The organism is Sphingobacterium thalpophilum (assembly GCF_038396785.1).
Taxonomy (GTDB): domain Bacteria; phylum Bacteroidota; class Bacteroidia; order Sphingobacteriales; family Sphingobacteriaceae; genus Sphingobacterium; species Sphingobacterium thalpophilum_A.
Genome location: NZ_CP151087.1, coordinates 2,422,207 through 2,479,877 on the forward strand (window position 1 = coordinate 2,422,207; position 57,671 = coordinate 2,479,877).

Here is a 57,671-nt window from a genome sequence, read left to right on the forward strand (position 1 = left end):
TAAATCTGACATTATGCTCCAGGTTGCCCTTTTTAAAACAAAGCTACTCCATCGTTTACAACAATATGTCATTGCAGATTATGATACCAGCATCGAACCTTATTTAATTAAAGAGCTTAGCCGCCGAGGTGCTACATTGACTACCGCAGAAAGCTGTACAGGTGGTAGCCTTGCCGCTTCAATAACCGCAGTAGCAGGAAGCAGCGTTATATTCCTTGGTGGTACTATCCCCTACTCCAACGCTTTAAAACAACAATTGTTGAACGTCAAAGAAGAAACACTGATCCAATATGGCGCAGTAAGTGAGCAGACTGCCATCGAAATGGCTTCCGGTTCAAAAAAGGCATTTTCGTCGGATTATGCTATTGCGACAACTGGGATAGCGGGGCCAGGTGGTGGAACAGTTGAGAAACCAGTTGGCACGATCTGGGTAGCTGTTGCGGGAAAAAAAGAAGTTTTAACCAAGAAGTTTCAGTTTAATAACGAAAGACTGATCAACATCGAACGTACCCGTATGAATGCTTTATTACTTTTATGGAAGTTGCTGGTAAAAGAAAAAGAACAAGACACACAATAAAGTAAAATAATATTTCAAAGAATACGTTATTTAAGGAATAATATTTTAAATTGTTGAAAGTAAACCACAATTTATTTAACTTCGTTTTTCTATAACGAGATTGCTAAAAAATATGGCTTTATATAAACTCTTGCTCCCAAAAATGGGAGAAAGTGTATCCGAGGCAACAATCACAAAATGGTTAAAACAACCTGGTGACCTGATTGATGAAGATGACACTTTATTGGAAATCGCAACGGACAAAGTTGATTCAGAGGTACCTTCCCCTGTAAAAGGTGTTTTAAAAGAGCATTGCTATACCGTAGACCAGACTGTCCAAGTTGGTGAAGTCGTTGCAATTATAGAAATTGAGGGCGAAAATGAAGAACCTGCGATTCAAGCACAAGAAAATACAGCTCCTTCAGCTACAGCTCCCGAAGAGATCATAGCGTTGAATATCCCTGGTGTAGACCAGCTGCCAAATGTAGCGGCTGAAATTTCGTCTTCTCCCTACGAGAATACCCTTCGTTTCTATTCACCTTTAGTAAAGAATATCGCACGTCACGAAGGATTGTCGCAGGATGAACTTGACCGTATCCAGGGTACTGGAGCAGAGGGAAGAGTGACAAAGGAAGATATTTTAAACTATGTAACACATCGAGATTCATCGGCAAAAACACCAAAGTCTATTCCGGCAGAGCACACGAACACGGCTACAGAATCTCCGAAAATAATCTCCACCGCTCCATCGCATGTTCACACTGTTGCCAATGGCAGTGATGAAATCATTGAAATGGACCGCATGCGAAGGTTGATTGCAGACCATATGGTCAAAAGCGTACAAACCTCTCCCCATGTATGTTCTTTTGTTGAGGCAGATGTAACCAATTTAGTTTTGTGGCGCAATAAAGTTAAAGATGCCTATAAAAAACGCGAAGGAGAAAACATTACGTTCACCCCTTTGTTTATCGAGGCGATTAGCAAGGCGCTCAAAGATTTTCCATTGGTCAATATCTCGATCGACGGTTACAATATCATCAAGAAGAAAAACATCAATATTGGTATGGCCGCAGCATTGCCTAATGGCAATCTCATCGTTCCTGTTATCAAAAATGCAGATCAATTAAGCTTAGTAGGCTTGAGTAAAAGTGTCAACGACCTCGCACAACGGTCACGGGCGAATAAATTGAAGCCTGACGACACACAAGATGGCACATTTACATTCACCAATATCGGCGCTTTTGGCAATATTATGGGAACTCCTATCATTAACCAACCGCAAGCTGCAATCTTGGCTGTAGGTACAATTACGAAAAAACCAGCAGTCATAGAAACAGAGTATGGTGATATGATTGGTATTAGACATATGATGTATCTTTCACTTTCTTATGACCACCGTGCAATCGATGGTGCCCTCGGAGGTACCTTCTTAAAACGGGTGGCGGACTACCTGGAAAATTGGGATAGCAATAGAGTAATCTAGCCATCAAAATTGATAAATAAAAAAAGGCTCTTAATAGACATGCCCCAAAAAGTTAGACACTTATTTGGGGCATTTTTATTATTTAAAATATATTTTTTGTTACTTAAACATACTTTGTTCGAATTGTATTTTCTTCTTCTTGATCACCAATTGAAACCGCAGATAAAGTAAAAGCGAAGAGGTTAACAAGCCTAATGTCAACCCATACCAAATCCCCTTAATACCCCAGTTAAATACCACTCCCATGAGGTAGCCACTTGGTAGCCCTATAATCCAATAAGCAATAAATGTGATAAGGGTTGGAATATTCACATCCCCCATACCACGTAACACCCCCAGACCGACAACTTGCGTACCATCAAACAATTGGAAAAGTCCCGCAATAATCAACAGCTGGGAAGCAATAATCACCACGGCATGATCTGAGGTAAATATATAAGGTAAATAATTATTCAACAACGCGAACAAAGACGCTGTAATCACCATAAAGATCAACACCAATTGATACGAGGTGATGGCAAATCGTTCGAGGCGAAAAAGGTTTCTATTACCATAACTATTACCCACCTTGATTGTTGCAGCAGCAGCGATACCACTCGCCATCATATACGTCATCGCGGCCAGCTGGATGGCTACTTGATGAGAAGCTTGCGCTGTAGCACTTATCGTACCGGCTAATAGGGAAGCCCCTGCAAAAGCCCCAATTTCAAATACATATTGCATAGCCACGGGTGCCCCGATGCGCACGATCTTAAGCAATCGTTGCCGATCGACCAATGTCACCTTAAAATATTGAATATATCCTTTAAATTTCTGCGATCGCAATACATAGGTCATCATCACAGACATCATTAACACACGGTCGATCAATGTACTGTATCCGACTCCCTTTACCCCCATAGGGCTAATGCCAAACATCCCTTTGACAAAGATGATCGCCAAAATAATGTTCAGTACATTTCCCCAAATAGTTACATTCATGGCTTGCTTTGTAAAACCCAGACCTTCAGCAAATTGTTTAAATGTGCTAAATACCATCAACGGAAGCATCGATAAACTCAGAATAAGTAAATAAGGCTTTGCCTCCTTCACCACAGCCGGATCTTGGTTGAGGTGATCGATAGCCAACATCGAACCAAAGTAAACTAAAGCGAACAACAAGAGTCCTGCGATAATATTTAACCAAAAGCTATTGGACAACAATATGGCACATTCTTTTTTATTATCACGGCCATTCTCCTGCGCAATCAACGGCGTGATGCCATAAGCAATTCCCAACCCGATGACCATAACAACCATAAAAACAGCATGTACCAACGAAACTGCGGCCAATGGAATGGTTCCTGCAAAATGTCCAACAATCACACTATCTGCGGTATGCACCAATGTATGTCCCAATTGTGAGATCACCACTGGCCCCGCCAATACCATCGTACTTTTGTAATACGGTTTAAATGTTTTAAATTTTCCCAACATAATCGATTTCCCTAAAAAAATAGCCACAAAAATACGAAGATATTGCTACCCTATCGTCATATTAAAAAATATTTAGCAAAAATATAACAATTTACACCCATCAAATAACGGCACTTTGTTAAGTAATTTTTATGTTTCAAATACCTTAAAATTATCTTAAATTTACTTTTGGGTCTAAGAACTATAGAAATATAAATGTACCTTAGCATCTAGTTAGTAATCAAAAGAAGAGGAAAAAGAGTATGTACAATCCAGTAATAGCATTTCTAAACATCGGAACACAAGAGATGATCTTAATTGTGTTTGCAATCTTGTTACTTTTTGGAGGCAAAAAACTTCCTGAATTGGCGAGAGGTTTAGGAAGAGGAATACGTGAGTTCAAAGATGCATCAGAAGGTATCAAACGTGAAATTTCAGATCAAATCAATAATTTTGAGAAAGACATAGACGTTAAAACAGAAGTAAAAGAAGAAGCTGTTCCTAATGATGTGCGTTTAGCTGAGGAAAAGGCTCAAGCAGCACACGAAGAAGAGGCTAAGCCACAGGAAACCGTAGAAGGTTCAGAAACAGAGCAGCCTAAGAAAAAATATGAATTCACAACACCTGCCGGTGTCGTCGAACATAATCCACATAAACAACCCGATTACGGCGAAGAGCCGTCTCACATCACGTACGGGTATAACGATCATTTTGCTGAAACTAAAAACAACGAGGTAGAAGATAAAAAAGTTCCTGAGCAGGACAATACCAATAAACCTGCTTAATTTTACTACTTTAGTTTATAATTAGATATACTTAGAGCTGTTGAATGGTGATTCAACAGCTCTACTTTTTAAGATTAAACCGACAATGAGCTTATCAACACACGAAATTACTATTGCTAACGAGCTTTCTATTAGCGAAAAACAGGTTCGCACGACTATAGCACTATTAGACGAAGGCGCTACCGTTCCGTTTATCTCACGCTACCGTAAGGAAATGACTGGTAGTTTGGACGAAGTTCAAATCACCAATATCAGAGATCGTTTCCAGCAGCTGCGCGATTTAGATAAACGTAAAGAAGCTGTTCTTAAATCTATCAACGATCAGGGGAAATTGACAGCGGAGCTTGAGCAGCAGCTTTTGAATGCCGAAACCATGGCCAGTCTTGAAGATATCTATTTGCCTTACAAACCTAAGCGTAAAACCCGCGCCAGTGTGGCACGTGAAAAAGGTCTGCAACCTTTAGCGGATCTTATTTTGGCGCAAGAAACGGGCGATTTCCTCGCCCTTGCGGACAGTTTAATAGATGAAGAAAAAGGCGTAAAAAATACAGAGGAGGCACTAGCAGGTGCCCGCGATATCATTGCAGAGGTCTTTGCCGAAGATGCGACAGTGAGAGCCAAGTCGAGAGCGATATTCCTCGAAAAAAGTGCATTTGTTTCAAAGGTAGTTCCTGGAAAAGAAGACGCCGCCCTAAAATATAAAGATTATTACGAATGGTCTGAATCTTTGAAAGATGCACCTTCCCATCGTGTGCTTGCGATGCGCCGTGGGGAAAAAGAAGAGCTGCTCTACTTAGATATAGCGATCAATGAAGAAGAAATTCTACCCCGTATCGAATCCATCTATGTTAAGGGTGCCAACGATGCCGCAGCTCAGGTAAAACTCGCCTTGGTCGATAGCTATAAGCGTCTGTTAAAACCTTCCATGGAGACTGAAATTCGTGTATTAACACGCCAAAAAGCCGATGAAGAGGCCATCAAAGTTTTTGCCGACAATGTTCGTCAATTACTTCTAGCCGCTCCACTAGGGCAGAAAAGGCTGCTTGCGATCGACCCAGGATTTCGTACAGGCTGTAAAACGGTTGTTCTGGATGAGCAGGGACAGCTCAAAGAAAATACGGCTATCTTTCCACATACGGGTGCCAATGGACTGGCAGAAGCAAAAAAAACAATTCAGTATTTAGTCTCGAAATACGATATCCAAGCCATCGCAATCGGCAATGGAACAGCGGGTCGAGAAACGGAGGAATTTGTACGGAAACTCGGATTAAATAACGTTACCATCGTTATGGTCAATGAAAGTGGAGCCTCTATTTATTCGGCTTCCGAAACTGCTCGTGAAGAATTTCCAGATCAAGATGTTACGGTACGTGGTGCAGTATCTATTGGTAGACGATTGATGGATCCCTTGGCTGAGCTGGTTAAGATCGATCCAAAATCGATCGGTGTCGGACAATATCAACATGACGTTGATCAAAATAAACTCCAAACTTCTCTGGACGACACTGTTATCAGCTGTGTAAATGCGGTCGGTGTTGAACTGAATACTGCCTCCAAACAAATCTTATCCTATGTTTCGGGTCTAGGTCCATCTTTGGCCCAACAGATCATCAAATACAGAAATGAGAATGGTCCATTTGCATCGAGACGTGAACTGAAAAAAGTTCCTCGCCTTGGTGATAAAGCATTTGAACAAGCAGCAGGATTCCTTCGCATTCGCCATGCGGTAAATCCATTGGATTCCTCTGCAGTACACCCCGAACGTTATGCATTGGTGGAACAAATGGCCAAAGACTTGGGAAAAAAAGTGGAGGACCTATTGACAGATGCTGACCTCAGGAAATCGATTCCCCTAAAAAATTACATTTCGGAGGAAGTAGGACTACCGACATTAAACGATATTCTAAATGAATTAGCAAAACCCGGATTAGATCCAAGGGAAAAATTCGAAGCATTTTCATTCACGGATGGGGTCAACAGCATTGGCGACTTACGGGTTGGCATGAAACTGCCGGGAATCGTGACCAATATTACGAATTTCGGTGCCTTTGTTGATATTGGCGTACATCAAGATGGCCTGGTACACCTAAGCCAATTATCTAATCGCTATATATCAGATCCCCATGAAGTCGTCAAAGTACAGCAACACGTCATGGTAACAGTAACAGAAGTAGACGAAAAACGTAGTCGCATTGCATTGTCAATGAAAACAGATGAGAAGCCTGCGCTACCCAAAAACAAAAAAAATGATTTTAAAAAGCAGGCCGAACCACAAACGGATATGGCCAGCAAGCTAGCTGCATTGGCAAGTAAATTTAAATAGATACATTTAACTCCGAATCAAAAAAGCTGACCGTTCGCCGGACTGCCCCTCATAAAAGTGCTTAACATTTTTTGGCGGCGCTGCGGCGACTGGTCAGCTTTTTTTTGATTCGATTAAATCCAATGTCCGTCATTCGTATCGCTGTTTTATTTTGTATCTTTCCTCTATAAATTAACTATAATACAGTCCCCTTGCGCATTGGGTTTTGCGATTTTCCTCTTCGAGTTTGGTCAGCCGTAAGGCTGGCATTAACTCATGCTTGTGTACTTATAGCCTTTTCAGGCATTTGCATTGGCCAATTTAAAAACGGGGTCTTTTAGCCACCATAAAGATACCCGGCCTTTACGCAAAAAATTGTTATGGTTTAAGTTTCGCTATGCGTTCCATTTCTTTTTGGTGATACCGTATTCTGGCATCTAGTTTGGCTGGTTCGTAGATCACCTGTAGTGCCGGATTATAAGGGGGTTAAGTCTTTTAGGATATTCCATACAACAACGGATATTTTTCGTGCGATAGCGATCAGGGCCTTTTTCGAGGATTTTCTTATACTTAGACGGTTGAATTTGTCTTTAAAATAGGAGCCTTTACAGCGGCTTGCTGCCCAGGCAACCTGTACCAGTATTGGCTTGAGATATCTGTTTCCTTTAGTGATCGCTGTACTTTTATATTTCCCTGCGCTTTCATCATTCTTTGGTCGTAATCCGACCCATCCGCTCAGTTTACCGCTGTTTTCAAAAACTTTCATGTCTGCGCCGGTCTCGGCGATGATCACAGCGGAACTGATACGGCTAACGCCGGGAATCGTCTTTAGCAAGGCACTCTGCCGTGGAAAATCACGCAGGCAGATAGCTTCAATCTTTTCTATATACTCAGCAGACTGCTTGATCAACAGGTCGTATTCAGCTTTTGCCATCTGCAGGTTGAAGCGGTGGTGCTCCTTCATGCAGCCGGTTAGTGCTGCTGCCAGCTTTCCGTTTTCTTTGTTCTTCTTACTGGCATAGACCAGTTTGCTTAAACGTACGGCATCACGCTCCCCGGCTATCAGGGCATCAATGACACTCAGCATACTTTTCCCTCCGATATCACTCACAAGACTACCCAAACGGATTCCGGCCTGTACGAGGATATTGTCCATTTTGGTAAGCATACGGACTATCCGCTGTTGCAACTTGCTATAGGAACGGGTGTAGCTCCTGAGTTCCTGTATTCGCTCACCGGGCACAAAACTCCCGCGAAGCATATCTTTGTGAAGTAGCTGGGCAATCCACTGTGCATCCTTTACATCGCTTTTGCGGCCGGGCAGCTGTTTGATTAAAAAGGGATTCACCAGCATCAGATCAAAGCCCATTTCAGAGAGAATATTCCAGACCGGGATCCAGTAAATACTGGTACTCTCCATCGCTACTCGGAGAACACCCGCAGCCTTCAAGTAGGCTCCCAACTGTCGAATGCCCGTACTGAAGGTTTCGAAAACCTCCACATCCGAATAATGCTTCCCATTAAATACCGCACAAAAAATACTATCTTTATGCACGTCAAGTCCTGCTGTTTTCATATAACTTTTTTTTTCAACATAAAGATAAGCAGCGGGACTTGATTTGATTGCGATAGCTCTCGCCAATTTTTATCCGCTTGTGTGTAATCGGAAAATTAAATGTAAATTTAGAGGAAACAAGTTTAGACCCGTTATGAAAAATTGTACCTTACTATTCTTCCTATTTTTTGGAATTTATTTTTCTAAAATCCAGGCACAGCAACTTCACGACGGAGCCTATCTATACCAGGATGGCATCAATAAACACTTAATGCTCGTTAAAGATCATTATATCTCGTTTATAAGTTACGATGATGTCAGAAAACGTTTTCAACATACCTGGGGTGGGCCACTTGATAAACAGCCTAATCTGATCAATATCGCCATCGAGTATAATTCACAGGATTCATCTGCCATCGGCAAAACAACTCAATTGCCGTATCGGAGTGAAGCAGACTCCCTTCGCCTAAAAATAGCCAATAGCTATCATCTCTATATTAAACAGAAAAAAGTCCCGCAGGACCTGGACGCACTTTGGCGCATCACTGGTCGCCAACAAGGAGAAAAAATGCAGGATATTCCGAAAGCAGACCGCAAAACAATCAAAATATTGGTTGATGGCTATTTTCAATGGATAGCGATTAATCCTGCACAAAAAGGTTTCTATGGTACTGGCGGGGGCAACTATCAATACGATAACAATCGGTATACTGAAAAAATACAATTCTTTTCGAGAGACAATAATCGAGTTGGGCAAGAACTGGCCTTTGACGGTGAAATTGTAGATGGCAGATGGCAGCATAGAGGAAAAAGCTCGAAAGGAGAAGATATTTATGAAATTTGGAGCAAAGAAATAACTGAATAAAAAAATATGACAATAGAAGAATTTCAATCACTTGAAAGTCCACTTCAGCATTGGACAGCGGTACAAAAGTCACTTTGGTATGATCTGAAAGGAAATTGGAAAACCGCGCACGGCCTCATCGATCAATTGGGGGGAACCGACGCAGCACATGTTCATGCTTATTTACACCGCAAAGAAGGTGATCAATGGAATGCAGAATATTGGTATCGCCGCGCCAAACAAAATGTATACAGAGGCAATCTTGATGATGAGTGGAAAGAACTCTTCAAGTGTTACGTTGTGTAATAACAATTACCCTATTTTCGGACAGGGGCTGTTCTCTTTTATATACACATGCGGAAAGTTTGCCCAATAAAATAGGCGAAATTTTACCAAAAATTAACTCAATCCTTTTTCAAACTACTTAACATCTTTAAAAACATAAAAATATTACCAAATAAGATATAACATCAACCAAATCAAGTGATATTACGTAACAAAAATAACACAAAGAAAAATAGTATAAAACTAACAAGTAGAATGGCACAGATATTGAATATAGTCTACTATACTTGAGAAAGTATACTTTTCATAAATTTAGGTTAATAATTGGTTAGGTTAAACACTTGAAGTTCCCCACTTCAAGTGTTTTTTTTAGCAAAAACTCAATCGAAGTAACATCAAAGGATCATACCGAAAGTTTGGGGGGTAATCATTTTTAAGCATACAATTTCATCACTCTGTACAGGAAGAATGTTGTATCCCTTACTCCACGGAAGACGCTCCTGAAAGCTTTGAGTTTTGCATTGAAGGACTCTGCGGATGCATTGGTGCTTCTATTGTCGAAGTAGTGGAGAATGTATTGATGATGTGCTGCAATGGATCTTGCGACACTCTCGAATGAAGCAATACCCGCGTTCTCAACCTGGTTGTGCCACAGTCCTAACTTTGTGAAAGCAACTTTTTTATCCCTGCATTTATTGAAGATGTCACCTAAGGCAACTCCAAGATCATAAGCCTGTTTTAGCTTGGGAAACCTGATGAACAGCAGTTCTGCACGGCGTTTTTGGCTTTCCGACCATCGACTTGGATGCTTGAACAGGAGGTGTCTCGACCTAGCTAATAGCTGTTTGAGCGTATCACCATTAGGCAACAACTCGGGGTCATATGGGATACCCCGTTTTCGCGATTCCATTATTTTTTTGCTTTCTGCATCTAAGACTTCCCATCGGTATTTGATACGGAGTTCCTGAACAGCATCATAAGCAAGTTTTTGTACATGAAACCGATCGATAACCCTTCTGGCATTTCTGAAACACCTACGGATAGCCTTTGCCATATTGGGGGCCATATCCATCGTTACTTCCCTAACTTTGTTCCTTAGTTTAAGTGGAATGCGCTCTAATACAGCAATAATATCTTCCGCCTTTGTCCCTCTTATGGTAGCCAATATGGTTCCCTTCCTGCCCTTTGCTGATTTACTGCTTACGATCGTGTAAAGTTCACCGTTGCTAAAGCTGGTCTCATCGATGCTCAGGTGTTCCGATATGTTATCAGGAAAAAGGGTCCATTGCTCTGCGTGTGGCTTTTGGTCCCAGTCCTGGAAGTCACTGAGATGGTTCTTGTATTGATCCTGTAGTTGCTTACCGTCCATTTGGAAGAACAGACCTACCAATTGGGCGCTTACAGGATGATTATCCAAATATCTTCTTTAAAAAAAGCCCGAATTCCGTAGTCATTCGAGCACCCTCACGCACCAGATTCCAATCTCTTGTGATGATCTCTCCGGTATCCAGGACCGTCCAGCGACGACGGCGGATATGTAGCGTAACTTTCTGGCCTCGAATGGGAAAGTCTGAAATCTCAGTGGAAGGCATGAAGCCCTTTGACTCCAACTTGCTGTTCTGATAGCCTGTCGGAGCAATATTAAGCTCATCTAAATAAATGTGGAGCTGATTGTCAACCTGATCGACTTCTAAAATCTGAAAGTATTCCAATAGCCCTTCGGGCATCAATAGGGACAGTAATTTACGTTCGGCTTCTTGCAAGGGATATCTGTATTAAGGATGCTAAACTAAGAAATTTTTGACATTCCCCCCAAGAATTCAGCTTGATCCACATCAAATCCACTTCCCCATTCTTTTTTTAATTAGGACACTTTCCTTCATTAAAAGGTATATTAAAAATTTAAAACAATACATTGTATTACTATGTATTTTGTTAAATATTTACTTCCATGAACAAAGAATTTATTGACAAATGGATTTCACAGCTAAAAAAAGGAAGTCTTTCTTTTGTTGTATTAGGTATTCTTGCCTATGATCAGGAATACTATGGCTACGATCTTATCCAGGAGGTCAAGAAGAAAACGGCCATTGATATTGCTGAAGGAACATTATACCCCTTATTGATCCGTTTAAAAAACGAAGGCCTGGTCGAATCGAACTGGGTGCCTCAGGAAACTGGGATTCCAAGAAAATATTATAAAATAACAAAGGAAGGCCAAAGTACTTTCTTAGAGATGAGAACGTACTGGACAAGCTTAAACCAACATTTAACCACTTTGACGCATGCATTATAACCAGATACCCTTTACAAATAGATCCTCAGCTCAGCTATATCAAGACTACATGTCAACAGCGACTGCTCTTGTAAAAAAATTAGCCTTGGAGCAAAGACAGGATATCTTATGTGAAATCAATAGCCACATATTTGAGGCATTGCAACAGCAGCTTCCCCCACAATTAATCCATGACGCCATGCCTAGTCAGCTCCAAGAAATCTTAGATAAACTCGGGTTACCAGAGACTTTTATCAAGGAAATGATTTTGTCAACGTCCATTGCCCCCGTCAATAGAATCTCCTCGTAAATCCCTATCCTTATTACGAGTACCTATCATGCTCACACAAGGGATCATAAACATGATTTATTATATCATCTATACCCTGATGCTCATCGCCGTATTTCTCATCGTGGCCAAGTTTATTGATCCTCAGGGAGTCGGATTCTTCTATGCGCCCAACAAGTTTTTCATATTCGGCAAACTTATTTTACAGCACGAAGAAGCCCTACGTTACGAACAATTGGGCAATTATTTCATTCCGGCCTTTCTATTTATCATCAGTGGACTTTACTATTCCTCCACGTTAATTTTGAAACTCAAAAAATCTATTCCCCATAAATTATGAAAAGAACCACAGTGTTATTGTTCCTCTTAGGAACCCTATCAAGCCCCATTCTCAAAGCCCAGGAATTCACACCTGTTCGCATGGATAGTCTCATGTCCGTCATGGACAAAAATAACGTCTGGATGGGCAGTATTGCGATCAGCAAAGGTGATCAATTGCTTTATCAAAAGACAATTGGATATGCCGATCTGGCGCAGAAAAAGAAAGCGACCATAGATACCCGTTATGGCATAGGCTCGATCTCCAAAACATTCACCGCAACACTTGTTCTAAAAACAGCTGAACTTGGAAAACTCCAATTAAATCAAACATTGTCCGTATACGTTAAGGGTATTCCCAACGCCGAAAAGATTACTGTTCGTCAATTGTTAAATCACAGCAGCGGAGTTCACAGCATCACGGACGACAAAGATTATTTGACATGGAACACTAAACCGCAAACAGAACAGGAACTTGTCGCACGCATCATCAAAGGCGGAGTTGAATTTGACCCCGGCAGCAAGCATGTATATAGTAATTCAAACTACATTCTACTTACTTATATTCTGGAAAAAGTATGGAAAAAAGACTATGCTTCTTTATTGAAAGAGTATATCTGCCAGCCACTAAAGTTGGAACAAACCACATTCGGCCATCCACAAAATAACGGCAGTGATCTGAGCGAATCTTATCGGTATACACAAGAATGGACCCTTGAACCACACACGGACAACTCAGTTCCGCTTGGTGCTGGCGCATTGTGGTCAACTCCGGCAGATCTGGGCAAATTTTTCAATGCATTATTTAGCCATAAAATCATCAATGCTGCAAGCCTGGAAGAGATGAAAAAAATAGATCAGGGCTATGGGATCGGCTTATTCCAATTGCCCTTCTATGAACATGTAGGCTTTGGCCACACAGGCGGTATAGACGGTTACTCTTCTGTCGCTGGCCATTTTGATGATGGCAATTATAATGTCGCTATCATTAGTAATGCCAACAATTATACTAATAATGAAATTTTAAAGTTCAGTCTGGGCGAACTTTATAAAAGGCCCTTTCCACTTCCTGATCTTGCGGAATTACAATTGACGGAGGAAGAAATTTCAAGTCTCATTGGCGAATATAAAAGCGAGCAACCTCCTATTCAGATAAATATTACGAGAGAGGGCAACAAGGTATTTGGACAGGTCGTTGGTCAATCTTCATTTCAGCTAAAAGCGAAGGATAGAAACACGCTGGTCCAACCGCAATTTGGTGTAAAGATCGTTTTTGAACGTAACGAAAACAAAATGACACTCTATCAAAATGGAAATACACTCGTTTTAAGGAAATAAGGAGATACTGCCGTTAACTACCGCAACGATTCATGGCCCTTATTCGGCATTATCTGACATTTTTCATTAGGCAGTTATGAAGTAATATCGACATCCTCCATGCGGACCGATGTCCTCATCATCACGCAGTATCGCTAAAAGAGCAGTGGTTGAACTAAACCACTGCTCTTTCAACTAAGGTGTTTTACAGTTTTTCTAAATAGAAATCATCACCATACACAGTACCGCTCAAGGGTTTATAGAAGTAGACCGTAGCCGTAGTATTATTGGCGCCAGTTGTAAAAGTAACCGAAGCATTGGAATAGCTGGTCGTACCAATAGTCGCATTGACTGCAGTTCCACCAAAGTTTTTGACGCCGATACTAACAGACTGGCCAGCTGTAGACACTTTGGCGTAGCCACCGAACCGATAGGTCGTATTTGGCGTTAAACCGGTCAGGTATTGTTCAATGGATGTCTCCCCGCCCGTTTCGCGGATGCATCTGCTTCCTGTCCGGGCGTCGGTGGAAACGACCGATGATCCGCCACCCCATGTTGTCCATGGATAGATGGTACCACTTTCGAAATCGCCATTGCTAAATAAAGGTAGCTTATACACACGTACATAATCAACCTGCATACTAAAGGGCAGGTCAGCATTTGTGATCGCTCCTGGCCATCCAGCTCCACCGGCCTGATTTAAAATCAGATAAAAAGGTACGTCAAATGGCCATTGTTGCGTTCCGCCACCAGAAACCCTTGCGTAGGTATATTGCAATACATTGTTGACGTAAAATCGAATGTCGTTTGGACTCCAGATCATCGTATATAAGTTGTAATCTGTCGTATTATAAGTGGCCGCTTTTGAAGCGGTGCTTCCACCATTTGCATTGGTAACCGAGCTATTATGGATCGTATGATACATCACACTTTCGTTGTTGACATGCTCCATAATATCAATTTCACCACAGGCTGGCCAGCCTCCATACGCCGTAGCCGGTTCGGGCATCATCCAAATCGCAGGCCAGGAGCCTCTTCCTTGTGTAAATTTAGCCCTCACTTCAACTTTACCATAAGTCATACTAAATTTTCCCATCGACTTAACTCCACCCGCATGATAGGCAACAGGATCTCCGGCTACAACAGCATTATCCATACGCAATACAAGATTGCTCCCGTCTTGGGATGCATAAGCCGGCAGGGAGGTCATATACTTATTCCATGCGACAGTGCCCCTGTCTGCATAAGACCATTTTGTGGAATCAAATCCCCCGTTACTATTAAACTCGTCCGACCAGATCAGTTCGTAATCTGTTGTCGCTACGGCAGTAGCATTGAATAGCTTAGTCGAGGCCTTCGCCTTACTGACTTCCGGAATCGAAGTTTTTGTTGTTGTCGAGTCTTTTTTGCAGGCAAAAATAGACAGACTAGTTGCGATTAGGCTCAACACCAGCCAAAATTTGGTTTTTCTCATTTAGTTTTGGATTATTGGTTTTAATTAAGTTTATAGCGTTATTTGACAGCCTGTGGAGCAAGCTGCATTAGAAACGAAGATTCATTTTTTTCTTTCATTTCTTCCTTCCTGTTTTAACCAAAAGGAAGAAATGAAAGAAAATGTGTATTATTTCGATAACACGATGTGCCTGATTATTTAAAATTTACTGGCAGAAAGACAATTTTGCTGTAATTCTCTTTTTCAAATAGAACACCGAGTTTATTTTTATTTAAAAGTACTAAATCGGAATAAGCAGCATAATCCCCTTTCACACCTTCGGGAGCTTTGGCAACGACCTGATTGAAATACCATGTTTTGCCCTGATCTTTACTTAAACGAACGGTTAGATTGTCCCTTCTATGGGTTGATGCAGCATTACAAACAGCCAATACATATTTCCCTTTCTTTTGCCAGGAAAGTACCGAGCCCTGGTTGACTGGATCGGCCAGATTTTTATCATAATAGGTTGTATCCCAACTGACACCACCATCACTGGAATAGGACACAATCCTCGATTTTACGTTACCTTGTTGATTACGGGAATTCATATACAGTCCTGTATGCGATATTTGCGCGGCCATGGTTTCATTTGATCCTTCAAATTTCACGCTCGCCCCTATCTTGAAGGTCTTTCCATGATCGTCCGAGTAATACGAATGCGCAAAATAGTCCTTGCCATTTTCTTTTGGATTTCCTTCAGAATGGTTAGCAGGAATATAAATGCGTCCTTTATACTTACCAGAATCAAATTGTAAAGCATGCCCAGGTGTATTCGCATAGGTTCGCCAATCGTCCTTAAAGGTATATTGCGCATTCACTGACGGTTGATTGGGGCGATGTGTCTCGAGCGTAATATTCTGTGGCTTGGACCATGTTTTACCGCCATCGGATGAACTAATTGACCAACATTCCCGCAGGCCATTCCCTTTGCGCACTTCTCCCTCATGATTATTCCCCGTATTGTAAAAAAGTAAGAGACGTCCTTGAGGATATGCTGGATCCAATAGATCAACTACAGGTGCCGGATTTCCGACCTGTAAATTATCGTTGTCCACAGCGACTTGCAATGGCCCCCAGGTCTTTCCATTATCCTTACTGGTTTTATAAACAATATCCACATTACCAAAATCGCCAGCATGATCCACCCGACCTTCGGCAAAAGCAATTAACTGCCCATTTTTATCCTTTACAATGGCAGGTATGCGATAGCTTTTATAGCCCTCTTCGCCTGAAACAAACACATTCACTTCCTGTGCATGGCAGATACTGGCTAACATTGCAAATACCACCATTGTTCCTAATTTCTTCATATCGATATAAGTTTATTGTTACTTTTCTTTAAAATTTCATCTGCATTCATGCATTGTGATATACGATTTACTGCTCCCTTTCAATCGGGAGGCAGGTAAACATCCATTTTAGTGGATTTTGCCAGTCTTTCCCTTGTAATTTCCCCACGGGCAGTTTGACTACAATGGTATTCCAGCCCTTGCGCAATTGAATCATCGTAGGACTTCGGTAACTGTATCCCTCATCAATTAAGGGGACTTCCAAGTCTCCCCTTTTACCCGCCTGTTGCCAATCTGGCGGAAGCACTTTATGTCCATTGACCCAAAGTGTGCTCATTCGATCGTCCCAGGTCCCCAAATGTGGTGAATCACTGGCATACGAACGCGAGAGATCATTAAAACCGATCCAAAAACCTTGGTTGCCCCCTTTTTCACTCCACACTTTGCTCAGGGCATACACGGTACTATTTTCAAGTGGACGGTCAATCGCCCCTTTAACAACATCAGCCCACCAATGGCGCAATACAATAGTACCTCCGTAAAACTCGCCGATCTTTTTCAAAGCGTTAAAATCTCCTGTAGCTTCATTTTTTAAGGCCATACCCAGATCGCCTTTATTTTCCACAGGCCCGTATAATATCCATTTTTGCCTACTTTGTTGGTGGTAGGGAAAGATAAGACCATTAAAATACAGTTGTTTATGTGTAAGTAAACGCTTTTCAAATTCGACAAAATCAGCCAATCCTTTCACATCCGTTTTGATATTACTACGCCATGCAAAATCCCCTCCCCCTCGCCAGCTGCGCTCCGCAAATGTCAATAAAGCGGGGTAAACTCCATTTTGACGAAATAGATCGTTTTCATTCTTCACCGCGCGATCGGGCCATGAACATAGCGTCGCACCCATTAACTTTTCATTTTCTGAAGACTGTCCGCCCAACTGCCTATAGAACAAGGTCGTCACCGTTTCTAAAGGATCCATATGATTGATGTACAAGTGCTTTGAATCAATGACTTCAAAAGGCGAATCATTGGTAATAGCTTTTGGGCCACCCATCCAAAGCTGCCGGATTGTGTTTGGTTGCAAATTGCCGCCGGGTTCCCAACCAATAGTTTTTAGACCCAAATCCTCCGTCCATGTTGTCATCATCGGTAAAAATTCTTGATTATGAATTTTCACCTCATCCCCCCCAATATGCAGATAAGGTAGTCCCGGATAAGTGTTTGCAAATTCCTTAACCAGTTCCTTGAGGATAGCTATGCCGCTATCGCTCTGCATATCAGTTTTAAAATAACGGCGAAATGCTGCTGAATGTCCCGGCATATCAATTTCGGGTACAAGTTGGATATGCCGATCACGACAATACCGAATTAGTTCTTGCATTTCCTCAACGGTATAATACTTTCCCTTCCAACGCTCCATATTCGTCGAGTCGGTCAAACCGGGATATTTTTTGCTGATCAGTCGCCAAGCAATATCCTCAGTGAAATGAAAGTGAAAAATATTCAGTTTATAGCGCGCCATGATATCGATCTGCTCTTTTAGCACATCCATTGACTGAAAATTTCGTCCGACGTCTACCAAGTAACCGCGCCAGCGAAAGGAAGGATAATCGGTAATGGAGCAATAGGGCAACTTGCCATCACTGCCTCTGAGTTGACCCAGAGTTTGTAAGGCATAAAAAACACCGGCACTCGTTCTGGCTTCGATCTGTATTCCCTGTTCATCTACGTCGATCCGATAAGCCTCCAATGATGCCGAAGGTAAAACCAATTCGTGATCACAAACAATGGTGATATTTTTATTCTTGAAGTTGTCGAAAATAACCTGAGTTACATTCCAATCTTTCAACAAGAGGCTTAACATCTGCCTATCAGCATTTTCAACCTCCCCTTTGATATGCACATGGACAAGATCCGGCAAACAATAACGCCCTGTTTTCCAGCTCACAGCATGGGGCATAGGAAGCAAAGGAGGTTTGATTGAATCCGGTAGACAGCATAAAGGACTGATTAAAATAAGAATAACCAGCAGACCGGATAGCAATGTACATGTAATGGACTTTTGGTGCTCCATAATCTTCTACTTAAGGGAATTAAATTCCTTTAAAGTTTGCATACAATACCATTCTTGGCGAGGGAGATGGAAAGGACCTTTAAACAAATTCCCTTTTGCGGTTTGGGCAATCTTCCCATCACGATGGAGGTAACCATACCACTCACCATTGATTTTATCGTGAAAATGATCATAGGCATACTGATTGATCTGCTGATGCCAATTTTTATATTTCTCATTCCCAGTCATCAGGTAAGCGAGTAATGTTGCGATAATCGTTTCATTCTGCGGCCACCAAAATTTCATATCTTGCCAATATTCTTGTACTGGCTTTCCATAGACATCTCGAAAATAGAGTATACCACCATATTCTTTATCCCAGCCCCGTTCCCACATATAATCCAACATACGACAGCCTAGATCAATCAAATGCGGATCGTTTCCCCGGGATCTAGCTTCATGTAGGATAAACCAAGCTCCTTCGATAGCATGTCCGGGATTGAGTGTACGACCGTCAATATGATCGACAATTTCACCTTCAGGTCCTACTTGTTCCATCACGCAGCGAATATCGTCCTTAACAAAATCACGTTCAATCTGTGCGATACAATCACTGATGACACGATCACAACGCGGATCCCCAATGGTCTCACGAATCTGCTGTGCCGTATTGATCATAATCATCGGCACACCTATTCCCTTCATTGGCCTTGTGGCTTCATACTTTGGTTCGATCAATTTTTCTCCATTTGCATACGCGAGGCAAATTCCCAACAGATGTCGTGCTTCATCTGCTATCTCCTCGTCTCCAGTCGCTTTTGCATAGGCTGCAAAGGCGATTGCCGCGAAAGTCTCCGAAAAGAAATAGCGACGCATACGAATAGGATCGCCTAGGCGGTCAACATGAAAATACATTTTTCCATTAGCGTCAAAACAATGCTCTTTCAAAAATTCATAGCCGATTCGGGCTCCTTCCAGCCATTCCTCTTTTTGTTCAACCGTATTGTAAAGTGTGGCCAGCAACCAGCATGCCCTTCCCTGTATCCATACGGCTTTATCGGTATCTATCAAAGTCCCATCCTGATCGCGCATGAACAAATATCCGCCATATTCATGGTCAATGGACCGGGGAAACCAAAATGGTACAGTGTCTTTTAAAAGCTGATCACGATAGAATACTTCCAAATCCTTCAAGTAATCCCTGTCTATTATTTTTGCGGTATCTTTTATACTTATCTGTTTCATGTGTTTTACTACTTACATCAATTCATTTCTATTTATTGAATCGTCAAAGCGAAAGTGGATACCGGTGTTCCAATTTCATTTTGAAGATTTGCTCTACTGAATGGTTCGAATCCATACAGGATTTTGGTGATTTGGAAATTCGGTTTAACGATCTCGATGGTATTATCTGATAGGATATTTGCGTTTACATTGAAAATCCGTCCTTTATTGTCCATCAGCTGAAACCCTCTTACCGCTGTATTTTCCTGAGTTTTTAATTTTTTACATTGATCAAATATCAATACCAGCTTATCCTCATGAAATGCACAACTGACCGGCTCAGGATGATCGGCATTCAGTTCAACGTTATAAAAGTGTTTCTGCACTAAATTTGCCAAGCGCTGGCCTACTGTAATCTTTTCACGGGGATGTACATCCAAAGAATCACCTACATCGAGCGTTACGGCCATGTATGTACCTTTAATACCCTTCTCCAATAAGCGTTGTGCGTTTCTAAAATCTCCCCATGAAGGCCTGTCTATACTGGAGAGCTGCGCGAAGAAAAAGGGCAGTTCTTGGTGAAAATTCTTCCGCCAGGAAGAAACCAATGTTTTAAAAAGACGTTCATAAAGTTCTATATTATGCGCATTGCTTTCACCTTGATACCACAGTATTCCTTTCAACCCGGTGTTTAACCATTTGCTGACGCCAGCTTCAAAATTGTAAGCTGGTTGATACGGATGACGTTGATTTTTCACGTTCGAACCAGCGAGATTCTGACCCGCACGTTCCCGACAGAACTCCTGCACAAAATCAGATTTTTGCCAGTTATGAATATAAGAAGCCAGCAAATCATCGTTTTCCAATGATTTACGGTCAATCCACGATTCGGTATTGGATCCACCGACAGACAGATCAATAATGCCAATAGGAATATGTTGCTCATTGGCAATCTGTTCGGCAAATGAATAAGCAACTGCAGAGAACTGTGCTGCTTCATCTTCAGCCGCTTGCCTCCAGCTGCCGTTGAAATAGGCCAAATCGTTTACTTCCCTTAAGGTTACGGTATCCCATGCAACTGCATTGGTCTCCACAAGGTTGCGGCACTTAAAAAGGCGCAGATTGTGTAGTCTACCGGCATTTCTGATCAACGGATCGCTGTTTGCGGCACGGCGAAGTTGAAAAGCCATATTCGATTGTCCCGAAGCGAGATATACATCGCCAAAAAGAATATTTTTCAACACTATTTTCTCTCTGCCGGAACTTACTTCGATGTCATAAGATCCCCCAGCCTCCATTTTGGGCAACTTGATTTCCCAGGAACCATCAGGATTGACCTTAGTCTTATAGCTTTTCTTATTGAAAACAATGTTGATCTCAGCGGCAGCAGTGCCCTTACCAAAGATGCTATTCTCCCAATTACGCTGGAGCACCATATCCGAACCGATGGTTTCGGCCACTTGTAGTTTTTGGCTAAGAGGTACCAGTGCATTAGCCACCTGTCTCGCAATCATTGTTGCTCCTTGCTTATTTGGATGCAAGTAGTCGTCGAAAAGATCTATTCGATACCGAAGCGGGGTGTTGAGATCAATCAGTCCGACTTGATTATTTTGAGCAATCTGAGGAATCAATTCCTGAATCTGGTTGTACCAATCGCGGGTTCCTGAGAGAAAACGCGGATGACCGCTAAAGATAGGCGTCAATCGACAGATGTAAATTTGCATTTTGGGATTAACGGATCGTATGGAATCAATCAAATCCGCGTAATCTGATGCAAAGGAGTATTTATAATTTGGCCAGTTTCTCGGATCGGTATCATTGAGTCCCAAATGTATAATGGCAACATCGGGTTTAAAATCCAAGGCCTTCTTGTATTCCTCTGTTTTAAAATAAGGTCTATGCCCCTTACGTAAAAGAGTGGCTCCTGAATGGCCAAAATTCCGTACTTCAAACCGCCGGCCCAACAATGACTGAAGCTGCCCTGGATAAGAATCCAGCCTAGGATTGCCGAGGCCATAACCAAAGGTTACGGAGTTACCAATACAAGCTACCTTTGTCCGGGGCTGTCCCAAGGAAATTAAGATGGAAAGGATCAAACAAAAAAGTAGGCCTCCTTTTTTTGAAATACTGATAAGCATTATGTGGATGAAGGGTTTCATATTCATGATCTATTCATTCAGGATATAGCTGCGGTTACTTTTCCAGTGTTTTCGGTTTAAGAAATACGATTTGCAAGAGAAGTGCTAACAGTACCGCAGCCCCCAATAATGCAAAGCCTAACCCAAAATGGCCTTCATCCTTAAATCTTCCCAGCCATTGTGTGATGACAGCTCCAGCAAATACACCTACCATATTCATAAAGCCATAAGCGGTTGCCCGCAAATTTTTGGGAACAACCTGACAAAGAATAGGCATATTGTTGGCATCGAAAATACCAAAGCCAATTCCAAAACAGACTGCAGCCCCCACAACTGCAGGTAGGGTCTGACCTAACCCTAAAAACAATAAAGCCGGTATAGTCAGTCCAAGGCCAATGGCACTGGTATAGATGCGACCGCGGATATGTTTTTGCACCCATCGGTCACTGAGTATTCCGCCGACGATAACCCCGATAAAGGATGAGATCGCAATTGTGATTGTCGACAATGGACCTGCACTGGCCATTGGAATATTTAGGCTATCTGCAAACAATGTTGGCAGCCAATTTTTGATGGCCCAACCCGGTAAGCTTGGAGCGGCGAAATAAAACAATAGAATCCAGAATGCTACATTGGAAAATAGCAGCAGTAAGCTTTTAGAGAGGGGTAATTGATCTTCTGAAGTACGCTCATCAGTTGACGGTCCGTGCTTCTTCTCCAGGAGCAAGACTGCAAGTAGGAGGGCATAACATATTCCGATAATTCCAAACCAATGAAAAGCGGTATGCCATCCTTTTGAAGCGGCTAATGTTGCACCAAAACCGCCCAAAGCCTGCCCCGTATAGAGTCCTGTCATATGTAGCCCAATGGCCAGCGATCGATTTTTTCCAGTATGGTAATCGGCGATCAAGGAAAGGGCTGTCGGGATATACAGCGCTTCACTAAACCCCATAATAGCCCGTAGTACCAATAGTGTTGTGTAATCGTGCGCCATCCCCATACCATAAGTTACCGCTGACCAAACAAAAAGACTGCCTACGATCAGCCATTTTCTATTGCTACGATCGGCAACGATACCCGCTATCGGACTCATAAGACCATAGATGTAAAGAAATACGGCCATCAATACACCAAAAGTCTCAGCACGCTGCAATTGTGGAATATCGACCTGCATGGCTTCACGCATAGTTGATAGCATCTGCCGGTCCATATAATTCAGCAGGGCTACCCCCCAAAGGAGTGCTACAACGAGCCACGGGTAAAAAGATTTATATCGTAAAGAAGAGATCATCTTAAGCTTTATCAGGGTTATATGAATTTTTTATATCTTATTTTTTCAATCCTATTTATTAGAAAATGTTGCTACTAAAATCTCAGGAGTACGAACGCCTGCCTTAATTTCGCCGCTAGGCAAAATGATCATGTCGTCCCAGACCACCGCTGTCGTGGTCACCGGCCCATCCGATGGCAGATCCGCCATCCGGCTCCATTTTTTAAGATTCAAATCATAGCGCCATATTGCTCTACCGAAACCAGGATGATTGATTTGCAATTTGTTTTTAGCATCAATAAGTTGCTGTCTCTTCGATGGATTCGCTTCCTTTTTAGCGTCAAAGATCAACGATTCCACCCGATGGAAGGTATCACCCCGATCTGCGCTCAGCAACCATATTCCTTGGTCGGGTAATAAACATGCGGTTCCTGCCGCAGCAGGAAAAGGAATGTCTGCCTGTTTAGACCAGGTACGACCATCATCGGTAGAGCACCATAGTTCATGATATAACGTTGAAGGGCTCTCAGGATGAGCCTTTCTTCCACCTAGTAGATAAAGATTATTTTGGCTATCAGACAACAATTGTACATGGGAGACGGCATAGGGTAATTTTCCCACACAGCCCCATCCTTTTTCAAGATGCGCCAGATCCAATTGCAAAACTTGGTCCGATACCGTATCCTGCTTTTCACCACCGACGATGACGAGTTTATTCCCATGAACTACCGCTCCCATATTGGCAAGCGGAAATGGGAGATCCGGAAAGTCTGACACCGAAATTTTCTTGTTAGAGCCATCGTATTTAATTAGTCGACAAGCGGCTGTTTTTCCTTCAGGAGTCTCTCCACCGATAACCAGCAATCCATCGGGTAGACTCAGGCTGGCAGCGTATGCAACCGCCATAGAAAGACTATCCTGCGCTGCTAAACGTAGTCTTACCCCTTCTTTTCTGTAAATAAATACTTCTTTTTGGATCTCTTTCGCACCGCCTTCCCAGGGTGGTAAATGCGGGAAATTCGCTCCACCGGCAATCAGAAGACAATCGCCTGTGACACCAGCTATTGGTCCTGCCAAACCAATATGCGCCTTTCCATCTTGCATAGCCGGCAACGTAATGCCTTTATGCCATTCCAATTGACCGACTTGCGCATCAACAGCTCCTGTAAACAGTATTCCCACGATAACTCCCATCCAATGTTGTTTTGTCATATCTATTTATTGTTGAACATACTCGCCAAGCTATTCTTAGTTATCTCCTGAGGGAAACACGTTAGCCCACAAGAACAAGTGAGCTAACTTAATGTGCGCAAAAACCCTGAAAGCCAACTTTCACCGCATCTTCCGTAAACAGTTCAAACTGCTCAACAGACATATTTTTCACGGGCAGTCTAAATGCTCCGCAGTCAAGCCCAATTAATTTCATATACGCTTTCCCTACTGAAATACCACCATACTTCCCTAACAACGTGATCATATCGATAGATTGCTGCTGCAAAGCATTAGCTTTTTCAAGCTCTCCCTTATCATAAGCCTCCATAAGTGCAAGGTATAAAGGTGCTGCGTAGTTATAGGTACTTCCGACCGCTCCTTTGTTACCTAATACCAAAGCGGACAGCATATTCTCATCTCTTCCCCATAACATATCATACTTGCGATCTGCATAATTCATACAGCTTAGAAAATCCATAAAATCTTCGTGTGTATATTTGATTCCCTTAAAATTGGGTATCACCCCATCAATCTGCTTCAACAGGTCGATCATCTGGAAATTTCCGCCGGTCAATACAGGAATATGATAATAATAGAAAGCCGTATTCGGTGCCGCACGTGCAATTTCCACACAACATTTTGCCAATTGATCCACATTAGCAGGTTTGAAATAAGATGGTGCAGTAAATGACACGACATCGACCCCTGCTTGCTCGGCCAGCCTAGCCAATTGTTGGCATTCTTTGATATTTGTTCCGCCCAGAAGCATCATGAGTGTAAATGCATCATCCTCTTTTGTCAATCTGGCCCAAGCTGTCATCACTGCAACTTTTTCCTCAAAAGTCAACGACACCCCTTCTCCGGTAGAGCCACAAATAAAGGCTCCCGTGACGCGGTTGCGCTTTAACATCGCATAGTATTGCGGAATCAGCTCAAGATTCAATTCTCCGTTTTCATCGAAAGGAGTAAATGGCGCTGCAATTAATCCTGAGATTTTTTGATTTAGCATATGGTATTTTATATAAAAAGTTAACAATATCCTGTCTCAGACCTTCGCGTGGGATTGAGACAGGATATTCGTTTTTAGGTTCCCTTATAACCTGGATTTTGCTGATCATTTAATTTGGGATCTACAGTAAGTGTCCCCAAGTCTATTGGCCATAAGATTTTATGTTTCTGACCATCAATATTGTTCAATACGCCGACTAAGTTCAAATCTTTACGAAACACCAATGGTTTTCCAGCAGAATCCTGCATGCGTCGCAAATCGAACCATCGCTTGCCCTCGGACACAAATTCCTTTGTACGTTCATAGAAGATCGCTAATTCGTTTGCCTCAAAACTGCTATTTATAAACAAAGGTGCTTTTCCAGCGTATGCCCGATTACGTACAGCCATGATTTCAGCAGTTGGATCCTCTCCCAATTTATTCTTAATTTCCGCCAACAATAAATAGGCTTCCGATAGACGATAAACAGGATAATCATCAGAATAGTTACGAACGCCGTCTATCAAAGTTCCCAAGAATTTTCTAAATACTATGGCAGATGTATTTCCTTTATTAAAATTAAGGAATGTTGCATTTGCCCTCGTATCAGCCTTTTCATATAATCTGTAGAGGTCCATTTTATACTCGTAACGGATCAAACCCGTGGATCCAGACTGAAGAGGATCTTTTGGAATTGCCTGCCCATTATCATCTACATAGCCTGTGATATCATCACTTGCCGCATAAATGAAATTACTGAAAAATGAAGTCGCTTCTCCATTTAGGTAACGAAGTACAAAGATCATTTCAGCATTACCTTTCATCGCTGGTACACTGGCAGATTTAAAGGCCTCTGCAAAATTGCTGACAAGCGTATATTTAGGAATTACTTCTTCTATAGCGGCTTTTGCAAGTTTTAATTCCGCAAGACTATTCTCTGGGGCCTTTCCATCCACATCAACTTTGGCCGACCATAAATATACCTCCGTTTTTAACATTTTTGTTGCCGCCAAAGACCATTGTGCTTTTTGATTTTTAGTCTCGTAGTTTCCTGAAAACGATTTTTCCGATTTATCAACTTCCGATTTGATAAAGTCTAAGGTTTCCTTTTCCGTTTCTGTTCGCGCCTTATATGCTTCTTCTGCCGAGGTCGGGGTATTAATTGCTGCTTGTGGTTCTGTCACCAAAGGCACCCGGCCATAAGTTCTAAACAAATAGAAATAATAAAAAGCACGCAGTCCGTAGGCTTGCCCCAAATAGTAGCCCTTTTGCAGATCTGTCAAATAATCGGCTTTCTCAACCTGATAAATAAAATTGTTTACCTGAAAAATTGGCGCGTACAATCCAGCCCAGCCCGATATGCCAGGAGAACTTTCACGAATATCCTGTGTAATTATCCCTGCTGAGTTCAATGATGCTGTTCCTGTAAAACTGGTACCATCTCTTAAGGTTCCCGCACGCAGTTCACCCAAATTCCATAAGTTTTGCTGTTGTCCACGTAACTGGGTGTGGAGTCCCAACATAGCACCAGCAACCTGCTCGTTGCTTTTCCAGAAACTGCCGCTGGCAAAGTAATCCTCGGGACTAAGGTCTAAGTCAATTTCTTTGCAAGAAGAAAACAGAAAAACTGCAAGACCTATATATATAAATATCTTTTTCATAATTTGGAATTAAAATGTTAATTGAAGCCCAAGTATAAATGTTTTAGGAAGAGGGTATCCGCCTCCATTTTGTCCCACACTTCCACTTTCAGGGGAGAACAATGTATTTTTTGACCAATAGTGTAAATTTTGGCCTGTGGCGGAGATGCTTAAATCTTCCATTTTTAATCGGTTAGCAATGGATTTAGGCAAGCGATAAGAGACATTAATCTCTCTAAATGCCAGATAATTTCCTTTATTATAAAACATACTACTTTCCCGACTCGTATTATTTTTAAACAATTGATCTGCCCAATAATAAGTCGGATATTTTGCATTTGGATTTTCAGGTGTCCATGTATCAAATACACTTGTTGTCGTATTGAATGTTCCCTGCATCATTCCAAGAAACCAGGCTCTCGGTCCGTCATAAGCAACATAGCCCAATGCGTAATCAAAACGGGTACTCAAGTTAATATTCTTCCAGCGCAAAGCTGCACCAAATCCGCCCGTCCATCTCGGCACTGTATTTCCCATATACACCCTATCATAAGAATTGATTATACCATCTCCGTTTACATCCTTCCACATAACATCGCCTAAAGCTAATGGATAGTATAAATTCTTCTCACTACTGGACAACGCATTATAGACATCCGGATGTACCAATGTACGTGCACCGATCAGATCCTTCAATTGCAAGGCATAGCTATCCAACTGTTCTTTTGTCCGAATGATCCCGATGGCTTCATAAGCATAAGCAACATTCGGGTCTTGCCCCTCCTGATTGCCTCCTACCCAAATGAGTTCTTTGGATTTTGGATCATAAACCTGTAAACCGCCTTGTCTGTTATTTTCAACGCCATTAAAAGGCAATTTTAAGATCTTGTTCTTATTATACGCCGTATTCCAATTAAAGCTTAGATCCCAATCTTTCCTTCTCAGCATTTGATAATTCACCCCAATTTCGACTCCCTGATTCTGCATATCACCATTGTTGGTCGTAATTGTAGTAAAACCGGCTGAAGCTGGTAATGATAAACTTGCAATCTTATCTTTAGTCGTCCGATGATAATAGGCAAGACTCAAATCAATCTTATTTAAGATTCTGGATTCAAGTCCGACTTCTTTTGTAATCAAACTCTCCCATTTGAGGTTTGGAATTGAAAGCGTGGACATGGTGTACCCCACTTGCCCATCATACTTGTTTGTGCCATATGAACCTTGAAGTGTATAAGATCCGATTCCACTGACATTACCGTTCCCTCCATAACTAGCGCGTAATTTTAACGTATTTACGACTTTATCAGTGCCTAAATAATCCTTCAGGAAATCTTCACGGTGTAGAGCCCAACCGACTGAAACTCCAGGAAAGGTTCCCCATCGATTATTTAGTAATGTCGAATAACCATCTCTACGCGCAGTCAATGTCAAAAGGTATTTTTCTTTATAGTCATAGTTTACTCGTCCAAAATAGGACATTATACGTTGTCGATCATGGTATGAATCGATACTTCTTTTATTGGCCTCTGGACTCGTTAATCCAAGATCCATAAAGTCGTCTGTTGGAGCTCCACTTCCCGCAGCTGTAAATCCATTGTTATACGTATCAAAAAATTCCGACCCCAACATCGCGTCAATATGATGCGAACTCGCGATTTCAGTTCTGTAATTTAAGACTGCGTTATAGGTTTGATTATATATTTTATCATAGGAAGCCGAGGAATTTCTTGTGCGAACATAATTTCCTGGGCTGGCTATATAATCCTTATTAAAGGACTCCGAAGTAGACTGGTTAAAAAACCAGTTTCCACTGACGCGTAAGCTAAGATTCTCCAAAAAATTAATTGTAAAAGCTTGGGTAAGCGTAAGCTTCTGATTTAGATTTTTACGAATGAACTTATCATCATTTACCAGAGGGTTCCCATCTTGATAATCACGACCAACGAGCAGATCTCCATTGGCATTTGTACCACGCATTGTTGGAGGGGCCCCCAGTGCCCGCGTCATATAGTTTCCTTCTCCGTTAATAGCGTCACGCCATTTCGTATACGCGAAATTCACCCCTGACAATGAATGTAGCCAAGGTTTAACTTTATATTCGCCATTTAACACAAAAGTTGTACGATCATAAAAAGTATTGATTGGCATCCCTTTCTCGTTATACTTCCCCACACTTCCATAATATTTACCTTTATCGTTCCCACCTTGTAATGCGATATTATAATCTTGCGTCAAACTAGCATCACGAAGTGCATATTTAGCATAATCAAAATCTTTAAAAATTAGTTCTTTTCCAGTTACAGGATCAATCATGGTCTGCCATCCCTGTTGCAACAATTCACGATTGGTATCATCGAGCAACATGGTACTCCACACGGCATTGCTGGTAAGATTACCATCTAGGATATTTCCTTTATCATCCTTATATTTATTCCCCGTACCAAAGGGGCCCACACTCGTTAATTGATTCAATTGGGACGGTTGATATTGCCCAGATACCTGAACACCTTTTCTACTCCAGTTTAAGTAATCTTTGGCACTTAGGAAATCAAAAGGGTTGTTCAATTTATTGACACCAACTTTAGACGACAATGTAATATTGGAAACACCTTCTTTTCCCCTTTTTGTGGTTATCAATATCACACCGTTTGCAGCCCTAGCACCATAAATTGCTGTAGCAGAAGCATCTTTTAAGACATCTATCGATTCAATGTCATTTTGATTAATGTCATTAAATCCATTTCTAATCAAGCCGTCAACAATAACCAATGGCGTGCCACCGCCGCCATACGTAGTCCCACCTCGAAGCACAACCGTGGGTACAGCTCCCGGTCTTCCTGAAGTTTGCTGCACTCGAATACCCGGTATCGTACCCGCTAAAGCAGAAGCTGGGTTCGAGCGAACTCCAGTTTCAAGCACTTTTTTATCCAAGCTGCTTACAGACCCCGTTAAATTCGACTTCTTCATTTTTCCATACCCCACCACCACGACTTCATCCATTTGCTCAACCTTGGACTCGAGTTTGATATCCAATTGATTTAATTGCCCAACTTTCACTTCATATGGTCTATACCCCGTAGACGTGATCATTAATACGGTATTGGGATTCGTGCTGATCGAGAATGTTCCATCAGCGTTTGTCTGCAAAGATTGGCTGGACCCTTTGACTTTTACAGTAACATTGCCAAGCAATTCCCCTGTCTTTGCATCGGTAATTTTACCCCGCACGGCATGGTCTTGTGCTTGCGCTAAGAGCATGTTGCCCATCAAAATAGACAGGCTGAGAAGGGTTCGTAATTTTAGGTTTGAATACATATTGGTTTGTATTAAGTATTACATATATGCAAATATATAAATTACAAAATGTAAAAAACAAATTTTAATTAAATTATGTATAACATATTAATCACATTTATTAATTATCTTTGCCTTAACGCGCCTAATGCGCTATTATGTAATATATATGGAACCGAATTCTTCGCTCATAGAACATCTGAATACAATTGATACTTCTTCTCTTGTAGATCGTGCCGAAAAAGAAATCATCAATCTTTTTGTCAATCAAGGCTTAAAGGTTGGAGATGCTTTACCTAAGGAAATTGAGCTGGCAGAAACCCTTGGCGTAAGTCGTACGGTGGTTCGCGAAGCCATGTTGCGGTTGCGTATGGTCGGATTGATCGAGTCCAAAAAACATCGCGGAGCTGTTTTAACGAGTCCAGATCTTATAAAACCCCTACGCAAATCACTTTATCCGACCATTATGGAAAACAAGACCTTACAGGATCTTTTTGAAATGCGTATGGTTCTGGAGATAGGTATGGCGGATATTCTCTTTGAACATATACAAGAAAAGGACATTGAGGAATTGGAAGCGATCGTTGCAAAAGAACCTATAGATGCAGATAATACTATTTTCGACATTGAAACTGAAATTGCCTTCCATGGTAAGCTTTACGAAATAACTGGAAATACGATTCTCAAAGACTTTCAGAACATGCTTTTACCTGTTTTTCAATATGTGCACAGCAGTGGCTTACTGACCAGTCCCAGCTCATCGAAAAGCTTTATCTCACACCGAGGCCTAGTAGATATATTGAAGGTGGGCAATGCTGAGGTGTTTCGAAATGCCATGCGCAAGCATCTTGATAATCATTATCAGCGCCTCTTTTTATATAAGAAATCTATTGGATAATCTGTTTAACAGGATTGATTCACTTTACGATAGAAAGGCCCGATTATATGATTGGGCTTTAAGCATCTACTAAAGCGAAGAGTATACACTTAATATTGCCTTAAATCCCATAATTGTCCTATAAAAAAGATCTGATCTATCCTTTATTCTCATTGTAATCCGAATCAAAAATACAGCGGCAATGATATGAAAAAGTAAATTCACTCACTTAATTATTTTATGTAATACATAATAATCATTATCTTAGTCAGCATTATAATGCTTCGCTAACGCTATACTATTTCAAATCGCATAGCTTAAAAAAGCTTGATTCATTCAATTTAAACCGAAAACACAATGAAACTCAGGATCTTTTTATTTGCTGTACTCGCAACATTTCTGCATAAAAATACATTTGCACAAAAAAAGCCTAATATCATTATCATTATTTCCGATGATCATGCCTATCAGGCAATAGGCGCCTATGGTTCGAAATACGGAAAAACACCACAGATAGATCGCATCGCTGCTCAGGGTGCTCTATTTAAAAATGCGTTTGTAAACAATTCCATCTGCGGACCATCCCGGGCTACATTATTGACGGGCAAGTACAGCCATAAAAATGGATTCAAAGACAATGAAACTTCTGAATTCGACTTTAGCCAAGATCTTTTTGTGAAACAGCTCCAAAACGTAGGTTACAATACCGCTTGGGTGGGTAAAATTCACTTAGGAGACAAACTGCAAGGTTTCAACTATTATGACATTCTTGTTGGGCAGGGAACCTATTTTAATCCAGATTTTATCAGCAAAGAGGGCCGCAAACGCACTGAAGGGTATGTATCCGATATCGTAACCGAAAAAGCAATTGATTGGTTAGATACCGTAGATGCTGAGAAGCCCTTTTGTCTAATCATCGGTCACAAAGCTACACACCGTACCTGGATGCCGGATCCAAAGGACTTTGGGAGCTATGATGCTGTAAAATTCACCTTACCGGCTACTTTCTACGACAATTACCAAAGTAGGCCGGCAGCTGCATTGCAGGAAATGTCCATTGACAAGGACATGAAAATGGGCTACGATCTCAAAATGTTCAATTCGTTGGAAGACATGATGGCCGACGGTAACTTCAAGCGGATGAACCAAACTCAAAAGGACAGCTATATCGCCTATTACCGTCCTATTTATGAACAATTGAAACAGGGTAATTTGACAGGAAAACAGCTCGCTGAATGGAAATTTAGACGATATATGATTGATTATCTCAATACTGCCCAATCCATGGACCGCAACATCGGGAAAGTATTGGATTATTTAGATCGAAAATCCCTCGCTGAAAATACAATTGTAATCTATCTTTCAGACCAAGGTTTTTATATGGGTGAACATGGCTGGTTCGATAAACGTTGGATGTATGAGGAGTCTTTTCGTACACCAATGACCATGCGGTACCCAGCCCTGTTACACCCAAACTCAACTATAAATGCTAAAATTGTCAACGCTGATATCGCTCCCACGCTATTGGAATTAGCTGCTATCCAAAAACCGAAAGATATGCAAGGTGAATCTTTTGTTCATGTTCTGAAAAATAACAGCGAGGAACATCGGAAAGATCTGTTCTATCATTATTTTGAAAATGGCGAACATGCCGTGAGCCCCCACTTTGGTGTTCGTGATGATCGGTATAAATTGATCCGCTATTATAAACGGATCGAAAATTGGGAACTCTTTGACCTTCAAAAGGATCCCAATGAACTCCATAATGTCTACAAGGATCCTACCTATCGAAGCGTCGTCAAACGGATGAAAAAGAAACTTCTCACGCAAATGCGCCAATTTGATGACAAAGAAGCAGAAGCAATTTACAAAATCAACATCGACCAATAATGCCATGAGGGTATCCGATCTACTGGATACCCTCATTTTAATACTATACCCTTCTTCAAATTGCTTATCGAAATGCTAGCTATATCGTGAAACACAATATAATCATCGCAAAAAGATTGCCCTTCAAACAAATAATTCAAAAGATATTGTAACAAATAAAATCCGCAATCGATTGTTTTTTTAAATAAATTTTCATTTATAATATAAAATTCATTTCTTTAATATTGTATTAAAATGATTTACATTTAATCATTTTGACCCTCAATATAGCCAAGATATACGTACTTAAATTTTATGAAAATTTACTTATTTTTAATTTTATTACTAACCACAACTATAGTTATAGGCCAATCGAAGGGAAAAGTTCTCGGGACGGTATTTTCTCAAAACGCGGAACCATTAGAAAAAGCAACTGTAACGATTCTCAATTCAAAAGACTCTTCCGTGGTTTCCTATCTCCTTACTGATACAAAAGGTAAGTTTGAATTTGTTAAAATTCAAACAGGCACCGCACTAACACTTTTTATTTCACATGTCAATGCAAATCCCTTTCGTCAAGAATTCAATATTCCTAACGGAGAAAATTATGATTTCACTCTATTAAAGCTCGATTCCAAAAGTCTCGATGAAGTAGTCGTCAATATCGTTCCCCCCGTGCGGATGAATAAAGATACGTTAGAATATAACACCAACTTCTTCAAAACTCGCCCCAACGCCAACGTAGAGGAATTGCTCAAAGAACTACCTGGTCTGCAGGTCAATATGGATGGTTCGATTTACTATCAAGGAAAAGAGGTTTCAAAAGTAAAAGTAAATGAAAAGGATTTCTTTTCGAGTGATCTCCGTATTGCTACACGAAACCTGGACGCTTCGCTTATTAAAACTGTACAGGTGTACCGTGATAAGGGTGAAACAAAAAAGGATAATGAAGACAAAGATAAACTGCCGATCACGATTAATTTAAAATTTAAGAAAGATTTCCTCAGAGCGAGCTTCGGTAAGCTCTATGGCAGTGCCGGTACCCGGAGTAGATATGAGGCTGGCGGTTTATTCAATACATTTAAGGATACACTCCAGCTGAGTTTAATCGGTTTCGGAAATAACATTAACCGCCAAAGTTTTGACTACAATGAATTGAACCAAGAAGCTGGGCTTGGTCGTTCCGAAAATTATGGTTTTGATAATTTTGGAGGTAGAAACTATTCAGGTAAAGCCAACGATATAGGCTTAGGATTTAACCTCAACAATGACTGGGGAAAGAAAACCAAGTTGAATATCATGTATATGCTGAAATATAATAAAGCCGAAAATCAGAATACAGGCAATCAAATTTCTTTATTCGACCAGGAAAAACAATATTCAGAATCCAATTACCAACAACAGGAGAGATCTGTAGGGCATAATATCAAAACCCTGCTCCGTCATCGCATGGACACCACAGCCTACTTTGAATTTACACCGAGTTTGGGTATCAATACAAAAAACAGCTCAACCTTAGGAAGGAACCGCTCCTATACGGATCTCAAAAAACTAAATGACGCAACAGGTACAGGAGGAAATAATGAAAATACACTAAACTATTCACATGGTTTCTATATCGAAAAACAACTCCATAAAAATCATATTGTATCGTTTAGAAATACGGTTTCCATCAATACCAATGAAAAGACCGACAGCTCTTTCCAGCTTACCAATATTTACGATACAGCGAATCCTCAAACTAGTCTATGGCATAAAAACCTAACACAAAATAATTCCAACAATCTCTATTTTAGTGCTGCCTATTACAATAAAACTATTAAAAAACTCAACTTTGATTATTATTTTACCTATGTCACCAACCGGCAGGGACCACAGGAGAGTGTGTACATCAACCGCGACAGTACTGGAGAAGTACATGCCGCTCCCTATGAAAATAGTTACCGTTACAAATACCAGGATTATATTACGGGGATTATATTTTACTGGAGACCAACCAAAGATTTCAACGTAAAATTTGGAACAGCCTATCAAGTAAAGGCAAATCATTTTGATTTACTTAAAATCAATTCGGTCGAGAAATCATCTTTAGGCTACTGGCTTCCCAATATTAACATCCGTTATAAAGATCTAAACCTCGGCTGGTACAAAGATCTCGAGTCTCCCGAACTCTACGGAATTCAACAGCTCGTCATGGATCTAAATCCATTGTATACGCGAAAGACATCTTTTATATTCAACAATATCGAAAAACAGAATGTTAGTATATCCTACTATAAGTATACCTCGAAATTGCAGTTTAATGTCAATGGGAATATCAATTATGTCAATAACAGCATCGGGAGCCGTAGCTGGCGAAACAACAATACAGGACAAATGACCACCCAGATGTTTCTTGCTGGCTCAAAATATAACTATAGTGCCTATACTTACCTGAGATACAACCTAAAAGCTAATAAAAATTGGTCATTCTATCTATCGCAAAACAACAATATCTACACCTATGAAAATTATAGTTCCATCAATGATGTTGATAATAAAGGGACCAATATAGGGATTAATGCCAGCCAACAATTTTCCGCGACGTGGAAAAACATGGTGACGATATCACCACAGTACACTTATTCTTGGAACAAAACATAAATTCGGTAAAAGATAACCCCGACTTTATTGAATCAACCTATTCAACACATAAAATTGGCGCAGGATTGAATATTAATCCGATCCACGGGTTTTCATTGGAATCTACCTACTCGCTAGATAACCGGGCCAGCGGATTGAGTGGAAGAAAAAACTACCATATCTTAAATGCTTCAGTCTATTACACATTGAAAAACAATTCACAGCTAAAATTGACTGGCTTTGACATATTGAATCAGAATACCCAAAATTATTGGGGCAGTCAGGGCAACAGGACGTATTTTGGAAATTCACTAACATTAAAACAATATTTTATGGTAGGTTATATTCACAAGTTTAATATTGTCAAAACAAAGAAATAGATCAGGTAAAGAGCTGAAGCTTGTTTATAACAACGATAAAAATAATCATTACAATCTTTTAATATTCGATATCTTACTTTTCATTTCTTCAAGTTCAGCTCGTGATAAACGTTGCTTTTCAGAATAGCTATCTGCATGTTGCTCGCGCAATTTGCATAGGCCCTTTCGGCTATCCGCTTCATAATCGTTTAGGTCAAAGATAACAGAGTCTTTCGTTAAATTGGCGATGCGATAAAGCGTACGCATGGTTTTTCCATCTTTTGTATAAGAAAACTCATACACATCGCCAACCTTTGGATCTTTCAGGTATTTTTCCTTCTTTTTTGCGCCGGAAATTCCTGCTATAACAATAGCGGATACAAAAAGTCCAATCAGAACTAAGCCCGCAAAATATCCAATAGGTGTTTTACGGATAGTTCCCGATGATATGGACTGAAGTGTTTGTGGGTCGATTTCACGTTGATAACTTAGCTTTTTGCAATGGGTACACATGGTAATAATCTCCGAGGCATATGGAAATAGGGGTATCCAAAAAATATGAATGTACTTCACTTGTCTGTATGCAAAAAGAGACTGAGCAGTACCACAATATGCACAGTTGCCAATCGCCGATTGCGATCTGTTAGCTAATACCTTTGTTCTTGTGCCAAAAATAATCATTTTGTTATACGTTTTATTACATGGAATGGCTGAACAAGAATGTTGCCCTTTCCTATTTAAGAATACAAAGATTTACAATTCGTGCGTCGCTGTTTATGATTCGTATCCGCCAATCAATATTCTGATAGGCAACATATTGCATAGAACATATGAAGGTATTCCGGAAAGAAAACGAACTTGATTAATTAGCCTCCCCGCTCCTTTAACGACCACATCTCATCATTCTGACTCAAAAATTACAAAAAACAAAAAAACAAAGTATAGTTATCAGGTAGATTTTATATATTTGCATTAACATTTTTTAACACATGAAACAGCATACAGATAATATCCTTGAAAAACGAATGTCCTAAGGGGATGTTTTTACAGGTAAATTTCAAATATCTCCTATAACCCAACTCAAACAATAAACTCACTATTATAATTAATATGGCAAAAAATAACATAAATTTTGTCGTAATGGCCGCGCTTTGTCTTAGTACTGGTGCGCTATACGCACAAACCACTATAAAAGGAAAAGTAGTCGACAACAACAACAATCCTATCCAAGGGGCTACAGTTACCGAAACAAGCAGTAAAAAGCAGGTTCAAACAGATGCAAATGGATTATTTGAGTTCCCTTCGACCGGAAGCTCACTCAACATCAGCATTCAATACATTGGCTTTGAAACTAGGACTGTTCAAACCAATCCTACAGGTTTCACGACTGTTCAACTTCTGCCAACGACTTCACAGCTAAATGAAGTCGTTGTGACAGCCTTAGGTATTTCCCGCGAAAAAAAATCATTGGGTTACGCCGTACAGGAAGTTAAATCTGTTGAACTTCAGACGCGTCCCACCAATGCCCTCAGTGCCTTGTCTGGAAAAGTTGCAGGACTTCAAGTAACGACCTCAGGTGGAAATATGGGTGGATCTTCCCATGTTTTACTGAGAGGTATTAACTCAATCGCGGGGAACAATCAACCTCTATATGTTATTGATGGTACCCCAATTGATAATACCGATCTAAACTCTTCTTCTACTATCAACGGAAGTGCCGGTAAAGACGTTGGTAACATGATACAAGATATCAACCCAGACGACATTGATAATATTTCGGTATTAAAGGGGCCTTCTGCTGCTGCACTTTATGGTTCTAGGGCAGCCAATGGAGTTATATTGATTACCACCAAACGTGCATCAAAAGGTGAAAAAATAGATATTTCCTTAAATACTGGGGTTGATTTTGAAAATATCGTTCGATTACCCAAAAGACAACATCTCTATGGTCAAGGGTATTCTACAAGCTTTCAAACCCAAAACATCAACGGAACAGACTACAAAATAGTCGATTACGCCGCAGACGAAAGCTGGGGACCAAAACTGGACGGCACACCTGTGCTTCAATGGTATAATCTAAACCCTGAAGATGAGGCTAACTATTTAAATCCTTCTCCGTGGATTTATCCTAAAAATGATGTTAGTTATTTCTTTCGGACAGGTGTATCCAACACCAACAATTTTGCCATAGCAGGAAATAGCGGAAATACAAATTATCGCTTTTCCTACACTAATAAAAATGTAACGGGAACAACACCTAACTCCAGTTTGGGACGTAATACGTTTAACTTCTCAGGAGGTACACAATTAGGTAAACTGAAGATTAATTCGAATTTCAACTATATCCGTAATGCATCAGTAGGCCGTCCATGGACAGGTGCTTCCAATAGAAATATTATCCTGGAAGCATTCCAATGGGGAGCTGTACAAGTCGATTACAAAATACTGGAAAACTACAAACGTGAAGACGGAACCCCGTTAGCCTGGAACCGAACGGGATGGCAAAATACGCCTGCCGCCGAGGCGACCCGCTTTATTGATAATCCCTATTGGTCAGCCTATGAGTCGTACATGGAGGACAATAGAGATCGTTTCTACGGTAATATTGGTTTACAATATGACTTAAACAATTGGCTAACTTTAGGAGCTAAAGTACATGGAGATATTTATTCATTCCAATCCCAAGATCGAATTGCGGTATACTCACGAAGCACTTCTCAATACGAAGAAGCGAACAATAAGTTAAATGAATACAACTACGAATTTTTGGCTACCGCCAAGAAAAATTGGGATAAATTCTCCCTTATAGGAAACGTAGGCGCCAATCTCCGTGACCAGCAGCGGAAGCAAGACTACGCGATTACACAGGGTGGTTTGATTATTCCTAATTACTATAACCTGAAAAATGCCAATGCAGTTAAAATTGACAACTTCCGATACCATAGACGCATTGCATCAATCTATGGTAGCTTTTCTTTGGGATACAACGATTTTCTATACTTAGATGGAACAATACGTAATGACTGGTCATCTACATTGCCGACCAACAACAATTCATTTATATATCCATCCCTGACAGGTAGTTTTGTTTTTAGCCAATTGGAAGCCTTTAAAAAATTGGATTGGCTTAGTTTTGGTAAAATCCGCTTGGGATGGGCTCAAGTCGGAAATGACACAGATCCTTATCAATTGTATAAAGTCTACGAACCCGAACAATCCTTTGATGGACAAGCATCCTATGGGCTTCCAAGCACTAAACCAAATGCTAATCTAAAACCTGAAATTACCAGCTCTTGGGAGACAGGCGTAAATCTACAATTATTCAAAAATCGACTAGGATTTGATGTAACCTATTACAACAACAATTCTAGGAATCAAATCTTACCAGTTCCTGTTTCATCATCATTCGGGTATGCCGGAAAAGTATTCAATGCTGGAAAAATTAATAATAAAGGAATTGAAGTCGTCTTAAATGGTACCCCTATCAAACACGAAAATTTTACTTGGGATGCGACAATCAACTGGGCTAAAAATAAAAACAAAGTCATTAAACTGGATGATCAGGTCAATACATTGAGCTTAAGCAATTCCTTGGTCGAGCTCGTTGCACGTGAAGGAGAATCTTATGGTCAATTTTTGGGTTACGACTTTGTCTATGCTCCGGATGGACAACGCGTTGTACAGGCAGATGGCACCTACATGAAAACATCACAGTTGGTTCCTTTAGGGTCAGTACTACCCGATTTTACCTTCGGTATCCAAAACAGTTTCCGTTACAAAAACTTTAGTCTAGGCTTTTTAGTCTCGGGTCGAGTGGGTGGAAAATTCTTCTCACAAACCTATAAAGTTGGTATGTATTCGGGTATTTTGGATAAGACAGCTGCAAATAATATTCGTGAAACAGGTGTCGTTCTCGATGGCGTTAAGGGAGATGTTGCATTCCATAGTGATGGTTCGTATGATGTGAGTAACATCCAGCAGAATACCACCAATATTACCGCACAACAATGGGCGCGCAATGAATATAATGGCCCAACAACATTTTCAATTTTCGATGCAACATATGTTAAGTTAAGGGAAGTTATGCTGGGATACAATTTCAAATTAACTAATCCCAAAATTATCAAAAACATTGGCGTGAATGTATACGGACGTAACCTTTGGAACATTTATACCAAGAGTAAATATATTGATCCAGAGTTTACATCCAGCGGTGGAAATGTGCAGGGTATCGAAGGTGGAAATATACCTCTTCCGGTTACTTATGGCTTTAACGTTAATCTTAAATTTTAGAAGAATGAAATTCATCATGATTTATTCCGTAATATCCAAACCGGATAAATCTGATCGTTCATCAGCTTTAAAAGATAAACCAAGTGCAACTGATTCATAGATAATCAGAACAAGCACTTATAAATAAATATACACAGATGAAAATATCAAACATACTACATACTTCATTCATTGGCCTATCGCTTATTGCTACTTCGTGCTCCAAATCCACATTTAGCGATATCAATACAGATCCAAATCGACCTGCTTCTGTCACAACGCCAACAATTCTAGTGACAGCCGAGAAACAGCTAGTCAGTGCATTACGAAGTGAAGAGGTAAGCCTACGTGGTGCTCAATTATTTGCTCAGTATTTCAGTCAGAACATCTATACAGACCAATCTCGTTATCAAATACCAACAAGCTATTCAGACAACTATTGGACTGCGACCTACAAATCACTTAACAATTTAAATGAAATTATTAAGCTAAATACCAATGAATCCACTAAAGCGATTGCATCGGCAGGAACAGCAGGTACAAATACCAATCAGATTGCGATAGCAAGAATACTCAAGGCTTACGCTTTTCAGTCGCTAACAGATGTTTTTGGTGATATCCCATATGAATCTTATGGCAATAAAGATGCAGATTTTGAAGCTCTGCAGCAGGACCCGGATAACCTGACGCCGAAATATGCTAGTCAAGAGAAAATATACAAAGATATTCTCAATGAATTACAGCAGGCAGCTGATACACTAGCAAAGTATCCAACAGCCACGACTTTCGGAACAGCTGATATTATTTATCACTACTAACCGACAAAAAAATATAAGGAGCCATCTGTTCAGGTAGCTCCTTTTTTCATATTTTAGTTTTACTACACACTAAAAATATGAGCCATAAAAATACAGAAAAGAATTTAGTCGGTCAGCCAATTTTCAAACAAATATTGCAATTTATCCCCCGCAACAAGTTTGATTTATTGGTTAACAAGCATCAATCAGACCGATATTATAAAACATTTGATTCGTGGACGCATTTGATGACGATGCTTTTCGGCATATTCAGCCGATGCGATTCTATGGGTGAAATATGCGATGGGATGCAAGGTTTGGCAGGGAAACTCAATTATTTGGGAATGGAAAAATCTCCCGCCAAGAGCACGGCAGGCGATGGGCTTCGGGGCAGGGACAATGAATTTTTCAAGGATGTCTATTTTATGTTATTGGAACATTTCAAGTCCGTTTTGTCGGTCAGCCGTATTGATAATGTTTCTTTTGCCAAGCTTTTTATCTTCGATTCCAGTACCATACGCTTGTTTTCAGACATTATGAAAGGAGTAGGCAGAAACCCCAAGAACGAAGGAAAGAAAAAAGGCGGACTGAAAGTACACATGATGACAGATGCCCACAGCGATACGCCTGAATTTGTGAAAATCAGCGAAGCTAAACTGCACGACAAAAATTTTCTTCAGTATTTGAATCTGGCAGCCCACAGCATGATTGTTTTTGACAGAGCTTACAATCATTACCTGCAATTTGCCCATTGGACGGAGCAACAAGTCAATTTTGTGTGCAGATTGAAGAAAAATGCGGTATATCAAGTAGAGGAAGAACTCTTCAGACAAGAGTTGCAAGACGGAGAATCCGGTGTTTTGCTGGAAGAGCACGTTCATCTCATTTACAAAGAAGACAATAAGCAAAAGACTTTATGCCTCAGAAAAGTAAACTACAGGGATGATAAAGGGCGGATTTTTGAGTTTATCACCAATAATTTTGAAATCAGCCGGGAAGAAGTCGCTTTTTTGTACAAACTTCGTTGGAACATTGAACTATTGTTCAAAAAACTCAAACAAAACTTCCAGTTACATTATTTTTATTCCGAAACAGAAAACGGCATCAAAACCCAAATTTGGTGTACCCTGATTGCACAGCTACTGTTGCAAGTTCTACGTGTAAAATCAAAGAGCAAAAAGGCATTTTCTACCATTGCGGCACTCATCAGGATTCATTTAATCAGCCATCTGGAAATATTTTGGATGGTACAGAACAGCAGGAGAACTTACACGAAACAGAAAAAACGAAGAAAACCACCTTGGATACAGACAGAATTGTTCTGAAAAACAGAGAGGTGAGTTTTTGTATTCTTATAAAAACATATTGAAAAACAATGTTTTATGAAGGAATATTACTCATTTGTGTGTTTATCCGTTTGATAGTGATTATTTATAAAGGATCAAATACTAACTGGGCAAAATTCGCCAATTCGCTACGTCTACGTGTTGCGAATCGAATCAAAGGTAAAGATGCAGCTTTGGCAACGACACATATCGCCGATGCCATCAAAAAAGGTATATTCACCTCCAACAATGATAATGCGATATTTAAATACTCCAAAACATCACCAAATGAAGCACCATTGTTTAGAGCTACGGTAACTGCCAACAGAAAAGATTTTGCAATTTCTAATGTGATTGTTGAGACTTTACAGGGCAGCCGCGGTCCCTTTAAAATTGCCGATCCACGTCTGTCAAAATTTGCCAAACCGACAAGCTCAGGAAATATTTACTACGGCCAACCCTATGGTCTCCCCCTAGCAGCAGGCAATCTATTTCCTGTAGACAAAATATCATTGCCTAGTGACATTATCAACGCTGCAGATTATGGGGAAGTACTTATGGAATATGCGGAAGTAGCCTTTATTTTAGCGGAAAACAATAACTGGGATCAATCAAATTACGAAAAGGGTGTTCGGGCATCTCTTGAAAAATGGTCCGTGTCTTCTGATGAAGTAGCAACCTATTTGAGTAAACTTCCTGCTGCGAATAAGGAAAATGTGCTTTCTCAAAAGTACTTAGCACTTTTCAACCAAAGCATCGAATCTTGGTCCGAAATCAGAAGAACAGGGTATCCGTTATTCCTAATCAAAAAAGGTGATATTACATGGACCGGAACAGTAGAAGGCAAACCTGTCACATATACTTTCACTCCTGAGGTAGGCAGCACAATCCCAAGCCGTTTGGTGTATCCATTAAAAGAACAAAGTACCAATAAGACGAATTATCAAACTGCACTTTCACGACAAGGAGATGATGTAATCAGCACCAAATTATGGTGGAATAAATAAACTTCGGTATTTCAATCAGTTCACACCTGAAGCTTAGGCTTCAGGTGTTTTTTTATTATTATTTCTTATCTTCGTATAGCACTCTAAAGAATAAAATGCTATGGACGATCAAACATTAGACAGAATAGACCAACTTAGCGAGGAAGGAAACATCCAATGTGATGAAGGCAACTATCAGGAAGCAATTCGGGTGTGGACCGAAGCGCTTGATCTAGTCCCTAGTCCACAAAATGTTCATGCGGAAAGCCTCTGGCTCGAAGCTTCCATTGGAGATGCCTTTTTCTTAATGGACGATTTTCGCAATGCACTCTCCCATTTTGAAAAGGCAAAACAGAACATTATCGAAAATGCCTATGAAAACCCTTTTATCATGCTGCGCTTAGGACAGTGCTATTTGGAAGACAATAATAGCGAGTCTGCCCAGGAATATCTTCTCCGCGCCTATATGATGGAAGGAAGAGACATTTTTGACGATGAATCACCTAAGTATCTTAAATTTTTAGATGACAATATCGATTTGGATTGATAATAATTCGTCAAAACGAATCGATTACTTCGCCAACTTCCATAGGAAGATCAGACTCAAGAATGGAGGCTCCTTCCGCAAATATGGCCTTATACTTCTCGGCACGTTCTGCCTTTGTCTTCAATTTATCGTAGGTAGGTGCTGCTGAAATCATGCACATCACACCCTTTCTGTTGAAAAATTGATACATCGCCTGATTGGAATCCTTTAGTTCTGGCCCGATACAGACAATCATACGGTCGTAGGGTAATCCAGCGGATTTAAACTTCTCCAATGCAGCTTGATCTTTGATATGCATGGACATATACTGTTCTGGATTCTGCGCCAAATAAAACGCTGCCTGTTCAGTATTATGTACCGTAACCCACACCCAACTGTAGGCATTGTATTTTTTTAGTATTGCTGCTGTAGCCGCCAATGGTAAGTCTTTTTTATCTAAGTTGAGGATAGTTTTACCCTTTGCCCATTTAATAACTTCATCAAGTGTGTTAATACCATAGTTGGTCACATTTCCAGCCTGATCCTTTAGCTTCAGTTTACGCAATTCATCCCAGGTATAGTCTGCTATTTTTCCTTTTCCATTTGTGGTTCGATCCAATGTCGCATCATGCATCAAAATAGCAACACTATCCTTGGTATAACGCGGATCGATTTCAAAAATAGCCGTTGTTTTTTGCAGCACGGCCTCAAATGCCGCAATCGAATTTTCTGGAAGCCCAGCCTCAATCGTTCCCCGATGACCACTGACAATTTTTTTGTCGCTAGCATAGGTAAAATAATCTCGCATCGCCTGTGGAGAAGCAAACGCGAGTGAGTGGATTTTTTGTCCGACGACGATTGAGTACGACGAAACAAAAAGAAAAAAAGCAAAAAATGTTCTTCTCATGAATTTATAATTACGTTAAAATCTCTAAGCCTGCGACACACAAAAAACAGTATGCTAAATTAATCATCCAAGATCAATAAATCTTTAATAAAGCATTCAATTCGTGTAAACCCCTGCCCGTAAACATTTGCTTACCAATTCATATGCATCAAGTGCGACAAAATGAACTTTAAAATCACGACCTAACATCTATAAAAATCAAAAAAATAACGTATAGCTGTCGGCACAATGATAAAATAAACTATATTTGCGCATTAATTTATATTTGATCTAAATAAATTACCATGAAAAATAGAACATGCTATACAATGTTCAGCAGTGGAATACTTTTGCTTTTAAGCGCTCAACTCAATGCACAAGAATTATCCCTAATTGTCAAGGACAGTGACAATAAACCATTAAGTCAAGCGAATATCAAAGTTGACGGAAAAAACGTCGGCTATTCTAATCAACTTGGACAATTCATTTTTGCCAAAAGACCGTTGAATAATCCCATTCAATTGCGTGTGTCTTATACAGGCTTTTCAACGGTTGAAAAAATGGTTAATTTAGATACCGTTCAACAGCCCCTGTTATTTCAGCTCAATTCTACTCAACTTTTAGATGAAATTATCGTAACAGCTGGACGTAAAGCGGAAAACATTTCAACTGTTCCTTCTTCAGTTTCTATTTTAACCACAAAAGAAATCGAAGCTCAAAGTCAGATAAGCACCAATCTTTCCACAATTTTGGGTAATACCATCCCGGGCTTGGGAACCTCAACCAACAAAGCGACCAATTCTGGACAAACACTGCGTGGGCGATCTGTACTGGTGTTGATCGATGGAATTCCGCAATCTACACCTTTGATGAATGGACAACGTGATCTCCGGACCATTGACCCGAGTGTCATCGAGCGCGTGGAGGTTATCAAAGGTGCCACATCCATCTATGGAAATGGATCGGCAGGCGGGATTATCAATTACATTACACGCAATCCCTCCAAAGACGCTGCAGCTATCCAAGGAATCACCAGTCTACGAACAACATTCAATCCCGTACACAGCGCCGGCACCATGGGATATCGCATAGGACAAACCTTGTACGGACAAAAAAACAGATGGAATTATACCGTTAGCGGTTCGGCCGATTACGTTGGCTTGCAGCGCGATGGCGACGGAGTTCCCCTTGGTCAGACAGACGGTCTTTCGAACACCTATCAATACAATGCATTTTTAAAGGCCGGATACCGTATCGATAGTAGTTCCAATATTACAGCAGTGTACAACTTCTACAGAAGTAACCAACACAACAGATACATCAGCCAAACAGGTGTATATGGTCAAACGCCAACGATAGGCGTAAAAGGCGATGATCCAGGTAAACCTGCCGGAACTCCGTATAACCACAATGCCATGTTGACCTATACTAAAAGTAATCTATTCGCTTCGACATCCTTAACTGCTTCTGCATACTACAATACATTTCGATCCATGAACCGTTATGTTGAGAAAGCCTCTGCATGGTACGGTCCGGGACAAACACAGATCAACTCGGAGAAAAAAGGCCTACGCGTTAACCTAAACACACCTTTACAGGTATTGGGTTCCAATGCGGATATCACCTATGGTGTGGATTTATTAAATGATGTTACGGATCAAAATCTGACCGATGGCAGGGTCTATATTCCCTATATGAATATGTTAAACGTTGCTCCATACGCCCAGGTAAAAATTGATTTCCTAGAAAACTTAATCTTTAAAGGCGGTGTACGTTATGAAAATGCAACAGTCAAAATAAAGGATTTCAATACCATCGCTACAGGTCCCAACAACGAAGGAAGTATTGCTGTAAAAGGAGGCAATATCCCCTACAAAGGAGCGACCTTCAATGCAGGTTTGCGTTACAACAAATTCGCGATCTTTAATCCCTTCGTGAGTTTCTCTCAAGGTTTCGCGATCAATGAACTTGGCCGTATTGTACGTCGGGCAACAGATAATGATTTAGATAGCCTAAAAACTGATCCTATTATCACCAATAATTACGAAATCGGATTCTCAAGCAATTACAGCATTTTCCAGCTATCAGCATCTTATTACTACAGTACTTCAAAAATGGGTGTTGAACTGGTGGACATTGGCGGTTACCTGATGCCACAACGTCTTCCAGAAGATGTGTATGGTTACGAAATTGCATTAAGCGCTCATATTTCGCCTCAATTGACCATCGGTGGAACCTATGCCTATGTGGAAGGAAAGGCAAAAAAGGACGATGGATCAAAATCCTACCTCAATGGTTCACGGATCTCGCCAGACAAAGCAACGGGATACATCTATTACACGCCAATCAAACCCTTAACCTTTCAGCTTTTTTGGGTACATACCGGGTCCCGGGATCGCTTTCTTCCAAACGATAAAGGCGTCTACAAAAACAGTGAAGGCCCCGTTAAAACTGTTGACCTATTTAACTTAAATGGAAATTACCAAGTAAACAAACAATGGTCTATCGGTATGGGTGTAGAAAACTTATTCAATAAAAACTATTACCCTGTTGTCAGTCAATATCGTGCCTTAAATGAAGAATACGTCAAAGGACAAGGTATGTTGGCCTCATTTAACATCAATTATAAATTTTAATATGTTTAAGACCGTCATTCTTTGGTTGCATAAATGGCTCGGAATCATCACCGGAGTTGTGGTATTCATCCTAAGCCTGACGGGCAGCATATACACCTTTCAGGATGAGCTCAAGCTCTGGGCTTATCCTGAAAAATATTTTATCTCCGATACAACCATCCACTCAAAAACTCCACTACCATTAAGCACACTTCTTGACAGCGCACAGAAAAGCCTCAAAAAAAATCAAAAAATCACGCGGGTTGATCTCTATCCTTCGAAGAATCGTACCTGGGTATTTCGTGCCATAAAAACGGACGAAAAAGCATTTGGCCATTGGAATTATTACCGCTATTACAAACGCGTTTTCATCAATCCATATACTGGCCAGGTACAGCAAGTAGAGAATTCAAAAACAGAGTTCTTTCAGTTAGTGCTTCAGCTTCACCTAAACCTCCTCTTCGGCAAGCAATATGGCCACCCTATCGTCGCCTGGTCAACGGTCATTTTTGTCCTTATCTTACTTAGTGGTATTGTTCTTTGGTGGCCAAAAAAATGGAAGGGCAAGAATCTCAAGCGCAGTTTTTGGTTAGATACCAAAGTCAAATGGAAGCGACTGAACCACGACCTCCACAATGTCATCGGATTTTACAGTTTATTTATCGGATTGATTTTTGCCATTACGGGACTCGCTTTTGCTTTTCCGGATTTTAAAAAGACCTATAGCGCAACATTCAATTTATTGCAGTCGCCAACAGCTTCTTCCACACGTAGCTCCCCTATACCCTTGCCCGCTGTGGAAAAGAAATTTCAGGACAATGCGCTGCGGTATGCCTTGGCAAATTATCCGGATGCTGAAATGATGTCGATCCGACTAAAAAAAGAGACCGAAACAGCAATGGATATACAGGTGAGACATCATGAAAAACGAAGTGGTGTATTTGACTGGCTTTATTATAATAAAGAAGAAAACAGTCTTACAGCAGTCAAATCCAGCAACGAATTGCAGTATGGGGATAAGCTCGGTGCACTTAACTATGATATTCATACCGGTGCCATCGGTGGACTCACAACAAAAATTATCGCTTGCCTTGCCAGTCTCTTTTGTGCTTCCTTGCCCATCACAGGATACATCATCTGGATGAACAAAAGCAAAAAGAAGAAAAAGAAAGGTTATCAACATAATGTTAATAAGTACTGTTAATAACTGTATTTTTCTTTTAAACAGGTTTTCAACAACGTTATTAACATAATGTGGAAAACTAACCCTCACCCTATTTACCGACGCAATCTCTTGTCCAAATTTACAGTAACACGATAAGCCAGCTGAAAAAATACCATACGAGAGAAAAAAGATGACAACCTTTAAATCGAGAAGAGCCCAACGCGCAGCAGGGCCAACAGGGCGACACTAAAAAAAGGAAGCATTCTTCAACATAAGGAACCACAATATACAGCCTAAGAAGAAGGGCGAGCGGGAAAAAAGAAAATCCGATGCACAGGGTACACCGGATTTCTTCAATAATAAACCAACAACTAACTTTACAGATTCGGGTTCCGCACAGTCTCTTCGTATGGGATAGCAAACAAATAATAAGGGCTATTTTCCACAAAATTAGATCCATTAGGAAACTTAATAACCCGGTGCCCCTGCCCGTTCACTAGCTTCGGTTTGCCATCTGCACCCACAATTTGGACTTGAATAGGCTTGCCGTCTGCATCAACATAAGATTTTCGTGCAACCTTTCCTTGTGTCCGAAGAATATCCGACAGGGCAAATCCTTCCCCCCAAAGCTCTTTTCGTCTTTCAATCAGGATCGCTGCAATTAATTGATCCGTATCATTTCCTGAAAACAGCTTTGCATTCCTCGCTGCACGCAGCTTATTCAAGGCTGCTACTGCTTTATCTTTTTCACCAGCCCGTGCGTACCCCTCGGCAGCGATCAAAACCATTTCCGAAGCACGCATATACACAATGTCACCGATCAAATTCGATTTAAACTTAAACTTCTTATACCGTAGAAAGCCCTCCCGACCGGGTAAATTATCCCATTCAAATAAAGCGTAACGCACATCACTGGTATCGAATAAATCTTTAAAATAAGGATCGGCCATAAAACTATAGTAATAAGATCCAGCTGACGAAACATCCAAATAATGAAATGTATAACTTGCCACATTTTGCTCGTTAGTTTGCTGATGCCCCCAAATCCACTCGCTATTTCCAAGATCATTAAAACCCGCCTGATAATCTGACGGAGTCATTAAATTATACTTCTGAGCTGCTTTTTCAGCATACGCTGCGGCCAGTTTCCATTCGCCAACCTGCAGATAAGTCCGAGCGAGCAAACCATAAACAACCTCTGCATTGATTTCGTATTTATCCGCTCGACCAGCAGAAGCCAACAAGCTTTCACTGTCTTTGAGATCTTTCAAGATAAGTTCATACACTTCTGCCTGTGTTGACCTTGATTTTCCTTCAGTCGATAGTGTACTGGGTTCGGTATAAATCGGAACAGATTTCGCATTTTTGTCCTTGAGGTAACTAAACTGATAAAATGTGGCCAGATTTAAGTAGGAAAATGCACGTAATGCTTTAGCTCTTCCCTTTAACACATTTTTAGTTTCAGTAGAGCCTTCGGACCCATCTACCTTTGCAATGACATTGTTCATGTTATCGATCACCTTATACAACATAATCCAAAAAGAATTGACACGATTTGATCGATTATTTGTCAATTCGGTAAAGGCATAAGCATCACGATAGCCATATTTGGTGGTCACCGCCACATCACTTCCCATCGCATCACTAGTACGCATCACCGCTGTATATCCCGGATTAGCATAGGTAAAATAGGTATCATTTAAATACTTCCAGGTACCGTTGATCACCGTAGCAACATTGTCGGTGTTTTTAAAAACTTCACCTTCAGGCACTGCGGTCGTCGGATCCAGCTCAAGCGCATCCTTACATGATGCATTCACTAGGAAGAGCGCCAATATGATATATACAATTTTTAGTTTCATGATTTTCATTTAAATTCTCAGATTAACAATAAGGCATTAAAAAACAAGCTGAATACCACCAGAGATTGTTCGCATTGCCGGATAGCGAAAATAGGTCGCCCCATTTACCGTCTGTTCTGGATCCATTCCTTGATGACCATAAAATGTCAATAGATTTTCGGCTGTTGCAAAGACGCGAAGTTTTTCTACACCTATCCGCTTCAATAAATCCGAAGGTAATCGATAACCTAAACTTACATTTTTAAGGCGTGCATAAGTGCCACTGTAAAGAAAGCGTGTGGACGAAGAAGTCCAATTCAAGTTATCAGTTGTCAATTTAGGCACATCGGTCTGCGTATGCTCAGGCGTCCAGCGCTCGAGGATCTCCTTTGACCAAGCGCGTCCTGGATTATTACCGCTATGCATAAGCTGAATATAATCGTTATCTAATATCTGTCCACCCAAACTAAAACTCAATAAAGCAGACAAATCAAAATTTTTGTAGGTGAAACTGTTTTGAATCCCGCCGACAAGATCTGGCAATGAAGTTCCGGCAATAAAATTACCGGCCTTACTGTATTCCGAAGTTTTTTCACCTGTTTTATTACCGTCCTTATCAGCAGTATACCATTGCGGCAGACCGTTATCTGGATTTACTCCAGCCCATTCCGGCAGATAAAAATCATAGATACTTCCGCCTACGCGCAGGAGTTTATTCCCTGTAATGATCGGTTTGTTATCTTTTGGCAAAGCTGTAATCTTGTTTTTATAATGCGAAAGATTGACGTCTAAATTCCATTTAAAATTTTCATTTCGAACCGGGACAGTACGAATATCCACGTCGACACCTGTATTTTTCAGCGCTCCTATATTTGCATCATAGCCTGTATATCCTGTTGAATAAGCCATTGGCATTGTAAATAGCAAGTCTTTACTTCGACGGTTAAAGTACTCCACACTTAACGACACTCGGTTCTCAAAAGCGGATACGTCAACCCCCACATTCAAATTAAGGTTCGACTCCCATTTTAGATCCGGTGTAGCCAACCTGCCGGTATAGGTACCGCCCTTACCTAAGCTATTGGCAATCGTATAAAGTCCTTTATAAGCATAATAGGTACCTAAATTATCGTTTCCTTGTCCACCATAACTCGCTCTGACGGTTAACTGATTAACCGTTGTATTATCCTTCAGAAAATCCTCCTGCTTCAGTTTCCATGAGCCGCCCACAGACCAGAATGTACCCCAACGTTTATCCGGCGAAAAACGAGATGAGCCATCTGTCCGTAAGGAAGTTGAAAAATAGTATTTGTTATCATAGTTATACTCCGCTCTTCCCAAAAAGCTCAGTAACCTATAATCAACACTGGATCCTGTAAAATTATTAAGTTGAGATGCAGCAGCAGGTTCGTCAAAATAAGGAAGTACAAACTGTTGTCTGCTACCATTTATATTACTGCTGTTAAAATCATAGTATTCCTGTCCGGCCAATACATTGAGGGAATGCAAACCAAACTGCTTTTCATAGGTCAGCAAATTATTCCAGGTCTGTGCGACCGTACGTACGTTTGAACGATACACATACCCCCCGGTGTTCACACCATCGCCCAACAATGGATTAGTGTAGTCGTGCGTATTTCCATTGAGATAATCAAGACTATAAGTCGACTTAAACTTTAAGTTTTTAGAAAACAACACTTCCAGATAGGTTCGTGCAGATAGATTTTCGCGGCGGATATCATTTCGATCCAAAGGAAGAGATGCTGCCAGATTATTACGTGGAGTCGCACCACTTGGACGATATTCTCCAAAATCGTAAATCTTGTTTCCGGCTCCATCAAGGACATATGAGCCATCCGCATTCCGCTCATAGTACGGATAAAAAGACGGGACCAGTCTCGTAAAATTTATAATATTAGCCGTATTACTGTCTTCAGACTGCGGATACTTTTGTTGTGTACTGCTACCACCTATATTCAGGCCTACATTTAACCAAGACTTGACCTTACTGTCAATATTTGCACGCAGATTATAGCGTTTAAAGCCCGATTCAATTGCAATTCCTTGATCATTGAGATAACCTCCTGAAATGTAGTAGGTACTCTTTGCACTACCACCGCTAAATCCGAGGTCTGCCTGTGTACGCACCCCAGTACGTTGCAATACGTCGGTCCATGGATCATTCCAAAGCGTTTTTGCTCCAGCAACCAATTTACCATCTACGCCGACCGGCTGTGGGTATTGACTGCCGTAAGGATTAATATTTAAATCTGTCAATACGGTCTTACTTGCATTGGACGCCGCTTGCTCTGCCGTAAGGCCATTTGATAGGTTTTTATTTCTTAAAGCTTCCCAATAGAGTTGAAAATATTCATCGGTCGACACCTGATCATAGTCACGAACTGCACGTGTTGAATAGCCCTGTGTAAAATTGAGATTAATCTTGGTGTTGTCGGAAGTCACTCCCGACTTTGTGGTAATGATAATCACCCCATTTGCCCCTCTGGAACCATAAAGTGCACTTGATGCTGCATCTTTTAAAACAGAGATGGACTGAATATCATTCGGATTGATGGAGTTAATATCTCCTGCATAGGGACTACCATCCAACACGATCAAAGGTGCACTGGAGGCATTAATGGAGCCGATACCCCTAATACGGATGGCTGCTTCAGTACCTGGCTGTCCCGAGGACGCCACGGACTGTAAGCCCGGTACCTGTCCCTCTAATGCTTTGGTAATATTTGACACTTGTCTATTTTCGATCGCTTTGCTGCTTACTGTACTGACCGATCCCGTTATGTTTGTACGTTTGGCAGTACCGTAAGCCACGACCACCACCTCTTCCAGATCTGTACTGGAGGGTTTCAAGGACAATGTTAAGTTTGTGCTTGTTGCTTTTAGCTGTTGAGATTCATAACCAACAAAAGAAAATTCCAATACAGGTAATACGTCACCTGTGACATTGATTGTAAACTCTCCTTTTGAATTCGTTAAGGTTCCTTGATTTTGCCCCGAAATGCGAACATTTACTCCAGGAAGTAGGTGACCGGTATTGGCATCAACAACTTTTCCTTGTATAGCCCGCTGCTGAGCATAGAGCCTGTTCATATTGACCCCCGATAATGCTATAGCAGCAATAGGAATGTATTTAAGTTTTGCGTACATCGTAAAAATGCTTTACTAAATAAGTTAAGTGTGATTAAAAACAAAAAACACGGCGGCTTCTTGCACTCGAATAAAAACTACTTGTTTAATAGATTTTATTCGAGTGCAAATATATAACAAAATCCATTGAATTACTAGATTTTAAGAACTAAAAACAAAAAACACTAATATTCAGCAATTTAATTTATAAATATGTCTAGAAAAATATTTTTTCGTTAGCTAATTCACCATTATTGATCAAGCCATTTTTGAAACTTCGGGGACCGTTCCTCACTAACAATGACGACAATTCCTTCTGGGGTTGAAGGCATTAGCTCTAACTTGATTCGATTTCGACTAATCTTTAACATGGACTGGATGGCATCTATCCGAACAAGGAATTTCCGATTGATCTGAAAGAAAACTGTTGGATCCACCTGTGAAACGAGATGTGTGATGGTATCTTCAATAATATATGCAATTCCCGATCCTTTTTCTACGGCATACAGCTCTTTGTCTTCTGCCATAAAATAGGCAATATCAGCAATGGCCAGCGACTTTAAAAAATTACCATATTTCACTAGGAAGCGCTGTTTGAGCCGAGGTTCTACGTTGGGTAGTAGCGGTTCGATACGTTTCATGATCTCCGCCAACTCGTCGCTATCGAAAGGCTTTAACAGATAGGCATAACCCTTATTTTGGAAGGCCTCCAATGCATATTGTTCGTAAGCAGTCGTAAAAATCAGTGGCACATCGATCGATACCTGTTTAAAAATTTCAAAGCTCAGCCCATCCATCAGGTGGATATCCATAAAAATCAGATCGAATTGATTTCTATTGATCGTCATCACCGCTTCCTGAACCTCTTTTGCATTGGTAAAGATCAGTTCGCTTTCTCCATAGAGCGCAGTCAACATTTCCTTTAAGCCTACAAAAGCCCAGTCTTCGTCTTCGACAATCAGTATTTTCCATCTCATGGGTTGAATGTAATAAAAAATCCATTTCCTAAAAAAAGAAAATGGATTAATATATATAGGATAAAAAAAAATCGATTATTTTAACAGATCGGGATTATTATTGATTGCCTCCTGTGGATAGCGAATCACATAACGTGGATCGTTCTGCTGCAGGGTTACCGTCCTACCGAAACTACTGTGTGTGATCGCCGGTCTTGTCGTCCGTTTTAGATCATACCAGCGTAATCCCTCTAGCGCCAGTTCACGCTTGCGTTCCAGCAGAACCGCATCTAGCAATTGCTCCTTTGACAAACCTGCGTCGGCCTTCGTTTCTTTGGCATAGGCATCTGCGGTAAATCTGTTTTTCTTTAAAGCAGACAGATATTTTAATGCTTCTGCTGTATTTCCCAGGCGAACATAACATTCGGCCATCGTCAAATAAAGATCAGCATTTCTAAAACTCACGTTAAAACGGTTGTCTCCACCTTTGAGGGATACATAATCGCCCCCACTTTTTTGGAAGTAACGACCTTTTCTCAAATCGCCTGCTAAATAACTGTCTAATAAGGCCGGTGAAATAAAGGAACTTGTACGTACTCCAGGAACAGATACTTTTTCCAAAGCCATAATCATCTCTGCGGATTCAAAATCATTCGGAAGTAGGCTTCCAGCAACATTGAGATCAACCAATTTGTCATTTATAGCCAAAGCTTTTTTAGCGGCATCAATTGCTTCCTGCCACTCACCGCGGTATAAATGAACGCGTGAGGCCATTGCAAAAGCAGCGCGTTTGCTAAAGCGATAATTAACACCTTTTGCCTGATCATCGACAGTCAGTAACGCTGTCCCTTTTTCCATGTCAGTTAGGATCTGCATATAAGACTCTCCAATGGTCGCGGGAACAAAACGTTGTTCCAGGTCAATCTTTGTCGATAAAGGAACACCCCGAAGCCCTGCATTACTCGCCGAATAGACCTCACTGTAAAGATTTAACAACTCAAAATGAGCGTAAGCCCTCATTAGGTAAGCTTCCCCTTTAATCTGATCTACCGTGGCATTACTTCCTAATTTGTCATCAATGGTACTGATAATTTGATTGGCATAAAAAATACTGTTGTAAAATGCCAAATAAGGATAAGCAATTGTTGTCGCATCAGGATTTTGATCGTTCCAAAGATAGATATCTTTGGTTCTAGCGGCATCGGTCGAACTTTCATCCAACAATAGTTCATCCGTACGCAAAGACAAATAGGACTTATGTGTAGGAAATCCCAGATAACCGCTTGTCATCAGTCCTCTAAAATCACTTTCCGTGGCAGGAATGACCGTTCCTACCGGTTGTATATCTAAATATTTATTGCAGGAAGACAATGCACTCGCTGTCATGATCATTCCAAAATAAATTATTTTCTTCATGTTATAAATCAATTAAAAATTAAAAACTTGCGGAAAGACCAAAGGCAAACGATTTACTGATTGGCTGCGCATAATAATCGCCATAAGTTTCGGGATCAAAATACCCATCGTAATTTGTTCCAAAAACAAACAGGTTACGTCCTTCTACATTCACGCGTAGATTGCTTGTACCAATCTTTTTACTTAGTGCAGCCGGTAAGGTGTAGCCTAAACGAATGCTATTGATGCGGATATAACTCATTTTCTTTGCCCAAATATCATATTGTTTAAACGAATTAATTGGGTCGTTGCTTTCCATCCAGGCATAGGCCATCCAGCGTTCGTTTAATTCAGAATTGATACTTCCCAATGCTGGTAAAGCGGCTTTACCCTGCAAGGCCATCAACAGATCCTTCGTATAATTCTGTCCACGATCTACTTTGGCAGGATTGTAAGTTGGCGTACGACTCGCCCAGCGTTCTAAATTAAATACCGCAGAGATAGCCAAATCAAATTGTCCATAACGAAAACGATTGGTCATCCCGCCAATGAATTTAGGATCTTTACTACCAGCATATTTAAACTTGGAACGATAAGTTGCCGCCGACATATCTGTCTGAGAAGTATATCCTGGCAAGAAATCAGCCCAAGGATCGTAGAGCCCATAAAACTCTTCCATACTCGCAACCGAACCATCCTGGTTTCTAAACTGCATCACACCATCTTTGTCCAAACCAGCAGTTTCCAATACATATAAACCATTAATTGGTCGACCAGCCTGAGATTCTGGCGCATAAGCCGTTGGATTGTTGATTACTTTCAATAATTTATTATTGTTGTGTGCAATATTGAAGTCCGTTGACCAAGAAAACTTATCTGTCTGAATCTGACGGCTTGAAATCGTCAACTCAATACCTTGATTACGTGCTGAAGCCCAGTTAACCTGCACATTCTGAAAACCATTTTCCAAAGGCAGTGCACTATATGCGATGAGATCTGTACTTTTTCTGTTATAATAGTCGACTGTAATGTTTAATCGATTTTTCCATAACCCCAAATCAATTCCGGCATTATAGGATTGAGTACGTTCCCAACGTAATTTATCATTGGCAGGCATATCAACAACCACAGACCCCTCAGTGTTACCGGGAAGAAGCGTGGTATTACCATATTTACCGACAATAAAAGGATAGGTATTACGGTCCACATTCCCTTGGATACCGTAAGAAGCACGTACACGAAGATCAGACAAGGCTGTTTTTCCTTTGATAAACTCTTCTTCTAGCACATTCCACGATCCTGAAAGTGACCAAATTGGTAAAAATCGATATTTTGGATCCACACCAAACATGTTTGAACCATCGTAACGAATACTTCCATACACATTATACTTACGATCCAGTGTATATGTTGCGTTACCATAAAAAGAAGCATATGAGTTCTCGATAAATGCTTTTTTATATTGCACAAACCTAGAATCATTTTGATAGGTACTATTTGGAAAAATAATCGTCTGGGTAGTCAATGTTGCTGGATTATAACCAAACCCCTTCGTAGTCACCATTGTATTTTTGCTTCTTCGTAACTCCGTCCCTCCCATTACTTCCAATTCATGGCGATCGTTCCACGTTTTATTGTACTTGAGGTAAGTTTTCCAATTGTATTGGAAAATACTATTATGGGTATTTTCCACCGTCCCGCCTACAGGTAAGAAATATTTATTTGTCTTACTGGCAGCATCATAATAGCGCGTACCGGCACGTAATTTACGTGTATTATAGCTTTCCTGATCCGCAAATTTCTCCGATCCGTTCTCGTCAAATTGCAAGCCGAATTCGGTTCGTAATGATAGTTGTGGCAGGATGGTGTACTCCAAATAGCTAATCGCCTTAAGTCCTTTATTCGTAAATGTATATTTGGTATTTTCTCGTTCTTCAACCGCATTAAAAGGAATATAAGT

Annotated in this window: 42 protein-coding genes (2 of these 42 only partly in view); 21 read left to right on the forward strand and 21 right to left on the reverse strand. The window is 40.7% G+C overall.

Annotated features, from left to right (window positions below):
- On the forward strand, positions 1–577 hold the 3' portion of the coding sequence (locus AACH28_RS10825) for a competence/damage-inducible protein A (RefSeq protein WP_201665973.1). Its footprint begins 683 nt before the window's first position; only the last 577 of its 1,260 coding nucleotides appear in the window; the start codon falls outside the window, past its left edge; the stop codon is at positions 575–577.
- A gap of 112 nt (positions 578–689) precedes the next feature.
- Entirely contained in the window at positions 690–2,039 is a 1,350-nt protein-coding gene (locus tag AACH28_RS10830; RefSeq protein WP_341832935.1) for a dihydrolipoamide acetyltransferase family protein, read from the forward strand.
- A gap of 99 nt (positions 2,040–2,138) precedes the next feature.
- On the opposite strand, the gene AACH28_RS10835 is transcribed toward AACH28_RS10830, so the two are convergent.
- Complete coding sequence (locus AACH28_RS10835; protein ID WP_341832936.1) at positions 2,139–3,515, reverse strand: MATE family efflux transporter; 1,377 nt, start codon at positions 3,513–3,515, stop codon at positions 2,139–2,141.
- A 242-nt stretch (positions 3,516–3,757) separates the two neighbouring features.
- On the opposite strand from AACH28_RS10835, the gene AACH28_RS10840 reads away from it, so the two are divergent.
- Together AACH28_RS10840 and AACH28_RS10845 are read left to right on the forward strand one after the other, a co-directional pair.
- Complete coding sequence (locus AACH28_RS10840; RefSeq protein ID WP_083663500.1) at positions 3,758–4,279, forward strand: twin-arginine translocase TatA/TatE family subunit; 522 nt, start codon at positions 3,758–3,760, stop codon at positions 4,277–4,279.
- 85 nt (positions 4,280–4,364) lie between these two features.
- The gene (locus AACH28_RS10845; RefSeq protein WP_341832937.1) at positions 4,365–6,602 is read left to right on the forward strand and encodes a Tex family protein; all 2,238 of its coding nucleotides are present in this window, start codon (positions 4,365–4,367) and stop codon (positions 6,600–6,602) included.
- 454 nt (positions 6,603–7,056) lie between these two features.
- Here the strand turns inward: AACH28_RS10845 and AACH28_RS10850 are convergent, their stop codons facing one another.
- A complete protein-coding gene (locus AACH28_RS10850) occupies positions 7,057–8,157 on the reverse strand; it encodes an IS110 family transposase (RefSeq protein ID WP_341832938.1) in 1,101 nt (366 codons plus the stop codon).
- A 133-nt stretch (positions 8,158–8,290) separates the two neighbouring features.
- Here AACH28_RS10850 and AACH28_RS10855 point away from each other — a divergent pair, with 133 nt between their 5' ends.
- Together AACH28_RS10855 and AACH28_RS10860 are read left to right on the forward strand one after the other, a co-directional pair.
- Complete coding sequence (locus AACH28_RS10855) at positions 8,291–9,001, forward strand: hypothetical protein (RefSeq protein WP_341832939.1); 711 nt, start codon at positions 8,291–8,293, stop codon at positions 8,999–9,001.
- A 6-nt stretch (positions 9,002–9,007) separates the two neighbouring features.
- Entirely contained in the window at positions 9,008–9,286 is a 279-nt protein-coding gene (locus AACH28_RS10860) for a hypothetical protein (RefSeq protein ID WP_115049681.1), read from the forward strand.
- A 412-nt stretch (positions 9,287–9,698) separates the two neighbouring features.
- Here AACH28_RS10860 and AACH28_RS10865 read toward each other — a convergent pair whose 3' ends face one another.
- Together AACH28_RS10865 and AACH28_RS10870 are read right to left on the reverse strand one after the other, a co-directional pair.
- Positions 9,699–10,682 (reverse strand): transposase, encoded by a 984-nt coding sequence (locus AACH28_RS10865; RefSeq protein WP_286767918.1) that lies wholly within the window; start codon positions 10,680–10,682, stop codon positions 9,699–9,701.
- Positions 10,675–11,028 carry a transposase gene (locus AACH28_RS10870; protein WP_286767917.1) on the reverse strand — a complete coding sequence of 118 codons (354 nt, stop codon included), beginning with the start codon at positions 11,026–11,028 and terminating at the stop codon, positions 10,675–10,677. The genes AACH28_RS10865 and AACH28_RS10870 overlap by 8 nt, the downstream gene beginning before the upstream one ends.
- Positions 11,029–11,216: 188 nt before the next feature.
- On the opposite strand from AACH28_RS10870, the gene AACH28_RS10875 reads away from it, so the two are divergent.
- Genes AACH28_RS10875 through AACH28_RS10890 form a run of 4 tightly spaced genes read left to right on the forward strand, consistent with a single transcriptional unit; the run spans position 11,217 to position 13,485 of the window.
- The gene (locus AACH28_RS10875; RefSeq protein WP_070564875.1) at positions 11,217–11,561 is read left to right on the forward strand and encodes a PadR family transcriptional regulator; all 345 of its coding nucleotides are present in this window, start codon (positions 11,217–11,219) and stop codon (positions 11,559–11,561) included.
- Between the two features lie 49 nt (positions 11,562–11,610).
- Complete coding sequence (locus AACH28_RS10880) at positions 11,611–11,850, forward strand: hypothetical protein (protein ID WP_341832940.1); 240 nt, start codon at positions 11,611–11,613, stop codon at positions 11,848–11,850.
- A 52-nt stretch (positions 11,851–11,902) separates the two neighbouring features.
- Positions 11,903–12,169: a hypothetical protein gene (locus AACH28_RS10885; protein ID WP_341832941.1), complete on the forward strand. Its 267-nt coding sequence runs from the start codon at positions 11,903–11,905 to the stop codon at positions 12,167–12,169.
- Entirely contained in the window at positions 12,166–13,485 is a 1,320-nt protein-coding gene (locus AACH28_RS10890; protein ID WP_341832942.1) for a serine hydrolase domain-containing protein, read from the forward strand. Before AACH28_RS10885 ends, AACH28_RS10890 begins: the two co-directional genes overlap by 4 nt.
- Before the next feature lie 184 nt (positions 13,486–13,669).
- Here AACH28_RS10890 and AACH28_RS10895 read toward each other — a convergent pair whose 3' ends face one another.
- From AACH28_RS10895 to AACH28_RS10940, 10 genes are all read right to left on the reverse strand, one after another.
- Positions 13,670–14,938, reverse strand: coding sequence for a family 16 glycosylhydrolase (locus AACH28_RS10895; protein ID WP_070564865.1), 1,269 nt, complete (start codon positions 14,936–14,938; stop codon positions 13,670–13,672).
- A 173-nt stretch (positions 14,939–15,111) separates the two neighbouring features.
- On the reverse strand, positions 15,112–16,269 hold the full coding sequence (locus tag AACH28_RS10900; RefSeq protein WP_286752428.1) for an exo-alpha-sialidase: 1,158 nt from the start codon (positions 16,267–16,269) through the stop codon (positions 15,112–15,114).
- 67 nt (positions 16,270–16,336) lie between these two features.
- Positions 16,337–18,325, reverse strand: a complete 1,989-nt coding sequence (locus AACH28_RS10905; RefSeq protein WP_341832943.1) for a family 20 glycosylhydrolase — start codon at positions 18,323–18,325, stop codon at positions 16,337–16,339.
- A 6-nt stretch (positions 18,326–18,331) separates the two neighbouring features.
- On the reverse strand, positions 18,332–19,549 hold the full coding sequence (locus AACH28_RS10910; RefSeq protein WP_112373674.1) for an AGE family epimerase/isomerase: 1,218 nt from the start codon (positions 19,547–19,549) through the stop codon (positions 18,332–18,334).
- A 32-nt stretch (positions 19,550–19,581) separates the two neighbouring features.
- The gene (locus tag AACH28_RS10915) at positions 19,582–21,687 is read right to left on the reverse strand and encodes a GDSL-type esterase/lipase family protein (RefSeq protein ID WP_341832944.1); all 2,106 of its coding nucleotides are present in this window, start codon (positions 21,685–21,687) and stop codon (positions 19,582–19,584) included.
- Positions 21,688–21,721: 34 nt separating this feature from the next.
- Entirely contained in the window at positions 21,722–22,957 is a 1,236-nt protein-coding gene (locus AACH28_RS10920; RefSeq protein WP_341832945.1) for an MFS transporter, read from the reverse strand.
- A gap of 51 nt (positions 22,958–23,008) precedes the next feature.
- Positions 23,009–24,148, reverse strand: coding sequence for a hypothetical protein (locus tag AACH28_RS10925; RefSeq protein ID WP_341832946.1), 1,140 nt, complete (start codon positions 24,146–24,148; stop codon positions 23,009–23,011).
- A gap of 88 nt (positions 24,149–24,236) precedes the next feature.
- Positions 24,237–25,157, reverse strand: coding sequence for a dihydrodipicolinate synthase family protein (locus AACH28_RS10930; protein ID WP_115049664.1), 921 nt, complete (start codon positions 25,155–25,157; stop codon positions 24,237–24,239).
- 74 nt (positions 25,158–25,231) lie between these two features.
- Entirely contained in the window at positions 25,232–26,797 is a 1,566-nt protein-coding gene (locus tag AACH28_RS10935; protein ID WP_341832947.1) for a RagB/SusD family nutrient uptake outer membrane protein, read from the reverse strand.
- Between the two features lie 9 nt (positions 26,798–26,806).
- A complete protein-coding gene (locus AACH28_RS10940) occupies positions 26,807–30,094 on the reverse strand; it encodes a SusC/RagA family TonB-linked outer membrane protein (protein ID WP_312745777.1) in 3,288 nt (1,095 codons plus the stop codon).
- Positions 30,095–30,242: 148 nt separating this feature from the next.
- On the opposite strand from AACH28_RS10940, the gene AACH28_RS10945 reads away from it, so the two are divergent.
- The 4 genes from AACH28_RS10945 (at position 30,243) to AACH28_RS10960 (ending at position 35,821) form a co-directional block, all read left to right on the forward strand.
- Positions 30,243–30,971: a FadR/GntR family transcriptional regulator gene (locus AACH28_RS10945; RefSeq protein ID WP_112373680.1), complete on the forward strand. Its 729-nt coding sequence runs from the start codon at positions 30,243–30,245 to the stop codon at positions 30,969–30,971.
- A 336-nt stretch (positions 30,972–31,307) separates the two neighbouring features.
- The gene (locus AACH28_RS10950; protein ID WP_341832948.1) at positions 31,308–32,840 is read left to right on the forward strand and encodes a sulfatase; all 1,533 of its coding nucleotides are present in this window, start codon (positions 31,308–31,310) and stop codon (positions 32,838–32,840) included.
- 294 nt (positions 32,841–33,134) lie between these two features.
- On the forward strand, positions 33,135–35,462 hold the full coding sequence (locus AACH28_RS10955) for a carboxypeptidase-like regulatory domain-containing protein (protein WP_341832949.1): 2,328 nt from the start codon (positions 33,135–33,137) through the stop codon (positions 35,460–35,462).
- Complete coding sequence (locus tag AACH28_RS10960) at positions 35,447–35,821, forward strand: hypothetical protein (RefSeq protein ID WP_341832950.1); 375 nt, start codon at positions 35,447–35,449, stop codon at positions 35,819–35,821. Before AACH28_RS10955 ends, AACH28_RS10960 begins: the two co-directional genes overlap by 16 nt.
- Before the next feature lie 48 nt (positions 35,822–35,869).
- Here the strand turns inward: AACH28_RS10960 and AACH28_RS10965 are convergent, their stop codons facing one another.
- Positions 35,870–36,481 (reverse strand): hypothetical protein, encoded by a 612-nt coding sequence (locus tag AACH28_RS10965; RefSeq protein WP_341832951.1) that lies wholly within the window; start codon positions 36,479–36,481, stop codon positions 35,870–35,872.
- A 429-nt stretch (positions 36,482–36,910) separates the two neighbouring features.
- Between AACH28_RS10965 and AACH28_RS10970 the strand changes: the two genes are divergently transcribed.
- The 5 genes from AACH28_RS10970 to AACH28_RS10990 all read left to right on the forward strand — a co-directional run bounded on the left by AACH28_RS10970 (position 36,911) and on the right by AACH28_RS10990 (position 43,727).
- Positions 36,911–40,093: a SusC/RagA family TonB-linked outer membrane protein gene (locus AACH28_RS10970; RefSeq protein ID WP_341832952.1), complete on the forward strand. Its 3,183-nt coding sequence runs from the start codon at positions 36,911–36,913 to the stop codon at positions 40,091–40,093.
- 137 nt (positions 40,094–40,230) lie between these two features.
- Positions 40,231–40,890: a SusD/RagB family nutrient-binding outer membrane lipoprotein gene (locus tag AACH28_RS10975; RefSeq protein ID WP_341832953.1), complete on the forward strand. Its 660-nt coding sequence runs from the start codon at positions 40,231–40,233 to the stop codon at positions 40,888–40,890.
- Positions 40,891–40,967: 77 nt separating this feature from the next.
- On the forward strand, positions 40,968–42,194 hold the full coding sequence (locus tag AACH28_RS10980) for an IS4 family transposase (protein ID WP_073067027.1): 1,227 nt from the start codon (positions 40,968–40,970) through the stop codon (positions 42,192–42,194).
- 50 nt (positions 42,195–42,244) lie between these two features.
- A complete protein-coding gene (locus AACH28_RS10985) occupies positions 42,245–43,201 on the forward strand; it encodes a SusD/RagB family nutrient-binding outer membrane lipoprotein (RefSeq protein WP_341832954.1) in 957 nt (318 codons plus the stop codon).
- A 100-nt stretch (positions 43,202–43,301) separates the two neighbouring features.
- Positions 43,302–43,727: a tetratricopeptide repeat protein gene (locus tag AACH28_RS10990; protein WP_046673933.1), complete on the forward strand. Its 426-nt coding sequence runs from the start codon at positions 43,302–43,304 to the stop codon at positions 43,725–43,727.
- A gap of 10 nt (positions 43,728–43,737) precedes the next feature.
- Here the strand turns inward: AACH28_RS10990 and AACH28_RS10995 are convergent, their stop codons facing one another.
- Positions 43,738–44,613 (reverse strand): glycerophosphodiester phosphodiesterase family protein, encoded by an 876-nt coding sequence (locus AACH28_RS10995; protein ID WP_341832955.1) that lies wholly within the window; start codon positions 44,611–44,613, stop codon positions 43,738–43,740.
- Positions 44,614–44,897: 284 nt separating this feature from the next.
- Between AACH28_RS10995 and AACH28_RS11000 the strand changes: the two genes are divergently transcribed.
- A complete protein-coding gene (locus tag AACH28_RS11000) occupies positions 44,898–47,228 on the forward strand; it encodes a TonB-dependent receptor (protein ID WP_341832956.1) in 2,331 nt (776 codons plus the stop codon).
- A gap of 1 nt (position 47,229) precedes the next feature.
- Complete coding sequence (locus tag AACH28_RS11005; RefSeq protein WP_286840909.1) at positions 47,230–48,411, forward strand: PepSY domain-containing protein; 1,182 nt, start codon at positions 47,230–47,232, stop codon at positions 48,409–48,411.
- Positions 48,412–48,749: 338 nt separating this feature from the next.
- Here the strand turns inward: AACH28_RS11005 and AACH28_RS11010 are convergent, their stop codons facing one another.
- The 5 genes from AACH28_RS11010 to AACH28_RS11030 form a co-directional block, all read right to left on the reverse strand.
- On the reverse strand, positions 48,750–50,234 hold the full coding sequence (locus AACH28_RS11010) for a RagB/SusD family nutrient uptake outer membrane protein (protein WP_312482838.1): 1,485 nt from the start codon (positions 50,232–50,234) through the stop codon (positions 48,750–48,752).
- 36 nt (positions 50,235–50,270) lie between these two features.
- Positions 50,271–53,381 (reverse strand): TonB-dependent receptor, encoded by a 3,111-nt coding sequence (locus tag AACH28_RS11015; RefSeq protein ID WP_286752414.1) that lies wholly within the window; start codon positions 53,379–53,381, stop codon positions 50,271–50,273.
- Between the two features lie 230 nt (positions 53,382–53,611).
- Positions 53,612–54,337 (reverse strand): LytTR family DNA-binding domain-containing protein, encoded by a 726-nt coding sequence (locus tag AACH28_RS11020; protein WP_070564803.1) that lies wholly within the window; start codon positions 54,335–54,337, stop codon positions 53,612–53,614.
- A gap of 75 nt (positions 54,338–54,412) precedes the next feature.
- Positions 54,413–55,732, reverse strand: coding sequence for a RagB/SusD family nutrient uptake outer membrane protein (locus tag AACH28_RS11025; RefSeq protein ID WP_286710349.1), 1,320 nt, complete (start codon positions 55,730–55,732; stop codon positions 54,413–54,415).
- A 19-nt stretch (positions 55,733–55,751) separates the two neighbouring features.
- On the reverse strand, positions 55,752–57,671 hold the 3' portion of the coding sequence (locus tag AACH28_RS11030; protein ID WP_341832957.1) for a SusC/RagA family TonB-linked outer membrane protein. The gene runs 1,419 nt beyond the window's last position; the window shows 1,920 of its 3,339 coding nt (coding positions 1,420–3,339); its start codon lies off the right edge, out of view; the stop codon is at positions 55,752–55,754.

Coding starts and splice junctions, on each gene's coding strand:
- AACH28_RS10830 (WP_341832935.1), top strand. CDS start 690: ATGGCTTTATATAAACTCTTGCTCCCAAAAATGGGAGAAAGTGTATCC.
- AACH28_RS10835 (WP_341832936.1), bottom strand. CDS start 3,515: ATGTTGGGAAAATTTAAAACATTTAAACCGTATTACAAAAGTACGATG.
- AACH28_RS10840 (WP_083663500.1), top strand. CDS start 3,758: ATGTACAATCCAGTAATAGCATTTCTAAACATCGGAACACAAGAGATG.
- AACH28_RS10845 (WP_341832937.1), top strand. CDS start 4,365: ATGAGCTTATCAACACACGAAATTACTATTGCTAACGAGCTTTCTATT.
- AACH28_RS10850 (WP_341832938.1), bottom strand. CDS start 8,157: ATGAAAACAGCAGGACTTGACGTGCATAAAGATAGTATTTTTTGTGCG.
- AACH28_RS10855 (WP_341832939.1), top strand. CDS start 8,291: ATGAAAAATTGTACCTTACTATTCTTCCTATTTTTTGGAATTTATTTT.
- AACH28_RS10860 (WP_115049681.1), top strand. CDS start 9,008: ATGACAATAGAAGAATTTCAATCACTTGAAAGTCCACTTCAGCATTGG.
- AACH28_RS10875 (WP_070564875.1), top strand. CDS start 11,217: ATGAACAAAGAATTTATTGACAAATGGATTTCACAGCTAAAAAAAGGA.
- AACH28_RS10880 (WP_341832940.1), top strand. CDS start 11,611: ATGTCAACAGCGACTGCTCTTGTAAAAAAATTAGCCTTGGAGCAAAGA.
- AACH28_RS10885 (WP_341832941.1), top strand. CDS start 11,903: ATGATTTATTATATCATCTATACCCTGATGCTCATCGCCGTATTTCTC.
- AACH28_RS10890 (WP_341832942.1), top strand. CDS start 12,166: ATGAAAAGAACCACAGTGTTATTGTTCCTCTTAGGAACCCTATCAAGC.
- AACH28_RS10895 (WP_070564865.1), bottom strand. CDS start 14,938: ATGAGAAAAACCAAATTTTGGCTGGTGTTGAGCCTAATCGCAACTAGT.
- AACH28_RS10900 (WP_286752428.1), bottom strand. CDS start 16,269: ATGAAGAAATTAGGAACAATGGTGGTATTTGCAATGTTAGCCAGTATC.
- AACH28_RS10905 (WP_341832943.1), bottom strand. CDS start 18,325: ATGGAGCACCAAAAGTCCATTACATGTACATTGCTATCCGGTCTGCTG.
- AACH28_RS10910 (WP_112373674.1), bottom strand. CDS start 19,549: ATGAAACAGATAAGTATAAAAGATACCGCAAAAATAATAGACAGGGAT.
- AACH28_RS10915 (WP_341832944.1), bottom strand. CDS start 21,687: ATGAAACCCTTCATCCACATAATGCTTATCAGTATTTCAAAAAAAGGA.
- AACH28_RS10920 (WP_341832945.1), bottom strand. CDS start 22,957: ATGATCTCTTCTTTACGATATAAATCTTTTTACCCGTGGCTCGTTGTA.
- AACH28_RS10925 (WP_341832946.1), bottom strand. CDS start 24,148: ATGACAAAACAACATTGGATGGGAGTTATCGTGGGAATACTGTTTACA.
- AACH28_RS10930 (WP_115049664.1), bottom strand. CDS start 25,157: ATGCTAAATCAAAAAATCTCAGGATTAATTGCAGCGCCATTTACTCCT.
- AACH28_RS10935 (WP_341832947.1), bottom strand. CDS start 26,797: ATGAAAAAGATATTTATATATATAGGTCTTGCAGTTTTTCTGTTTTCT.
- AACH28_RS10940 (WP_312745777.1), bottom strand. CDS start 30,094: ATGTATTCAAACCTAAAATTACGAACCCTTCTCAGCCTGTCTATTTTG.
- AACH28_RS10945 (WP_112373680.1), top strand. CDS start 30,243: ATGGAACCGAATTCTTCGCTCATAGAACATCTGAATACAATTGATACT.
- AACH28_RS10950 (WP_341832948.1), top strand. CDS start 31,308: ATGAAACTCAGGATCTTTTTATTTGCTGTACTCGCAACATTTCTGCAT.
- AACH28_RS10955 (WP_341832949.1), top strand. CDS start 33,135: ATGAAAATTTACTTATTTTTAATTTTATTACTAACCACAACTATAGTT.
- AACH28_RS10965 (WP_341832951.1), bottom strand. CDS start 36,481: ATGATTATTTTTGGCACAAGAACAAAGGTATTAGCTAACAGATCGCAA.
- AACH28_RS10970 (WP_341832952.1), top strand. CDS start 36,911: ATGGCAAAAAATAACATAAATTTTGTCGTAATGGCCGCGCTTTGTCTT.
- AACH28_RS10975 (WP_341832953.1), top strand. CDS start 40,231: ATGAAAATATCAAACATACTACATACTTCATTCATTGGCCTATCGCTT.
- AACH28_RS10980 (WP_073067027.1), top strand. CDS start 40,968: ATGAGCCATAAAAATACAGAAAAGAATTTAGTCGGTCAGCCAATTTTC.
- AACH28_RS10985 (WP_341832954.1), top strand. CDS start 42,245: ATGTTTTATGAAGGAATATTACTCATTTGTGTGTTTATCCGTTTGATA.
- AACH28_RS10990 (WP_046673933.1), top strand. CDS start 43,302: ATGGACGATCAAACATTAGACAGAATAGACCAACTTAGCGAGGAAGGA.
- AACH28_RS10995 (WP_341832955.1), bottom strand. CDS start 44,613: ATGAGAAGAACATTTTTTGCTTTTTTTCTTTTTGTTTCGTCGTACTCA.
- AACH28_RS11000 (WP_341832956.1), top strand. CDS start 44,898: ATGAAAAATAGAACATGCTATACAATGTTCAGCAGTGGAATACTTTTG.
- AACH28_RS11005 (WP_286840909.1), top strand. CDS start 47,230: ATGTTTAAGACCGTCATTCTTTGGTTGCATAAATGGCTCGGAATCATC.
- AACH28_RS11010 (WP_312482838.1), bottom strand. CDS start 50,234: ATGAAACTAAAAATTGTATATATCATATTGGCGCTCTTCCTAGTGAAT.
- AACH28_RS11015 (WP_286752414.1), bottom strand. CDS start 53,381: ATGTACGCAAAACTTAAATACATTCCTATTGCTGCTATAGCATTATCG.
- AACH28_RS11020 (WP_070564803.1), bottom strand. CDS start 54,337: ATGAGATGGAAAATACTGATTGTCGAAGACGAAGACTGGGCTTTTGTA.
- AACH28_RS11025 (WP_286710349.1), bottom strand. CDS start 55,732: ATGAAGAAAATAATTTATTTTGGAATGATCATGACAGCGAGTGCATTG.